Origin of the sequence: Roseateles sp. (assembly GCF_047654785.1) — a bacterium.
Classification (GTDB): Bacteria; Pseudomonadota; Gammaproteobacteria; order Burkholderiales; family Burkholderiaceae_C; genus Pelomonas.
Genome location: NZ_JASGKQ010000001.1, coordinates 333,984 through 390,731 on the forward strand (window position 1 = coordinate 333,984; position 56,748 = coordinate 390,731).

The 56,748-nt window shown below is 72.0% G+C and carries 50 protein-coding genes and 1 other RNA gene (2 of these 51 running past the window's edge); 38 read left to right on the plus strand and 13 right to left on the minus strand.

Annotated features, from left to right (window positions below; genetic code table 11):
- Together QM788_RS01555 and QM788_RS01560 are read right to left on the minus strand one after the other, a co-directional pair.
- Positions 1-1,694 carry the 5' portion of a TonB-dependent receptor gene (locus QM788_RS01555; protein ID WP_415659719.1) on the minus strand. 316 nt of this gene lie to the left of the window's left edge, so only the first 1,694 of its 2,010 coding nucleotides appear in the window; its start codon is at positions 1,692-1,694; its stop codon lies beyond the left edge, outside the window.
- Positions 1,695-1,764: 70 nt separating this feature from the next.
- The gene (locus QM788_RS01560) at positions 1,765-2,076 is read right to left on the minus strand and encodes a hypothetical protein (RefSeq protein WP_415659720.1); all 312 of its coding nucleotides are present in this window, start codon (positions 2,074-2,076) and stop codon (positions 1,765-1,767) included.
- Positions 2,077-2,126: 50 nt separating this feature from the next.
- Between QM788_RS01560 and QM788_RS01565 the strand changes: the two genes are divergently transcribed.
- Both QM788_RS01565 and QM788_RS01570 read left to right on the plus strand, forming a co-directional pair.
- The gene (locus QM788_RS01565; RefSeq protein ID WP_415659721.1) at positions 2,127-3,314 is read left to right on the plus strand and encodes a M20 aminoacylase family protein; all 1,188 of its coding nucleotides are present in this window, start codon (positions 2,127-2,129) and stop codon (positions 3,312-3,314) included.
- Complete coding sequence (locus QM788_RS01570) at positions 3,311-3,853, plus strand: DUF1415 domain-containing protein (RefSeq protein ID WP_415659722.1); 543 nt, start codon at positions 3,311-3,313, stop codon at positions 3,851-3,853. The genes QM788_RS01565 and QM788_RS01570 overlap by 4 nt, the downstream gene beginning before the upstream one ends.
- Here the strand turns inward: QM788_RS01570 and QM788_RS01575 are convergent, their stop codons facing one another.
- Positions 3,854-4,222, minus strand: coding sequence for a hypothetical protein (locus tag QM788_RS01575; protein WP_415659723.1), 369 nt, complete (start codon positions 4,220-4,222; stop codon positions 3,854-3,856). It abuts the gene before it with no gap.
- A 115-nt stretch (positions 4,223-4,337) separates the two neighbouring features.
- Here QM788_RS01575 and QM788_RS01580 point away from each other — a divergent pair, with 115 nt between their 5' ends.
- Entirely contained in the window at positions 4,338-5,861 is a 1,524-nt protein-coding gene (locus QM788_RS01580; protein ID WP_415659724.1) for a choice-of-anchor I family protein, read from the plus strand.
- Between the two features lie 23 nt (positions 5,862-5,884).
- Here the strand turns inward: QM788_RS01580 and ccsB are convergent, their stop codons facing one another.
- From ccsB to QM788_RS01595, 3 genes are all read right to left on the minus strand, one after another.
- Complete coding sequence (gene ccsB, locus QM788_RS01585) at positions 5,885-7,234, minus strand: c-type cytochrome biogenesis protein CcsB (RefSeq protein WP_415659725.1); 1,350 nt, start codon at positions 7,232-7,234, stop codon at positions 5,885-5,887.
- A complete protein-coding gene (locus tag QM788_RS01590) occupies positions 7,231-9,309 on the minus strand; it encodes a cytochrome c biogenesis protein ResB (RefSeq protein ID WP_415659726.1) in 2,079 nt (692 codons plus the stop codon). The genes ccsB and QM788_RS01590 overlap by 4 nt, the downstream gene beginning before the upstream one ends.
- Before the next feature lie 74 nt (positions 9,310-9,383).
- Positions 9,384-10,001, minus strand: a complete 618-nt coding sequence (locus QM788_RS01595) for a c-type cytochrome (RefSeq protein ID WP_415659727.1) — start codon at positions 9,999-10,001, stop codon at positions 9,384-9,386.
- A 77-nt stretch (positions 10,002-10,078) separates the two neighbouring features.
- On the opposite strand from QM788_RS01595, the gene yihA reads away from it, so the two are divergent.
- Entirely contained in the window at positions 10,079-10,771 is a 693-nt protein-coding gene (gene yihA, locus QM788_RS01600; RefSeq protein WP_415659728.1) for a ribosome biogenesis GTP-binding protein YihA/YsxC, read from the plus strand.
- A 9-nt stretch (positions 10,772-10,780) separates the two neighbouring features.
- Here the strand turns inward: yihA and QM788_RS01605 are convergent, their stop codons facing one another.
- The gene (locus QM788_RS01605) at positions 10,781-12,814 is read right to left on the minus strand and encodes a DUF1631 family protein (RefSeq protein ID WP_415659729.1); all 2,034 of its coding nucleotides are present in this window, start codon (positions 12,812-12,814) and stop codon (positions 10,781-10,783) included.
- 76 nt (positions 12,815-12,890) lie between these two features.
- On the opposite strand from QM788_RS01605, the gene QM788_RS01610 reads away from it, so the two are divergent.
- The gene (locus tag QM788_RS01610; protein ID WP_415659730.1) at positions 12,891-15,113 is read left to right on the plus strand and encodes a tetratricopeptide repeat protein; all 2,223 of its coding nucleotides are present in this window, start codon (positions 12,891-12,893) and stop codon (positions 15,111-15,113) included.
- Between the two features lie 103 nt (positions 15,114-15,216).
- On the opposite strand, the gene groL is transcribed toward QM788_RS01610, so the two are convergent.
- The 3 genes from groL to QM788_RS01625 form a co-directional block, all read right to left on the minus strand.
- Complete coding sequence (gene groL, locus QM788_RS01615) at positions 15,217-16,866, minus strand: chaperonin GroEL (RefSeq protein WP_415659731.1); 1,650 nt, start codon at positions 16,864-16,866, stop codon at positions 15,217-15,219.
- A 92-nt stretch (positions 16,867-16,958) separates the two neighbouring features.
- Positions 16,959-17,249 (minus strand): co-chaperone GroES, encoded by a 291-nt coding sequence (gene groES / locus QM788_RS01620; RefSeq protein ID WP_056874394.1) that lies wholly within the window; start codon positions 17,247-17,249, stop codon positions 16,959-16,961.
- 245 nt (positions 17,250-17,494) lie between these two features.
- Entirely contained in the window at positions 17,495-18,169 is a 675-nt protein-coding gene (locus QM788_RS01625) for a PEP-CTERM sorting domain-containing protein (protein ID WP_415659732.1), read from the minus strand.
- 161 nt (positions 18,170-18,330) lie between these two features.
- Between QM788_RS01625 and QM788_RS01630 the strand changes: the two genes are divergently transcribed.
- The 10 genes from QM788_RS01630 (at position 18,331) to QM788_RS01675 (ending at position 27,582) form a co-directional block, all read left to right on the plus strand.
- Positions 18,331-19,248: a LysR substrate-binding domain-containing protein gene (locus tag QM788_RS01630; protein ID WP_415659733.1), complete on the plus strand. Its 918-nt coding sequence runs from the start codon at positions 18,331-18,333 to the stop codon at positions 19,246-19,248.
- Between the two features lie 115 nt (positions 19,249-19,363).
- Positions 19,364-20,251, plus strand: a complete 888-nt coding sequence (locus QM788_RS01635; protein WP_415659734.1) for an amino acid ABC transporter substrate-binding protein — start codon at positions 19,364-19,366, stop codon at positions 20,249-20,251.
- Positions 20,252-20,316: 65 nt separating this feature from the next.
- Positions 20,317-21,054, plus strand: coding sequence for an amino acid ABC transporter permease (locus QM788_RS01640; protein WP_415659735.1), 738 nt, complete (start codon positions 20,317-20,319; stop codon positions 21,052-21,054).
- Positions 21,054-21,722, plus strand: a complete 669-nt coding sequence (locus QM788_RS01645; protein WP_415659736.1) for an amino acid ABC transporter permease — start codon at positions 21,054-21,056, stop codon at positions 21,720-21,722. The genes QM788_RS01640 and QM788_RS01645 overlap by 1 nt, the downstream gene beginning before the upstream one ends.
- Positions 21,723-21,734: 12 nt before the next feature.
- Positions 21,735-22,469, plus strand: coding sequence for an amino acid ABC transporter ATP-binding protein (locus QM788_RS01650; RefSeq protein WP_415659737.1), 735 nt, complete (start codon positions 21,735-21,737; stop codon positions 22,467-22,469).
- A gap of 17 nt (positions 22,470-22,486) precedes the next feature.
- Positions 22,487-23,203: a substrate-binding periplasmic protein gene (locus tag QM788_RS01655; RefSeq protein ID WP_415659738.1), complete on the plus strand. Its 717-nt coding sequence runs from the start codon at positions 22,487-22,489 to the stop codon at positions 23,201-23,203.
- Between the two features lie 41 nt (positions 23,204-23,244).
- Entirely contained in the window at positions 23,245-24,279 is a 1,035-nt protein-coding gene (pyrC, locus tag QM788_RS01660) for a dihydroorotase (RefSeq protein WP_415659739.1), read from the plus strand.
- A complete protein-coding gene (locus QM788_RS01665) occupies positions 24,276-25,070 on the plus strand; it encodes an NYN domain-containing protein (protein ID WP_415659740.1) in 795 nt (264 codons plus the stop codon). Before pyrC ends, QM788_RS01665 begins: the two co-directional genes overlap by 4 nt.
- Before the next feature lie 122 nt (positions 25,071-25,192).
- A complete protein-coding gene (locus tag QM788_RS01670; RefSeq protein WP_415659741.1) occupies positions 25,193-26,566 on the plus strand; it encodes a S1 family peptidase in 1,374 nt (457 codons plus the stop codon).
- Positions 26,539-27,582, plus strand: coding sequence for an FHA domain-containing protein (locus tag QM788_RS01675; RefSeq protein ID WP_415659742.1), 1,044 nt, complete (start codon positions 26,539-26,541; stop codon positions 27,580-27,582). Before QM788_RS01670 ends, QM788_RS01675 begins: the two co-directional genes overlap by 28 nt.
- Before the next feature lie 4 nt (positions 27,583-27,586).
- On the opposite strand, the gene cysK is transcribed toward QM788_RS01675, so the two are convergent.
- Positions 27,587-28,501, minus strand: a complete 915-nt coding sequence (gene cysK / locus QM788_RS01680; RefSeq protein WP_415659743.1) for a cysteine synthase A — start codon at positions 28,499-28,501, stop codon at positions 27,587-27,589.
- A gap of 89 nt (positions 28,502-28,590) precedes the next feature.
- On the opposite strand from cysK, the gene rnpB reads away from it, so the two are divergent.
- The 3 genes from rnpB (at position 28,591) to QM788_RS01695 (ending at position 31,211) form a co-directional block, all read left to right on the plus strand.
- An RNA gene (gene rnpB, locus QM788_RS01685) (RNase P RNA component class A) lies at positions 28,591-29,028 on the plus strand.
- A 66-nt stretch (positions 29,029-29,094) separates the two neighbouring features.
- Positions 29,095-30,303 carry a multidrug effflux MFS transporter gene (locus QM788_RS01690; protein ID WP_415659744.1) on the plus strand — a complete coding sequence of 403 codons (1,209 nt, stop codon included), beginning with the start codon at positions 29,095-29,097 and terminating at the stop codon, positions 30,301-30,303.
- Between the two features lie 8 nt (positions 30,304-30,311).
- Positions 30,312-31,211 carry a carbonic anhydrase gene (locus tag QM788_RS01695; RefSeq protein WP_415659745.1) on the plus strand — a complete coding sequence of 300 codons (900 nt, stop codon included), beginning with the start codon at positions 30,312-30,314 and terminating at the stop codon, positions 31,209-31,211.
- Positions 31,212-31,311: 100 nt separating this feature from the next.
- Here the strand turns inward: QM788_RS01695 and QM788_RS01700 are convergent, their stop codons facing one another.
- Complete coding sequence (locus QM788_RS01700) at positions 31,312-33,705, minus strand: response regulator (protein ID WP_415659746.1); 2,394 nt, start codon at positions 33,703-33,705, stop codon at positions 31,312-31,314.
- A gap of 329 nt (positions 33,706-34,034) precedes the next feature.
- On the opposite strand from QM788_RS01700, the gene mraZ reads away from it, so the two are divergent.
- The 20 genes from mraZ to QM788_RS01800 all read left to right on the plus strand — a co-directional run bounded on the left by mraZ (position 34,035) and on the right by QM788_RS01800 (position 55,468).
- Positions 34,035-34,466, plus strand: coding sequence for a division/cell wall cluster transcriptional repressor MraZ (gene mraZ / locus QM788_RS01705; RefSeq protein ID WP_415660299.1), 432 nt, complete (start codon positions 34,035-34,037; stop codon positions 34,464-34,466).
- The gene (gene rsmH / locus QM788_RS01710; protein WP_415659747.1) at positions 34,466-35,428 is read left to right on the plus strand and encodes a 16S rRNA (cytosine(1402)-N(4))-methyltransferase RsmH; all 963 of its coding nucleotides are present in this window, start codon (positions 34,466-34,468) and stop codon (positions 35,426-35,428) included. The genes mraZ and rsmH overlap by 1 nt, the downstream gene beginning before the upstream one ends.
- 5 nt (positions 35,429-35,433) lie before the next feature.
- A complete protein-coding gene (gene ftsL, locus QM788_RS01715) occupies positions 35,434-35,697 on the plus strand; it encodes a cell division protein FtsL (protein WP_415659748.1) in 264 nt (87 codons plus the stop codon).
- Positions 35,694-37,472 carry a peptidoglycan D,D-transpeptidase FtsI family protein gene (locus QM788_RS01720; protein ID WP_415659749.1) on the plus strand — a complete coding sequence of 593 codons (1,779 nt, stop codon included), beginning with the start codon at positions 35,694-35,696 and terminating at the stop codon, positions 37,470-37,472. The genes ftsL and QM788_RS01720 overlap by 4 nt, the downstream gene beginning before the upstream one ends.
- A gap of 60 nt (positions 37,473-37,532) precedes the next feature.
- Complete coding sequence (locus QM788_RS01725; RefSeq protein WP_415659750.1) at positions 37,533-38,999, plus strand: UDP-N-acetylmuramoyl-L-alanyl-D-glutamate--2,6-diaminopimelate ligase; 1,467 nt, start codon at positions 37,533-37,535, stop codon at positions 38,997-38,999.
- 8 nt (positions 39,000-39,007) lie between these two features.
- Positions 39,008-40,372 carry a UDP-N-acetylmuramoyl-tripeptide--D-alanyl-D-alanine ligase gene (locus QM788_RS01730; RefSeq protein WP_415659751.1) on the plus strand — a complete coding sequence of 455 codons (1,365 nt, stop codon included), beginning with the start codon at positions 39,008-39,010 and terminating at the stop codon, positions 40,370-40,372.
- Complete coding sequence (mraY, locus tag QM788_RS01735) at positions 40,362-41,540, plus strand: phospho-N-acetylmuramoyl-pentapeptide-transferase (RefSeq protein WP_415659752.1); 1,179 nt, start codon at positions 40,362-40,364, stop codon at positions 41,538-41,540. The genes QM788_RS01730 and mraY overlap by 11 nt, the downstream gene beginning before the upstream one ends.
- 112 nt (positions 41,541-41,652) lie before the next feature.
- Positions 41,653-43,296 (plus strand): UDP-N-acetylmuramoyl-L-alanine--D-glutamate ligase, encoded by a 1,644-nt coding sequence (gene murD / locus QM788_RS01740; protein ID WP_415659753.1) that lies wholly within the window; start codon positions 41,653-41,655, stop codon positions 43,294-43,296.
- Between the two features lie 5 nt (positions 43,297-43,301).
- A complete protein-coding gene (gene ftsW, locus QM788_RS01745) occupies positions 43,302-44,537 on the plus strand; it encodes a putative lipid II flippase FtsW (RefSeq protein WP_415660300.1) in 1,236 nt (411 codons plus the stop codon).
- Entirely contained in the window at positions 44,534-45,610 is a 1,077-nt protein-coding gene (gene murG / locus QM788_RS01750) for an undecaprenyldiphospho-muramoylpentapeptide beta-N-acetylglucosaminyltransferase (RefSeq protein WP_415659754.1), read from the plus strand. The genes ftsW and murG overlap by 4 nt, the downstream gene beginning before the upstream one ends.
- A gap of 106 nt (positions 45,611-45,716) precedes the next feature.
- Positions 45,717-47,105: a UDP-N-acetylmuramate--L-alanine ligase gene (gene murC / locus QM788_RS01755; protein ID WP_415659755.1), complete on the plus strand. Its 1,389-nt coding sequence runs from the start codon at positions 45,717-45,719 to the stop codon at positions 47,103-47,105.
- Positions 47,102-48,073 carry a D-alanine--D-alanine ligase gene (locus QM788_RS01760; protein WP_415659756.1) on the plus strand — a complete coding sequence of 324 codons (972 nt, stop codon included), beginning with the start codon at positions 47,102-47,104 and terminating at the stop codon, positions 48,071-48,073. The genes murC and QM788_RS01760 overlap by 4 nt, the downstream gene beginning before the upstream one ends.
- Positions 48,070-48,900 carry a cell division protein FtsQ/DivIB gene (locus QM788_RS01765; RefSeq protein ID WP_415659757.1) on the plus strand — a complete coding sequence of 277 codons (831 nt, stop codon included), beginning with the start codon at positions 48,070-48,072 and terminating at the stop codon, positions 48,898-48,900. Before QM788_RS01760 ends, QM788_RS01765 begins: the two co-directional genes overlap by 4 nt.
- Positions 48,901-48,908: 8 nt before the next feature.
- Positions 48,909-50,138 (plus strand): cell division protein FtsA, encoded by a 1,230-nt coding sequence (ftsA, locus tag QM788_RS01770; protein WP_415659758.1) that lies wholly within the window; start codon positions 48,909-48,911, stop codon positions 50,136-50,138.
- A gap of 80 nt (positions 50,139-50,218) precedes the next feature.
- A complete protein-coding gene (ftsZ, locus tag QM788_RS01775) occupies positions 50,219-51,451 on the plus strand; it encodes a cell division protein FtsZ (protein WP_415659759.1) in 1,233 nt (410 codons plus the stop codon).
- A gap of 156 nt (positions 51,452-51,607) precedes the next feature.
- Complete coding sequence (locus QM788_RS01780) at positions 51,608-53,572, plus strand: ATP-binding protein (RefSeq protein ID WP_415659760.1); 1,965 nt, start codon at positions 51,608-51,610, stop codon at positions 53,570-53,572.
- Positions 53,573-53,590: 18 nt separating this feature from the next.
- Positions 53,591-54,526, plus strand: a complete 936-nt coding sequence (gene lpxC, locus QM788_RS01785; protein WP_415659761.1) for a UDP-3-O-acyl-N-acetylglucosamine deacetylase — start codon at positions 53,591-53,593, stop codon at positions 54,524-54,526.
- The gene (locus tag QM788_RS01790) at positions 54,523-55,059 is read left to right on the plus strand and encodes a hypothetical protein (protein ID WP_415659762.1); all 537 of its coding nucleotides are present in this window, start codon (positions 54,523-54,525) and stop codon (positions 55,057-55,059) included. Before lpxC ends, QM788_RS01790 begins: the two co-directional genes overlap by 4 nt.
- 2 nt (positions 55,060-55,061) lie before the next feature.
- Positions 55,062-55,283, plus strand: coding sequence for a hypothetical protein (locus QM788_RS01795; protein WP_415659763.1), 222 nt, complete (start codon positions 55,062-55,064; stop codon positions 55,281-55,283).
- Complete coding sequence (locus QM788_RS01800; protein WP_415659764.1) at positions 55,283-55,468, plus strand: hypothetical protein; 186 nt, start codon at positions 55,283-55,285, stop codon at positions 55,466-55,468. The genes QM788_RS01795 and QM788_RS01800 overlap by 1 nt, the downstream gene beginning before the upstream one ends.
- 249 nt (positions 55,469-55,717) lie before the next feature.
- Here the strand turns inward: QM788_RS01800 and QM788_RS01805 are convergent, their stop codons facing one another.
- On the minus strand, positions 55,718-56,748 hold the 3' portion of the coding sequence (locus QM788_RS01805) for a carboxypeptidase M32 (protein ID WP_415659765.1). 463 nt of this gene lie beyond the right edge of the window; only the last 1,031 of its 1,494 coding nucleotides appear in the window; its start codon lies off the right edge, out of view — the gene reads right to left on this strand; the stop codon is at positions 55,718-55,720.

The window sequence follows — 56,748 nt, forward strand, 5'->3', positions numbered from 1 at the left end:
AGCGGCTCGCCGGTCCGCGTGTTCTCGCCGCGCACCGCATCCAGCTGGCCCAGCAGCGCGACGGCCGGGAGGGCCTGCCAGCGGCCCTCCAGCTCCACGCCGCGCAGCCGCGCCGGCACGGCCTGGAAGGCGTAGACGGGCACCTCCGCGCCCTCGTCGTCCGCCATCTCGCCGGTGGCCTGCAGCGCGATGTAGTTGGAGAAGCGCGTCTCGTACACGTTGAGGTGGGCGTGGCTCTGCGCGCCCTCCCACTTCAGGCCCAGGTCCGCGCCGCGCGAGCGCTCCAGGCCCAGCGCGGCGTCGCCGCGCTCGTAGGCGGCGCTGGCCACGTGCAGGCCGTCGGCGAACAGCTCGTAGTAGGCCGGCGCACGTTCGGTGCGGTTGAGGTTGGCGCTCAGGCTCCAGGCGCCGCCGAGCGGCAGCACGCCGCTGAGCGCGAGGCTGGTGGGCGTGAAGCGGCGCTCCAGCGCCGGGCCGAAGCGCTCGCCGCCGTCGGAGCCCACGCGCACCCGCTCGCTGCGCGCGCCGGCCGACCAGTCCACGCCGCCCAGCCGCGCCTGCTCCAGCAGGAACACGCCGGTGTTGCGGGTGCGGGTGTTCGGCACGAAGGCCTCCTCGCCCAGCGCCGAGAAGTCCAGCGACTCGATCTGCACGCCCACCAGGCCCTTCACCGCGCCCCAGGGCGTGGCGACCGGCGCGTGCTCCAGCTCCAGCCGTCCGTCCGTGCCGCGGCTCTTGAAGGTGGTGCCGACCTCGTCGCCCTCCATCTCCACGTGCTCGTAGCGGTTGCGGCTGAGCTGCCAGGCGACGCGGCGCACCGGGCCGTCGGCCGTGGCCCACTCGCCCGCCGTGGCCAGGCGCTGGCGCTGCATGCGGATGGTCACGTCGGCCTCGGCGGTGGTGCCGTAGTCGGTGTGGAAGTCGTCCACCGACACGCCGGCAAAGCCGCCCTGGAAGAACACCGAGCCGCCCAGCGCGCCGCCGTGGCTCTTGGCGGCCGAGTTGCGCACCGTCGTGCGCGACTCGCTGCCGTCGTCCGTGGGGCTGTCGAAGCGCGGCGTGCGCTGGTCGCCGGCATCGCGGCCGGCCAGGTCCAGGTGCCAGCCGAGGCCCGCGCCCGCGTGGCCGCTGCCGCCGTCCAGCACGACGGCGCCGCTCTTGTCGCGGCTGGCGCCGCCCAGGCGCAGCTCGGCCGCGCCGCTCAGGCCGTCGATCAGCGTGCGCGGGATGCGGTTGTCCAGCGTGTTGACGACGCCGCCGACCGCGTTGCCGCCGTACAGCAGCGCCGCGGCGCCGCGCAGCACCTCGACCTTGTCGATGACCAGCGGGTCGATGGCCACGCCGTGGTCGAAGCTGAGGTTGGACGCATCCACCGACGCGCCCGAGTTGTTCAGGATGCGTACCCGGTCGCCGTCCAGCCCGCGGATGACGGGCCGGCTGGCGTTGGGGCCGAAGTGGGTGGTGGCGACGCCGGGCAGGCCCTGCAGCGTGTCGCCGAGGTTGGCGGTGCGGGTCAGCACCAGCTCGTCGCCGGACAGCGAGTCGCTGGGCTGGGCCAGCACCTGGCTTTTGAGCGGGTTGCCGGTGACGACGACCTTGTCGAGTGATTCGGTGGCGGCGGGAGCGGCCAGGGCGGCCGCGGCGGACAGGGACAGGACGGCGGCCGCGAGCGGCGCCAGGGCGAAGGAGCGCATGAGGGGACTTCCACGAGAAAACGCAAACACCCGCGCCCCGGGAACGCCGGGCGCGGGCAGGCTGGAGGTTTCAGGCGGAAACGGGCGGCGCGCGGGCCGGCGGCAGGCCCGGGCGGGCGGCGCGCGGCGCCGGGCACCGGGCGGCCGGCGGCGCGGCGTGGCTGGCCGCCACCGCGACCGGGCCGCGTGCCTCGGCGGCGGGCGCCCCGGCGTCGAGGTGGGCTGCGGCCAGGCACAGGTCGCAATGGACCAGGTGGGCGATGCCGTCGCCCTGCCGCTCGTCGAGGTGCGACAGCGCATGCACCCCCGCCATCGCCTGGGCGACGGGCAGGATGAGCGCCAGCCAAAGCAGCCAGCGGCGGGAGATGCGGCCAAGATTCACGGCCGCGATCCTAAACTCGGCGCGTCACAGCGCCCTGAAGTCATGCCGCCATGAAGCTCATCGATGCCATCCTCGCCGACGCGCCCGAGATCACCGCGATCCGCCGCGACCTGCACAAGCACCCCGAACTCTGCTTCCAGGAGGAGCGCACCGCCGACGTCATCGCCGCGGCGCTGACCGGCTGGGGCATCCCCGTCCACCGCGGCCTGGGCAAGACCGGCGTCGTCGGCATCGTCCGGAACGGCACGTCGGCGCGCGCCGTCGGCCTGCGCGCCGACATCGACGCGCTGCCGATGACCGAGCGCAACCAGTTCCCGCACGCCAGCAGCCACCTGGGCCGCATGCACGCCTGCGGCCACGACGGCCACACCGCGATGCTGCTGGCCGCGGCCAAGCACCTGGCGACCCACCGCCGCTTCGACGGCACGGTCTACCTCGTCTTCCAGCCCGCCGAGGAGGGCGGCGGCGGTGCGCGCGAGATGATCCGCGACGGCCTGTTCGAGAAGTTCCCGATGGAGGCCATGTTCGGCGCCCACAACTGGCCGGGCCTGAAGGCGGGCCAGTTCGCGCTCAAGACCGGGCCGGTGTTCGCGTCCAGCAACGAGTTCCGCATCACGCTCAAGGGCAAGGGCTGCCATGCGGCGATGCCGCACCTCGGCATCGACCCGGTGCCGGCCGCCTGCCAGCTCGTCACGGCCTTCCAGACCATCGTCAGCCGCAACAAGCGGCCCATCGACCCGGGCGTGATCTCGGTGACGATGCTCCAGGCCGGCGAGGCCACCAACGTCGTGCCCGACTCGGTCGAACTGCAGGGCACGGTGCGCACCTTCACGCTGGAGCTGCTGGACCTGATCGAGCGGCGCATGAAGGCGATGACCGAGCAGCTGGCCGCCGCCTTCGAGCTGACGGCCGAGTTCGAGTTCCACCGCAACTACCCGCCGACGATCAACCACCCCGCCGAGACCGAGTTCGTGCGCCGCGTGCTGACGGACATGGCCGGGCCGGAGAACGTGCAGGAGTTCGAGCCGACCATGGGCGCCGAGGACTTCAGCTACTACCTGCTCGACAAGCCCGGCTGCTATTTCCTGATCGGCAACGGCGACGGCGAGCACCGCATCGGCGGCCACGGCTTCGGCCCCTGCACGCTGCACAACCCGAGCTACGACTTCAACGACGAGCTGATCCCGCTGGGCGGCTCGATGTGGGTGCGTCTCGCCGAAGCCTGGCTGAACGCATGAACCACGAACAAGTCATCGCCGACACCCGCGACTGGGTCGTCAAGGCCGTCATCGGCCTGAACCTGTGCCCGTTCGCGAAGGCGGTGCACGTCAACGAGCGCATCCGCTACGTCGTCAGCGACGCGGCCGACCCCGAGGCGCTGCTGAAGGACCTGGCCCGCGAGCTGCTGGCGCTGAACCGCGCCGACCCGGACGAGGTGGACACGACGCTGCTGATCCACCCCGGCGTGCTGGCCGACTTCCTGGACTTCAACGACTTCCTCGACGCGGCCGACGCGCTGGTCGAGGAACTCAAGCTCGACGGCGTCCTGCAGATCGCCGACTTCCACCCCGGCTACCAGTTCGACGGCAGTGCGCCCGACGACATCGCCAACTACAGCAACCGCTCGCCCTACCCGACGCTGCACCTGCTGCGCGAGGAGAGCATCACGCGCGCGGTCGAGGCCATGCCGGACACGGCGGCGATCTACGAGCACAACCTCGACACGCTGGCCCGGCTGGGCCTTGCGGGCTGGCGCCAGCTGGGGCTGAAGGGCTAGCTACTCCTTCACCCAGGACAGCGCGCCGCCGCCCCGCTTCGGCGCGCTCGCCCGCGTGCGCAGCACCGCGTCGAAGCCGCTCTTGCCGCCGTTCCAGACCGCCGTCAGCAGCCCCACCACGTCCTCCTGCGTGTAGGCGCCCAGGTCGGGGCGGAACTGCCTGATGGCCGCGGCCAGCATGTCGCGCGGCAGCTCCTGGTGGGTGGCCAGCACCGTCAGCATCGCCGCATGCAGGTCGGGCCAGGCGGCGCACAGCAGCTGGATGCGCCGCAGCGCCTCCGCGGGCGCGCAGCGGTGGCCCGGCCGCAGCCAGTCCAGCGGGTCGGCTGCGGCCGCTGCCTCGTCCGCGTGTCGCGGGCCTTCGTCCATCGCTGTGTCCTCCCGGGGCCTGCTGCCGACGCCGGCCATCCTAGCCCCCGCGCCGTCACGCGGCTGTCACGGCGGCTGGCGAGCATGCGCGCTTTGACCCCCCCTGCTGCCGCCCATGAAGCCCACCCGACTGATCCCGGCCCTGGCCGCCACCCTCGCACTGAGCACCCCCGCCGCCCACGCCGGCCTGCTGGACGGCGCCGGCGCTGCCTGGAACACCGCCCATGCCGGCATGCCCGCCGGCTTCCTGTCCGAGATCGTCGCGTTCGACGCGGTGACGAAGACGCTGTGGGTCTCGGGCGTGACGGGCGTGGACGTGCTGGACGCCCGCACCGGCGCCTCGCTCGGCTTCATCGACACCGCCAGCTGGGGCAGCATCAACAGCGTGGCCATCCACAACGGCATCGCCGCCTTCGCCATCGAGGCCGGCGACCGCGCGCTGCCCGGCGTCGTGCAGCTGTACGACACCGGCAGCCGCAGCCTGCTGGCCGGCACCAGCACCATCACGGTGGGCTCGCTGCCCGACATGCTGACCTTCACGCCCGACGGCAGCCGGCTGCTGGTGGCCAACGAAGGCACGCCCAATGCCGGCGACTACGGCAAGCGCATCGGCAGCGGCACGCCGCGCCGCTACGGCAGCAGTGCCAAGGACCCGGTGGGCAGCGTCAGCATCATCGACGTGGCCAGCCGCTCGGTCGTCAGCACGGCCACGCTGGCCGGCGTGGCGCAGACGGGCACCCACATCCGCACCCACACCGGCATGGACTTCGAGCCCGAGTACATCGCCGTCGACCCGGCCGGCACGCAGGCCTACGTGAGCCTGCAGGAAGCCAACGCCATGGGCGTGCTGGACCTGCAGAGCGGCCAGTTCACGAAGGTGGTCGGCCTGGGCGCCAAGGACTTCTCGCAGCCCGGCAACGCCATCGACACCAATAACGACGGCAAGATCGACTTCCAGCGCGTGGCCGCCAAGGGCCTGTACATGCCCGACGGCATGGCCAGCTTCACCCACGGCGGCAAGACCTACGTGGCGATGGCCAACGAGGGCGATTTCCGCGAGGACGATGCCGACCGCTCGGCCGCCAGCAGCCTGGGCGCCACCGGCGACCTGGCGCCGCTGCGGGTGTCCAACACCGACTCGTCCGCGGGCGACCTGTACGCGGCCGGCGCGCGCTCGTTCTCCATCCGCGACACCGACGGCAACATCGTCTACGACAGCGGCAACATCCTGGACGTGCAGGCCGCCGCGATGGGCCTGTACAACGACGGCCGCAGCCGCGACAAGGGCGTGGAGCCCGAAGGCATCGAGCTGATGGAGATCGGCGGCCAGACCTTCGCCTTCGTCGGCCTGGAGCGCACGACGACCGGCGCCGTCGCGGTGTTCGAGATCGATGCCGACGACCCGGGCAACACCCGCTTCGTGCGCATGCTGACGCTGGACGGCCAGGTCGCCCCCGAGGGCCTGAAGGGCTTCACGATGGACGGCATGCACTACCTGGCCGTGTCCGCCGAGGGCGCCGACGGCGTGGGTGCCGGCACGACGCTGTTCGCGCTGGCCCCGGTGCCGGAGCCGGGCACCTGGGCGATGCTGCTGGCCGGCCTGGGCCTGGTCGGCTGGGGCGCGCGCCGCCGCGGCTGACGGGCTCTGCGGCCCGCCGGGCGTCACAGCGTCCCGTAGCTGTGCAGGCCCGACAGGAACATGTTGACGCCCAGGAAGGCGAAGGTCGTCACCAGCAGGCCCACCAGCGCCCACCAGGCCGACACGGTGCCGCGCAGGCCCTTCATCAGCCGCATGTGCAGCCAGGCGGCGTAGTTCAGCCAGACGATCAGCGCCCAGGTCTCCTTCGGGTCCCAGCTCCAGTAGCCGCCCCAGGCCTCGGCGGCCCAGAAGGCGCCCAGGATGGTGGCGATGGTGAAGAACGCGAAGCCCAGCGCGATGGCCTTGTACATCAGGTCGTCGAGCTGGGGCAGGGCGGGCAGGCGGGCGGTCAGCCGCGGGCGCAGCGCCACGGCCAGCGCGAGGAAGGCGGCCACGCCGCCGATCTTGCGCGCCCAGCCGTCCATGCCGGCGATGGTGGCGGCGTCCAGCGCCGCGCCGGCGCGCACCGCCAGGATCAGCGCGACCAGGGCCAGCGGCAGGCCCACCAGGCCGATCCACAGCGAGCGCGTGGCGGCGGTCTTCAGCAGGTAGGCCAGCGCCACCATCGCGGCCAGCGCGAACGCGCCGTAGCCGACGAAGTTGGCCGGCACGTGGATCTTCATCCACCAGCTCTGCAGCGCGGGCACCAGCGGCTGGATCTCCTGCGCCTCGCGCGCCACCGTGTACCAGAGCAGGAAGGCCACCGCGCCGCTGACGACCAGCATCACGTAGGCGCCCAGCGAGCGCGTGGCGAAGCGCTCCTCGTAATAGAGATGGAACAGCGTCGTCATCCAGCAGAACAGCACGAACACCTCGTAGAGGTTGCTGACGGGGATGTGGCCGATGTCGGGGCCGATCTGGTGGCTCTCGTACCAGCGCACCAGCGTGCCCACCAGCGCCATCAGCACGCCGGCCCAGGCGAGCTTGGAGCCGGCCACCTCGGCCACGCTGTCGCGGCCCGCGCCGGTGAAGAAGCCGCCCCAGTAGAACAGCGTGCTCATGAAGAACAGCAGGCTCATCCACAGGATGGCGCTCTGGCTGGACAGCAAGTACTTGAGCCAGAAGGTCTGCTCGCCCGCGGCGAGGTCGGCGCCGAAGCCGTCGCCGTGCTGCGCGTACAGCGCGATGGCCAGCAGCGTGGCCGCGCCGGCCGCGACGCTGAGCAGGCGCAGCGGCCGCCAGAACCAGCCCAGCGCGACCAGCGCGGGCATCGCGCACAGCAGGATGCCCTGCTCGTAGCCGTCCATGCTGGCGTGGTAGCGGGCGAAGGCATAGCCGCCGCCCAGCAGCACGAGCGCGGCGAAGGCCCAGTCCAGGGTGCTGCGGCGCTGCAGCGCGTGGCGGCGCGGCAGGTCGAAGGTGGTGGTGTTCATGCGGGCTCCTTCAGGATCGCGGCCCTGAGCTGGGCGAACAGCGTCGCGTTGTCGGGCGATTCTCGGGTGCTGGACAGGGCCATGCGCACCTGCGCGGCACCGGGCCGCCCGGCCGGCGTGATCCACACCCACAGCCGCCGCTCCTTCACGTAGAGCATCGCGAAGACGCCGACGATGAGCAGCAGCGCGCCGAGGTAGACCAGCTTCTGCCCCGGCGCGCGCGCGACCTGGAAGACGCTGGCCTGCACCTGGTCGAAGCTCTCCAGCTGCAGCAGCATCGGCGCGGGGTAGTACAGGCTGTCGGACAGCGACAGCACCGCCTGCGTCATGAAGGCCTGGGTGTCGGCGCTGGGCGCGGCGGGCGGGAGCCGGGCGCGCTCGCGGGCCAGCTGGTACAGCTCGAACAGGCTGCCGTTGAGGATGCGCAGCAGCACCTCGGAGACGCGCGGCCGCTCGCCCTCCGGCACGTCGCGCTCGATGAACTGCGACAGCGCGGGCAGGCCGCCCCGGGCCTCGTCGCCGGGCTTGGCGGCGGCGCCGGAGAAGAGGCTGAGGGCGCGCTGGGCCGTCATCTGCAGCTGCGGCGTCAGCCGGGGCTGGCCGGCCGGCGTGGCGGCGACGGCGTAGCTGCGCGCGGCGGCCTCGCGCAGCGCCGGGTCGGCCAGCGCATGGCGCAGCAGCAGCCAGCCGTCCAGCGAGCCGTCGGCATCGGCCGGCAGGCGCAGGTAGCGGAAGTTCTCGGCCGGCGACTCGCGCACGCCGGCCAGGAACAGCCGGTGGCCGTCCAGCGTCACCGGCAGCATGTAGTTGTTGTACTCGCGGGCCTGGCCAGCGGCGTCGCGCAGTTTGTAGCTGAAGCTGGGGCCGACGTTGTGCAGCGCCTTGGCCGCATCGCCCTTGGCGCCGCTGCCCAGGTGCTTGCCCAGGCGCTCGCCGAGGTCCACCTTGCGCACGTCCGCGCCGCTGGCGCTGGCGCCGTCCGCCAGGTTCTCGACGTTGATGACGCGCAGGCCGTCCAGCTCCAGTGTCTGCCCGCCGAACGGTTGCCGGGTGCCGACGCGGCCCTCGATGGCCTGCGCCGGGCCGGGGCGGTCCAGCGGCACGGCCTTCAGCCGCAGCAGGCTGCCGCCGTCCTCGAAGCTGCTCTGGAAGATCGCCACGCCGCGGTGGATCACGGGCTCGTTGACCTTGACCGTGGCCTCGCGCCGCGTGCCGCCGTCGTGGATGACGATGTCGCTGGCGAAGCTCTTGGGCATGCCGGTGGGGTAGTACTCGACGCTGAACTTCTTCAGCGCGATGTCGAACGGCAGGTCCTGCAGCACCACGCCGTCGGGCAGGCTGAGCACGGCGATGCCCTGGCGCTGGTTCTCGGCGACGGAGACGTTGCCGCGGTAGCTCGGGTTGGCGCTGCTCAGGCGGTGCTCGGGGCGGATGTCGGCCACGAAGCCCGAGCCGGTGTAGAGCTGCTTGCCCTGCAGCCACATCGCCAGCTTGACCATCGCGTTGCCGTCCAGCACGCCGCCCACCAGGATGAGCACGATGGCCGAATGCGCGGCGATGTAGCCGATCTTGTTGGCCGCGCCGCGCCGCGCCGCGACCATGGTGCCGTGCTCGCGCTGCTGCACGCGAGCCTTCCAGCCCAGCGCGGTCAGCGTGGCGCCGATCTCGGCCAGCGCCATTTCCGGGTTGCTGGGCAGCTCGCCAATGGCCTTGTGGTGGTGGGCCTGCAGCGACTGCTCGCGCACGCCCTCCTTGTAGCTCTTCAGGTCCGCGACGATCTTGGGCGTGTTGCGAGCGATGCACAGGCTGGTGGAGACGACCAGGAAGGCCAGGATGACCAGGAACCACGGCGCGCTGTAGACCGTGTACAGCCCCAGCCTGGCGAACACCTCGGCCCAGAACGGGCCGAACTGGTTGATGTAGTTGCCCATGGGCTCGCCCTGGCGCAGCACGGTGCCGATGACCGAGGCGATGCAGATCACGCTCAGCAGCGCGATGGCGAAGCGCATGGACGCGAGCAGGTCCAGCAGCTCGCGGGCGGCCGAGGGGCGGCGGGGGGCGGGGGAGGGCGGCATCGGCGGCGGGGCGGGGCCAAGAAAAAAGGCCGGTGGGCGGCACCGGCCTTCGTTGGTCCAGGCGTGCGCGAATGTCAGCGCAGGCCGGCGATGTAGTCCGACACGGCCTTGATTTCCTTGTCGTTCATCTTGGCGGCCACGGCCGTCATCGGCGCCGAGTTGGTGCGTGCGCCGCTGCGGAAGGCGACCATCTGCGCCTCGACGTAGTCGCCGTGCTGGCCGCCCAGGCGCGGGTACTGCGCCGGGATGCCCGCGCCGGTCGGGCTGTGACAGCCCGCGCAGGCCGGGATGTTGCGCTCGGCGATGCCGCCGCGGTAGATCTTCTCGCCCAGCGCGACGGTGTCCTTGTTCTTGGCGAAGCCGGGCTTGGCCGTCTTGGACGCATAGAACGCCGCGACGTTGCGCATGTCCTCCTCGCTCAGCGCGGCGACCATGCCGCTCATGACGGCGTTCTTGCGCTTGCCGTCCTTGAACTCGGCCAGCTGCTTGGCCAGGTACTCGGGATGCTGGCCGGCGATGATGGGGTTGGCCGGGCTGCCGCGCGAGCCGTCGGCGGTGTGGCAGGCGGCGCACACCTGCGTGGAGATGGTGCCGCCCTTGGCGAGGTCGGGCTTGGCCGGCGCCGCCGGCTGGCTCGCATGAGCCGTGCCGGCCAGCAACACACTCGACAGGAAGAAGGCAGCAGTCTTCATGGATGGATGGGTCTCAAAGGGCCAAAGGGCGCAACTGCGGAATTTTACAATGCCCCATCACAGCGTCCGACCCGTCCATGACCAACGAAATCCCTGATGCAGCGCCCGGCGAGCCGGTCACCGAGAAGCTCGCGCTGGCCTGGACGCACACCGCGCGCTTCCTGACCACCGCCAGCCAGCTCGTCCACCTGCCCGCCACCGAGCTGCCGGAGATCGCCTTCGTCGGCCGCTCCAACGCCGGCAAGTCCACCGCGATCAACACGCTGGCGCAGCAGAAGCGCCTGGCGTTCGCGTCCAAGACGCCCGGCCGCACGCAGCACATCAACCTGTTCGAGCTCGGCCCGCGGGAGGCGCCCGACGCGCTGTTCGCCGACCTGCCGGGCTATGGCTACGCGGCGGTGAACAAGTCCGCCAAGCTGCGCTGGCAGAAGGTGATGGCCGACTACCTGGCCGTGCGCCGCAGCCTGTCGGGCGTGGTGCTGATGGTGGATTCGCGCCTGGGCCTGACCGACCTGGACCGGCAGCTGCTGGAGTTCGTCGCCGCGCGCGTGGCCACCGGCGAGATCCGGCTGCTGGTGCTGCTGACCAAGGCCGACAAGCTCAACCGCAAGGAGGCCGACGCGGCGCTGCGCGCCACCGGCGAGTTCCTGGCCGGCATGGCGACCGAGAACGCCGACGTGTCGGTGACGCTGTTCTCGGCGCTGAAGAAGCAGGGCGTCGGCGACGTGGCCCTGGCGCTGCACGCCTGGGCGCATCCCGCTGCGGCGTAGCGCGGGCGGTCAGGCCGCCGGCAGGTCGTTCAGCAGCGTGTCCACGGCGCGCTGCACGACGCTGTCGTCCTCCAGCGCTGCGATCAGCCCGTTGGCCAGCAGCGCCTCCAGCGCGCGGCGCGTCAGCGACAGGCGCTCGTCCGCCTCGCGGCCGACGAACAGCACGAACTGCCGGCCTTCGCTGATCCAGGCGATCTGCGCGGTGTGCCAGTCGCCCTGGATGAAGAGGTGGAACCAGTGGCCGATCTGCAGGCCGTCCACCCAGCGCTGCAGCGCGGCGCGGGCGTCCGGCGAGTCGTGCTCGCTGTAGAGCTGCACCGGCACGGTGGGCAGTTCGCCGCGGTCCACCTTGGTACTCAGCCATTGCGAGGGCAGCTGCGAGTCGCGCTCCTCCATCAGGCGCCGGACGATCTCGTCGGCCGAGGCCGGCGCGGCGGCCCCCGCGCCCGGGCGGGGCTCGGCCGCGCGGGCGGCGCGGCGTTCTTCCGGGTCCAGCGCGGGCAGGCCGCGCAGCAGCCGGGCGTGCTGCGCCATCAGCTCGGCCAGCGGCGGCTCGCGCCGCTCGGCGGGCAGCGCGAGGCTGTCGCAGCCGGCCACCAGGCGCTCGATCAGCACCGGCAGGCGCAGGCGCAGGGCCTCGCGGTCGGCCGCGTCGCGCGGCGTGACCAGGCTGTCGAGCAGCGCGTCGACGAGCTCCATCGCCGAGCGGGCCTCCGGGGCGTCGCGCCCGTGGCGCACCATGGCCGTGACGATGACGTCCACCCAGGCCGTCTGCAGGAAGCGGCGCATGCGCGGGCCCAGCGGCGCGCCGATGAGCTGGTGCTCGATCTGCTCGCGCAGCAGGTTGCGCCAGTCGTTGCGCAGCTGTTGGCGCTCCAGCGCGGCCAGCGCGTCGGCGTTGCGCTCGCTGCTCTGGCGGGCCTGCTGGTCGATGCGGGCGTCCACGCGCGCCAGCGCCTGCTGGAACAGCGCGGCGGTGGGCGTCGGCGCGTCCACCAGGCCCTGGGCCTGGCCGTCCATGAAGCGCAGGAAGTCCACCAGCCGCTCGTCGTCGGCGCGCTCGAAGGCCATGCCGTGCGCGGCGACGCGGTTCAGCAGCGCCCAGGTGGGGTGCTCCAGCCGGCGCAGCAGCGAGGGGTCGGTGCGCGCCAGGCGCACGACGGCGACCTGCAGCCGCGCGAGCAGCGCCTTCAGCGGCGGCAGCAGCCGCGGGTCGGCCAGGATCTGGTCGTACAGCCGGCTCAGCATGTCCGGCCCGGTGCTGCGCACGAAGGGCGCCGGGGCCTGCGGGCCGCGCGGCGCGGGCAGGTCCAGCGGGGCCGGGCGGGAGTTCACCGCCTCGACGCGGCGCGACAGCCCGTCCAGCGTGCCGTGGCCGGTGGCCACCCCCCGGGCGGCGGCCAGGCGCCGGTGGGCCGGCGGGTCGGCCTGCACGCGGCCATGTCCGGCCACCAGGTCGCCGAGGTCGGCGTCGCGCAGCGCCGCGCCGGCCTGCCGGTACTGGCGGTGCAGCGCGCCGGCCAGCGGCGCGGCGGCGGCGCGCATCAGCTCGTACTGGGTCTGCGCGTCCAGCGGCGCGGCGGCCAGCGCCTGGCGCAGCGCGTGGGCATAGAGGGCGGGGCGCAGCGGGTTGTCGCGCTCGCGGGCGCGGCCGGTGCCGCGCAGCGCGGCGTAGAAGTTGCCGAGCTGGTGCAGCTCGGTGCGGCTGAGCTCCTCGGCCGCTTGCGTCACGTGGGCGATGGCCACGTCCTGCAGCGCCTGCCGCTCGTCCACCAGGGCCAGGCCGCTCAGCCCGCCGGGCGGCGCGGCCGGGCGCTGCAGCGGGTCGTCGCCGCGCCGGGCGGCCTGCAGCAGCTCGACGAGCCGGCGCTCGAAATCGGCCGCGAAGGCGCTGCGCAGCTTGCGCCAGACCTGCCGCAGCGCGAAATGCTGCGGCTGCGCGTCGAGCGCTTCCTGCATGGCGTGCGCCAGTTCGCGGGACAGCGGGCCGGCCTCGGTCAGCGCATGGTCGAGCAGCTCGTGGGGATGCAGTCGGACGGGCATGGGGCGGGGGCGCGGCGGGATGAGATTATCCGGCGCCGCCCTGGGCACCCCGCGCCCGCAGACCCGCTTCGACACCATGGCAAACGCCGCACTTCAGCAGCTTTTCACGCTTTTCCAGTCCGGCCGGCATGCCGAGATGGCGGCCCAGGCCCGCGCGCTGCTCGCCGCCCACCCGCAGGACGGCGCGCTGTGGAAGGCGCTCTCCGTCGCGCAGCAGTTGCTGGGCGAGGACGCGCAGCCGGCGCTCGAGCGCGCGATGCAGCTGCTGCCGGGCGACGCGGACCTGCCCGCCAACCTCGGCGCGCTGCTGGCCGCGCGCGGCCGCTGGGCCGAGGCGCGCGCGGCCTACGAGCAGGCGCTGCGGCTGCAGCCCCGGCTGGCCGGCGCGCACAACAACCTGGGCAATGCGCTGCTGGCGCTGCAGCAGCCCGCGCAGGCGCTGGCGGCCTTCGACACCGCGCTGGCGCTGCAGCCCGGCCTGGCCGCGGCGCACGGCAACCGCGCGCGGGCGCTGCTGGCGCTGGGCCGGCACGGCGAGGCCGCGCAGGCGTTCGCGCAGGCCCTGGCCGCCCGCCCGGGCGACGCCGGCCTGCGCCTGCACGCGGCCACCGCGCTGGCCGCCGCCGGCCGCCCGGCCGAGGCGCTGGCGCAGCTGCGCGAGGCGGTCGCGGCGGCGCCGGGGCGGGCCGAGGCCTGGTTCGCGCTCGGCCAGGCCCTGCATGCGGACGACCCGCCCGGCGCCGCTGCCGCCTACGAACGCGTGCTGGCGCTGGCGCCGGACCACGCCGAGGCGGCCTGCAACCTGGCGCTGCTGCAGCCGCAGCGCGGCGAGGCGGTGCTGGGTGCCGCGCTGGCCGCCGGCGTGGCCGGCGAGCGCCGCGCCGCGCTGCTCGGCAACCTGGGCGGGCTGCGGCTGGCGCAGGACCGCTTCGCCGACGCCGTGGCGGCCTACCGCGAGGCGCTGGCCGAGGCGCCGCAGTCGCCGCCCGCGCTCGGCAACCTGGCGCAGGCGCTGAAGCGGCAGGGCGCGCTGGACGAGGCCGATGCGCTGCTGGGCCGTTTGATCGCGCTGGCCCCGGCGCTGCCGACCGCGCGCAGCGACCGCCTGCTGCTGCGCGCCTACCGCCAGCGGCGCGCCGACGAGGCCCCGGCGCTGCGGGCCGAGGCGCTGGACTTCGGCCACGCCGTGCAGGCCCCGGCCGTCGCCCGCGGCCCGCGCCCGCCCGGCCCGCTGCGCGTGGGCCTGGTGTCGGCCGACCTGCGCGGCCACCCGGTCGGCCGGCTGGCCGAGGCCTGGCTGCCGGCGCTGGCGGCGCGCTGCGAGCTGTCCGTCTACGCGAACCCGCGCGGCGACGACGCGCTGACGCAGCGGCTGCGCCGCGCCGTGCCGCGCTGGCTGGACGTGGCCAGCTGGGACGACGACGCGCTGGCCGCCCGCATCGCGGCCGACGGCATCGACGTGCTGCTGGACCTGAACGGCCACACCGGCGGCCACCGGCTCGGCGTGTTCGCGCGCCGGCCGGCGCCGCGTCAGTTCAGCTGGCTGGGCTACCTGGGCAGCACCGGGCTGGCGGCGATGGACGGCGTCATCGGCGACCGCTGGCTGCTGCCGCCGGGCGCCGAGGCCGGCTTCGTCGAGCCGCTGCGGCGCCTGCCGCACGGCTTCACCGCCTATGCGCCGCCGCCGGAGGCGCCCGCAGTGGCGCCGCTGGGCGCCGCGCCGCGCTTCGGCAGCTTCAACGCGTTGCACAAGCTGGGCGACGAGGTGCTGGCGCTGTGGGCCCGCGTGCTGGCGGCGGTGCCGGACAGCCGGCTGCTGGTCAAGGCGCCGGGCCTGCAGCACGAGGCGGAGCGCGCGGCGCTGCGGGCGCGCTGGCCGGGCGATGCCGCGCGGCTGGGCCTGGAGGGCCCCGGCCCGCTGGCCGCCTACCTCGCCGCCTTCGGCCGCGTGGACATCGCGCTGGACCCGTTCCCGCACAGCGGCGGCATGACGACGCTGGACGGCCTGTGGATGGGCGTGCCGGTGCTGACGCTGCCCGGGCCGGCGCCGATCTCGCGGCAGGGCCTGAGCTTCCTGCACGCGCTGGGCCTGGCCGGCGACTGGGTGGCGGGCGATGCCGACGACTTCGTGCGCCGCGCCGCGGCCCATGTCGCGGACCGCGCGGGCCTGGCCGCGCTGCGCGCCGGCCTGCGGGCGCGCCTGGCGGCCAGCCCGCTGTGCGACGCCGGCCGCTTCGCCGACGACCTGCTGGCGCTGCTGCAGGCCGGCGGCGCGGAGCCCAGCCCGCTGCCGGGATGATGGGCGCCGGTCCCGCGCGGCGGAGTGAGCCCGCAGGAAAGGAAAAAGGGGCTGCTCGCGCAGCCCCTTCGTCCGTCCAGCGAATGGATCGCCGGGCGCGGACTTACATGTCCATGCCGCCCATGCCACCCATGCCGCCCATACCGCCGGGCATGCCGCCGCCGGCGGCTTCTTCCTTGGGCGACTCGGCGACCATGCACTCGGTCGTCAGCATCAGCGACGCGACGGACGCGGCGTTCTGCAGCGCGGTGCGGGTCACCTTGGTCGGGTCCAGGATGCCCATCTCGATCATGTCGCCATAGGTGTCGTTGGCGGCGTTGAAGCCGTAGTTGCCCTGGCCTTCCAGCACCTTGTTGATGACGACGCTGGCTTCGCCGCCGGCGTTGAAGACGATCTCGCGCAGCGGCGCTTCGATGGCGCGCAGGATCAGCTTGATGCCGGCGTCCTGGTCGGCGTTGTCACCCTTGATCTCGCCAGCGGCCTGCTTGGCGCGCAGCAGGGCCACGCCGCCACCGGCGACGATGCCTTCCTCGACGGCGGCTCGGGTCGCGTGCAGCGCGTCTTCGACACGGGCCTTCTTCTCCTTCATCTCGACTTCGGTGGCGGCACCGACCTTGATGACGGCCACGCCGCCGGCCAGCTTGGCCACGCGTTCCTGCAGCTTCTCGCGGTCGTAGTCGGAGGTGGCTTCCTCGATCTGGATGCGCACCTGCTTGACGCGGGCCTCGATGTCGGCCGCGGCGCCGGCGCCGTCGATGATGGTGGTGTTTTCCTTGCCCACTTCGACGCGCTTGGCCTGGCCGAGGTCGGCCAGCGTGACCTTCTCCAGCGACAGGCCGACTTCCTCGGCGATGACCTTGCCGCCGGTCAGGATGGCGATGTCTTCCAGCATGGCCTTGCGGCGGTCGCCGAAGCCCGGGGCCTTGACGGCGACGACCTTCAGGATGCCGCGGATGGTGTTGACCACCAGCGTCGCCAGCGCTTCGCCTTCGACTTCCTCGGCAATGATCAGCAGCGGACGGCCGGCCTTGGCGACGGCTTCCAGCGTGGGCAGCAGGTCGCGGATGTTGCTGATCTTCTTGTCGAACAGCAGCACGAAGGGGTTGTCCAGGATCGCGGCCTGCTTCTCGGGGTTGTTGATGAAGTAGGGCGACAGGTAGCCGCGGTCGAACTGCATGCCTTCGACGACGTCCAGCTCGTTGTTCAGGCTCTTGCCGTCTTCGACGGTGATGACGCCTTCCTTGCCGACCTTGTCCATCGCGTCCGCGATGATCTGGCCGACGTCGGCGTCGCTGTTGGCCGAGATGGTGCCGACCTGGGCGATTTCCTTGGAGGTCGTCGTGGCCTTGGAGGCGGCCTTGAGCTGGGCGACCAGGGCGGCGACGGCCTTGTCGATGCCGCGCTTCAGGTCCATCGGGTTCATGCCGGCGGCCACGTACTTCATGCCTTCGCGGACGATGGCCTGGGCCAGCACGGTGGCGGTGGTGGTGCCGTCACCGGCGTTGTCGCTGGTCTTGGAAGCGACTTCCTTGACCATCTGCGCGCCCATGTTCTGGAGCTTGTCCTTCAGCTCGATTTCCTTGGCGACCGACACGCCGTCCTTGGTCACGGTCGGGGCGCCGAAGGAGCGCTCCAGCACCACGTTGCGGCCCTTGGGGCCCAGGGTCACCTTGACCGCGTTGGCCAGGATGTTCACGCCTTCGACCATGCGGGCGCGGGCGTCGCCGCCGAAGATCACGTCTTTTGCTGCCATTTGATTCTCCGAATACTAAAAAATGGGGTCAGAGTCAATTTCTCTGAGTCTCTGGGGACAGCGCTCGCGCTTCGCGCCTGCCCCGCAAGCCATTACTTCTGCACGACGGCGAAGAGGTCTTCCTCGCGCATGACCAGCAGTTCCTCGCCATCGACCTTGACGGTCTGGCCGCTGTACTTGCCGAACAGCACGCGGTCGCCGACGGCGACGTTCAGGGCCACGAATTCGCCCTTGTCGTTGCGCTTGCCCGGGCCGACGGCCAGGACTTCGCCCTGGTCGGGCTTCTCGGCGGCGTTGTCGGGGATGACGATGCCGGAGGCGGTCTTGGTTTCTTGCTCCAGACGGCGAACGATCACGCGATCGTGCAGGGGGCGCAGCTTCATGGAATCTCCTTGAGAGTTTGCAGAGTCGGCCGCCGGGCTCGACGAGCGGCGGCGCGCTGGGGAACACGGGGCCGAGGCTTCGGCCCGATTCGTTAGCACTCGAAAGCGTTGAGTGCTAGCAGACTCGCATTATAGGGACGGCGCGTGTCGATTCAAGCGGGTGGCAGCTGCCGCGATGCGCGGTGCCGGCAAAGAAAAACAACCGCCGTGGCGGTCGTTTTCTGCAGGAGGCGGTGCGGCGCGGCTCAGCGGGCGGCGCGCCTGCGCGTCCAGCCTGCGGCGGCGAGGGCGCCGAAGGCCAGCGCGATGCTGGCGGGCTCGGGCACGGTGCCGCCAGGGGTTTGCCCGGGGGCGGTGAACTGCATGTCGTCCAGCAGCAGGCCCTGGGCCAGGCCCGACACGCGCAGCGCCGTGGCGGTGCCGGCGAACTTGAAGGCGGCGGTGTTCCAGATGCAGAAGTATTGGCCGGGTTCGGTGCAGCCGACTTCCTTCAGCGAGTCCATCGTGTCGATCACGAGGCCGGCGGCATCGAGCAGCTCGAGCTTCACGCCGGCATTCGGGAGCGCCGAGTAGGCGAAGGAGAACTCGTCGACGAAGCCGCCGGCCAGGCTCAGCGTGAAGCTGCCGTTCTGGTTCTGCGCGACGCTGCGGGCCTTGGCCTCCGGCGCGTCGGGGGCCACTTCGAGCGAGAGGGCGCCGCAGCTGCCGGGGCGGCTGAACTGCCGGGTGCCATGGCAGGGCGGGTACACGGAGGCCACGCCCCAGGCGTCGCCCGTGAAGGTGATGCCTTGGCTCGCATAGCGGTCCGTGAGCAGGGTGGTCGACGTGATGTCTTCGAAGTTCAGCGTCACCGTGCCGGCCGTGGCGGGTTGCAGGGCTGCCGCCAGGGCCAGAGCCAGGAATTTGTTCGTCGCGCGCATGACGTTCTCGGTTGGGGAATGTTGTTCGAGTTGGCTTTGTGGGCGGACTGTAAACAAGCGTTTCATCGCCGGGCGGGTGCGCGCCCCTCCAGTTGAGGGGTGCGGCAGGCCCCGGGAGCGCGTTCCGGGGGGATGGGGTGCCCTTGGCTACACTGCCGGCGGTGGAAACCAAGTGGCTTGAAGACTTCGTCAGCCTGGCCGAGACGCGCAGCTTCTCCCGCTCCGCCCAGTTGCGCCATGTGACCCAGCCGGCGTTCTCGCGCCGCATCCAGGCGCTGGAGGCCTGGGCGGGGGTGGACCTGGTGGACCGCTCGTCCTACCCGACCCGCCTGACCGCCGCCGGCGCGACGCTGCTGGCCCAGGCCGTGGAGGTGCTGGGCAGCCTGCAGGCGACGCGCAACATGCTGCGCAGCCACCAGGCGGCGGACCAGGACATGATCGAGTTCGCCGTGCCGCACTCGCTGGCGTTCAGCTTCTTCCCGCACTGGCTGATGGGCCTGCGCCGGGGCTTCGGGGCGATCAAGTGCCGGCTCAACGCGGCCAACGTGCACGACGCGATGCTGCAGCTGAGCGAGGGCAACTGCGACCTGCTGCTGGTCTACCACCACGCCAGCCAGCCGCTGCAGCTGGACCCGGGGCGCTACCAGATGGTGTCGCTGGGCCACGAGACGCTGTCGCCCTACGCCAAGGCGGACGCCCGGGGCGAGCCGCTGTTCCGCCTGCCGGGGCGGCCGGGCCAGAAGATCCCCTTCCTCAGCTACGCGGCGGGCGCCTACCTGGGGCGACTGGTGGAGCTGATCGTCAAGGAGGCGGACTGCGCGCTGAACCTGGACGCCATCTACGAGACCGACATGGCCGAGGGCCTGAAGGCGATGGCGCTGGAGGGGCATGGCTTCGCGTTCCTGCCGGCCAGCTCGGTGCAGAAGGAGTTGGCCGGCGGCCGGCTGGTGCCGGCTGCGGCCGCAGGGACGTTCAGCGTCAGCATGGAACTGCGCATCTACCGCGAGCGGCCCGAGCAGTCGCGGCGGCAGAAGCCGGCCGCGCTGGCGTTGTGGGACTATCTCGCCGCGGCGGCCTGAGGCCCTGGCCATCGCGCCGGTGCATGGCTCGTGTAAACCCGTATTCGGAAGGCGTGCGTGGCATGGTCTGCTTCACGCCTGTTCCGATATCCATTTCCCCGTTGTTGGAGTCTCCATGAAGAAAGTTCTGCTCGTTGCTGCCCTGATCGCCGGAGCCACCGCGGTGCATGCCGATACCCTGAAGAAGATCAAGGACAGCGGCGTCATCACGATGGGCGTGCGCGAGTCCTCGGGCCTGTCCTACACCATCGGCGACGGCAAGTACGTCGGCTACCACATCGACGTCTGCGAGCGCGTGGTGGCCGACCTGCGCAAGCAGCTCGGCGGCAAGCTGGACGTGAAGTACCAGCCCGTCACGTCCGCCAACCGCATCCCGCTGACGGTCAACGGCACGGTGGACCTGGAGTGCGGCTCCACCACCAACAACGTCGCCCGCCAGAAGGACGTCGCCTTCGCCGTGACCACCTACGTCGAGGAAGTGCGCATCGCCGTGAAGGCCAACTCGGGCATCAACGGCATCAACCAACTCAACGGCAAGACCATCGCGACGACCACCGGCACGACCTCGGTGCAGACGCTGCGCAAGCACGAGCGTGCCGCCGGCGTGGACTTCAAGGAGGTCTACGGTAAGGACCACGCCGACAGCTTCCTGCTGCTGGACTCCGGCCGCGCCGACGCCTTCGTGATGGACGGTTCCATCCTGGCCAAGAACATCGCCACGTCCAAGAACCCGGCCGACTTCAAGATCGTCGGCGAGGTGCTGTCGGTCGAGCCGATCGCCATCATGATCCGCAAGGACGACCCCGCCTTCAAGAAGGCCGTGGACGACAGCATCAAGGGCATGATGAAGTCGGGCGAGCTGGCCAAGATCTACGACAAGTGGTTCATGCAGCCCATCCCGCCGACCAACACCAAGATCGGCCTGCCGCCGTCGGCCGCCACCAAGGAGGCCTGGGCCAACCCGAACGACAAGCCGATGGAAGCCTACGCCGCGAAGAAGTGAACGCTGGCACGGTTTGAGCTAACACAAAGCGGGTGCGGGGCACCCGCTTTGTTCTGGGAGAGGCCATGAGTTGGGACTGGCAGGTGTTCTGCAAGAACACCCTCGACGGCGAGGTCGTCGCCAGCTGCTTCGGCAGCGGCGGCGACATCACCTATCTGCAGTGGATGATTTCCGCCTGGGGCTGGACGCTGAGCGTCGCGCTGCTCGCGCTGGTGCTGGCGCTGGCGGTGGGCGCGCTGATGGGCATCCTGCGCACCACGCCCAGCCGGGTGCTGGTGGCCATCGGCAACATCTGGACGGAGCTGTTCCGCAACATCCCGCTGCTGGTGCAGATCTTCCTCTGGTACCACGTGCTGCCGTCGATCTTCACCAGCCTGCGCGACGTGCCCAGCTTCGTGCTGGTCGTGTTCGCGCTGGGCTTCTTCACGTCCGCGCGCATCGCCGAGCAGGTGCGCGCCGGCATCCAGAGCCTGCCCAAGGGCCAGCGCTACGCGGGCCTGGCGATGGGCTTCACGCTGCCGCAGACCTACCGCTACGTGCTGCTGCCGATGGCCTTCCGCATCGTCATCCCGCCGCTGACGAGCGAGAGCATGAACATCGTCAAGAACTCGTCGGTGGCCTTCGCGGTCAGCATCGCCGAGCTGACGATGTTCTCCATCCAGGCCAGCGAGGAAACCTCCCGCAACATGGAGATCTACCTGGCCGTCACGGCGCTGTACTTCGTCTCCGCGTTCGCCATCAACCGGGTGGCGCTCTTCATCGAGAACCGGGTGCGCGTGCCCGGCATGGTGGGGGGCAAGTGATGCTGCAGCTCGATTTCTCCTTCCTCGACTGGAACGTCGTCTCCAGCTTCATCGCCAAGGGCTTCTTCTTCTCCGTCCAGCTGACGCTGGTCGCCATGGTCGGCGGCATCCTGCTGGGCACGCTGCTGGCGCTGATGCGCCTGTCGGGCAAGCGCTGGCTGGAGCTGCCCGCGGCCGCCTACGTGAACACGCTGCGCTCCATCCCGCTGGTGATGGTGATCCTGTGGTTCTTCCTGCTCATCCCGCTGATGACCGGGCGGCCGCTGGGCGCGGAGCTGTCGGCCATCATCACCTTCACGCTGTTCGAGGCGGCCTACTACTCCGAGATCATGCGCGCCGGCATCCAGAGCGTGCCCCGGGGCCAGGTGTTCGCGGGCTATGCGGTGGGTATGACCTACCGGCAGACCATGCAGCTCGTCGTGCTGCCGCAGGCCTTCCGCAACATGCTGCCGGTGCTGATGACGCAGACCATCATCCTGTTCCAGGACACCTCGCTGGTCTATGCGATCGGCGCGTACGACCTGCTCAAGGGCTTCGAGGTCGCGGGCAAGAACTTCAACCGCCCGGTCGAGACCTACCTGGTCGCCGCCGTCGTCTACTTCGTCATCTGCTTCGGCCTGTCCATGCTGGTCCGCCGGCTGCAGGCCAAGATCCAGATCATCCGATAAGAAGAGTCCGCCATGATCGACATCAAGAACGTTTCCAAGTGGTACGGCAGCTTCCAGGTGCTGACCGACTGCACGACGTCCATCCAGAAGGGCGAGGTCGTCGTCGTCTGCGGGCCGTCGGGCTCGGGCAAGTCCACGCTGATCAAGACCGTCAACGCGCTGGAGCCCTTCCAGAAGGGCGACATCGTCGTCGACGGCATCTCCATCGCCGACCCCAAGACCAACCTGCCCAAGCTGCGCTCGCGCGTCGGCATGGTGTTCCAGCACTTCGAGCTGTTCCCGCACCTGTCGGTGACCGAGAACCTGACCATCGCGCAGGTCAAGGTGCTGGGCCGCTCGGCCGACGACGCCAAGACCCGCGGCCTGAAGATGCTGGACCGCGTCGGCCTCAGCGCCCACAAGGACAAGTTCCCCGGCCAGCTCTCCGGCGGCCAGCAGCAGCGCGTGGCCATCGCGCGGGCGCTGTCGATGGACCCCATCGTCATGCTGTTCGACGAGCCCACCTCGGCGCTCGACCCCGAGATGGTCGGCGAGGTGCTGGACGTGATGGTGCAGCTCGCCCACGAGGGCATGACCATGATGTGCGTGACGCACGAGATGGGCTTCGCCAAGCGCGTCAGCAACCGCGTCATCTTCATGGACGCCGGCAAGATCGTCGAGGACTGCAGCAGCGCCGACTTCTTCAACAAGCCCGAGGCGCGCTCGCCGCGCGCCAAGGACTTCCTGGCCAAGATCCTGCAGCACTGAACTCCGCTGCGCCGCCGATGCGCTTCGTCTTCGTGCTGCTGGCGATGCTGGCCGGCGGCCCGGCGCCGGCGGCCGGGGTGGTCATGCTGGTGGAGCGCGCCGCGGACATGCCCTTCGCCGCCTTCGACGGCGACCGCGTCAGCGCCGGCATCCACCTGGACCTGGCCCGGCTGCTGGAGGCCCGCCTGGGCCAGCGCGTCGAGTTGCGCGCCGTGCCGCGGCGCCGCATCGGCCCGATGCTCGATGCCGGCGAGGCCGACCTCGCCTGCGCGCTGCTGCCCGAGTGGCTGCAAGCCGCCGTGGACTGGACGCAGCCCTTTTTGCCGCATGCCGGCGTCGTCATCACGCCGCTGAGCGAACGCCGGCCCGAGCGCCTGCAGGACCTGGCCGGCCAGCCCATCGGCACGATCAAGGGCTATGCCTACCGCGAACTGGAGCAGGCGCTCGGCCCGGCCCTCGTCCGTGAGGACGCGCCGGACGCCCGCGCGCTGCTGCGCATGCTGGAGGCGGGCCGGATGAAGCACGCCAGCATCAACCTCCAGTACCTGGAGTACCAGCGCAAGCTGGGCGTGCAGAAGCAGCCGCTGCACCCCTACCTGTCGACGGGCGCCTACGAGACGCGCTGCGCGGTGTCGCAGCGCAGCGCGCTGAAGGCGGCCAGGCTCGACGCGCTGATCTCGGCGCTGCGCGGCGACGGCAGCCTGGGCCGGCTGCTGGCGCGCTACCGCCACTGAGCGCCCGTGCCCCGCGCGGCGCGCGACGACAATCCCGCCCCATGACCGACACGATCACCCTGACCCGCCCCGACGACTGGCATCTGCACCTGCGCGACGAGGCGGCGCTGGCCAGCGTGCTGCCGCACACGGCGCGGCAGTTCGCGCGCGCCATCGTCATGCCCAACCTGCGCCCGCCGGTCACCACCGCCGCGCAGGCCGTGGCCTACCGCGAGCGCATCCTGGCCGCGCTGCCCGAAGGCTCGGACTTCCAGCCGCTGATGACGATGTACCTGACCGACAACACGCCGGTCGATGAAATCAAGCGGGCCAAGGCGGCCGGCGTCGTCGCGCTCAAGCTCTACCCGGCCGGCGCGACGACCAACAGCGATGCCGGCGTGACCGATCTGCGCAAGACCTACGCGACGCTGGAGGCCATGCAGCGCGAGGGCCTGCTGTTCCTCGTACACGGCGAGGTGACGGACGCCGACGTGGACCTGTTCGACCGCGAGGCCGTGTTCGTGGACCGCGTCATGGGCCCGCTGCGTGCGGCCATGCCCGAGCTGAAGATCGTCATGGAGCACCTGACGACGAAGGAGGGCGTGCAGTACGTGGCGGGCGGCGACCGCTTCACGGCCGCGACGATCACGCCCCAGCACCTGCTCTACAACCGCAACGCCCTCTTCACCGGCGGCCTGCGCCCGCACTACTACTGCCTGCCGGTGCTCAAGCGCGAGGAACACCGCCAGGCGTTGCTGCAGGCCGCCGCGTCGGGCAGCGCGAAGTTCTTCCTCGGCACTGACAGCGCGCCGCACGCGTCGGTGATGAAGGAGAACTCGGTCTGCGGCGCCGGCTGCTTCACGGCGCTGTCGGCGCTGGAGCTGTACGCCGAGGCCTTCGAGGCCATCGGCGCGCTGGACAAGCTCGACGCCTTCGCCGGCCACCACGGCCCGGACTTCTACGGCCTGCCGCGCAACGCCGGCACCGTGACGCTGAAGCGCGAACCCTGGACGCTGCCCGAGGCCGTGCCCTTCGGCGACGCGCAACTCAAGCCGCTGCGTGGCGGCGACACGCTGAACTGGAAACTGATCGCATGAACATGCAGGACAAGAAAGTCGCCTTCCTGGTGGACTTCGACAACGTCGCCACCGACGTCATCGAGCAGGCGCTGAACGCCGTGTTCAAGGACTACGGCGCCGCCCACATCCGCCGCGCCTACTGCAACGCCGAGCAGGCGCTGCGCGAGCAGGGCTTTTTGAAGCGGCTGGGCCTGCGCGCCATCGTCAACCTGGCGATCGGCAAGAACTCCACCGACATCGCGCTGGCCGCCGACGCGATGGACCTGGCCATCACCGAGAAGCCCGACGTCATCGTGCTCGTGTCCTCCGACAGCGACTTCGCGCCGCTGGTGCTGCGCCTGCGCGAGAAGGGCGCGTGGCTGCGCGGCTTCGGCCAGTACGGCAAGACGGGCGACGGCGTGATCCAGATCTACGACCAGTTCAACGAGCTGGCACACGACAGCGGCAAGCCGACGCCCAAGCCGCCAGCCAAGAGCGCTCCGGCCAAGAAGGCCGCCGCGCCCAAGCCCGCAGCCAAGAAGGCCGCGCCCGCGAAGAAGGCTGCGCCGGCCGCCAAGCCGGCACCCGCCGCAGCAGCGGAGCCGGATGCCAACGTCGCGGCCGCCAAGGAGATCAATGCCGTATTGAAGGCGCTGCCTGAGTTGGCCGACGGGCAATGGCATGAGATGAATGCCGCCGCCAAGGCGTTGCGCGAAGCGGGGCTGCTTGCAAAGAACGCGCCCTCCACCAAGCTGTTCCGCAAGCACCCGCAGGCCTTCCAGCTGCAGCCGGAGAAGCAGCCCAACCAGGTGCGCTTCGGCCACGGCTGACGGCGCCGGCCGGGCCGGCCGCCGGTTCGCCGAATGCGTCACGCGCGCCGGCCGCGCGGCGGCCGGCGGCGCCCCGCAAAGCGGCTAGCATCGGCGCCCGCTCCGGGAGGTCCTGCTTGCTGATGAAGTCCTGTTTGAAGCCGCTGCTCGGCCTGGCCCTGGCGGCGCTGACCAGCCTGGCCGGCGCGCAGCAGCCGCCGCCTGCGGCCGCGGCGTCCGCGCCGCCGCCCCAGGTGCAGGCGCAGGCCCCGCAGCCGCCGGCCGCCGTGTCGGCCAGCGCGCGCCGGCTGTACGAGCGCAGCAAGGGCCAGCTGCTGCAGATCCGCACGCTGCTGAAGTCGCAGGACAGCCAGGCTTCCGTCGGCTCGGGCTTCCTCGTCAGCGACGACGGCCACGTCGTCACCAACTACCACGTCATCAGCCAGTTCGCGCTGGAGCCCGACAGCTACCGGCTGCGCTATGCGACCACCGACGGCCAGGGCGGCGCGCTGGAGCTGCTGGACTTCGACGTCCGCCGCGACCTCGCGCTGCTGCGCGCGGCGGACGGCGGCCTGAAAGGCCGCGGCGCGCTGGCCTTCCGGCCGCAGAGCCAGCCGCTGGCCAAGGGCGAGCGCATCTACTCCATGGGCAACCCGCACGACGTGGCCTTCGCCGTCGTCGAGGGCAACTACAACGGCCTCGTGGAGCGCAGCTTCGACCCGCTGATCTACTACGCCGGCGGCATCAACCCCGGCATGAGCGGCGGCCCGGTGCTGGACGAGGACGGCCGGGTCGTCGGCGTCAACGTGTCCACGCTGCTGTTCGCGCAGCAGGTCAGCTTCCTGGTGCCGGGGCAGTTCGCCGAAAGCCTGGTCGGGCGCAGCCTCGCGGCCCGGCCCATCCGCAGCGCCGCCTGGTCGCGGCTGCGCGACCAGCTCACCGCCTACCAGGACGAACTGGTCGCCCGCTTCCTCGCGCTGCCGTGGGAGAGCGCCAACAACAAGCGCTACCGCCTGCCCGTGCCGCGGCAGGACTTCATGCGCTGCTGGGGCCGCAGCACGGCCGCCGACAGCAAGGGCCTGGACTACGAGCGCTCGCAGTGCCGCATGGACCATGCGCTGTTCGTCGGCGGCGGGCTGCAGACCGGCTGGCTGGACATGTCGCACGAGGCCTACGACGGCCGCAAGCTCGGCGCGCTGCGCTTCGCGCGCCAGTACTCCGACAGCTTCCGCAACGAGCGCCTGGGCCGGGCCGACAAGTCCGGCACCGCGCCGTATTGCAAGGAGCAGTTCGTGGACCGCGCCGGCCTGCCGCTGCGCGCCGTGGTGTGCCTGCGCGCCTACCGCAAGCTGGAGGGCCTGCACGACCTGAGCGTGCTCGTCACCACGGTGGACGACAGCCGGCAGGGCGCGCTGGGCCGCTTCGACGCCCGCGGCGTCAGCTTCGACAACGCGCTCAAGCTCGTGGCGCACTACCTGGAGGGTTTCGCGTGGACGACTGCCAGCAAGCCCCGGTGATGCCCGCCGACGAGCCCCCGGTCCAGCCCATCGTCGTGCCGGACGCCGCCGTCGTCGAACTGCTGGGCCGCGACGGCCGTGCCGTGCTCGTGCAGCGCGTGGCGCGCTGGCCGGTGCGCATCGGCCGCTCGCCCGCGTGCGACATCGTGCTGGACGACGCCCACCTCGCCGCCGAGCATGCCGAGCTGCACCTCGCGCCCGGCGGCGGCGTGCGCCTGAAGCTGCTCGCCAGCCGCAACGGCGGCCAGGCCGGCCGGCAGCGCCTGGCGGCCGGCGACGAGGTGCCGCTGCCCGCGGGCGGCGTCTTCCAGCTCGCCGGCTGTGCGCTGCGGCTGCGCACCAGCGCCGATGCGCTGGCGCCCGAGCAGCCGCTGCTGGTCGACAAGGCCCGGCACTGGGGTTTCGTGCCGCTGCTGCTGCTGGCGCTGCTGTTCTTCCAGTGGGTGGACCGCTGGAGCGCCGTGGACCCGGATGCGCGCTGGGTGTCCTACGCGCCGCCGCTGCTCGCGCCGCTGGCGCTGGTGCTCGGCTGGGCGGGGCTGTGGTCGCTGGCCAACCAGCTGTTCCAGCACCGCTTCCCGTTCACCACGCACCTGCGCCGCGCGCTGGTGGTCATCGTCGCGCTGCAGGCGCTGGACTGGCTGCTGCCGGCCGTCGCCTATGCCTTCTCGTGGCCGCGGCTGATGGCGCTGGCCTCGCTGGCCACGCCGGTCGGCGTGGCGATGCTGATCTCCTGGCACGCCCGCCTCGTGTGGCCGCGCGCCTGGCGGCCGCTGAACCTGGGCATCGCGGCGCTGGTGCTGCTGGGCCTGGGGCTGCAGGTCGGCAGCCGCCAGGAGCAGCAATACGTGTTCGGCCCGCCCTACCTCGCCAGCCTGCCGCCGCCCGTGCTGCGCCTGGCGCCGGCCCGGCCGCCCGAGGCGCTCATCGAGTCGCTGAAGCCGCTGCAGGCCGAACTGGCCCGGCAGGCGCGCAAGGACAACGAGGGGGCCGGGGACGACGAGGGCGGCGAGTGAGTCGTCAGGCCGGCAGGAAACCCTCGACCGACAGGTAGCGCTCGCCGGTGTCGTAGTTGAAGCCCAGCACCCGCGCGCCGGCCGGCAGCTCGGGCAGCTTCTGCGCGATGGCGGCCAGCGTCGCGCCGCTGGAGATGCCCACCAGCAGCCCTTCCTCGCGGGCGCTGCGGCGGGCGTACTCGCGCGCGGCCTCGGCCTCGACCTGGATCACGCCGTCCAGCCGCGCGGTGTCCAGCACCGCCGGGATGAAGCCCGCGCCGATGCCCTGGATGGGGTGCGGGCTGGGCTGGCCGCCGCTGATGACGGGCGACGCGCTGGGCTCCACCGCGAACACCTTGAGCTGCGGCCACGCGGCCTTCAGCACCTGCGCGCAGCCGCTGATGTGGCCGCCGGTGCCGACGCCGGTGACCAGCGCGTCCAGCCCGTCGGGGAAGTCCTTCAGGATCTCCTGCGCTGTCGTCCGCGCGTGCACGGCCGGGTTGGCCGCGTTCTCGAACTGCTGCGGCATCCACGAGCCGGGGTGTTCGGCCAGCAGCTCGTGCGCGCGGGCGATGGCGCCCTTCATGCCCTTCTCGCGCGGCGTCAGGTCGAACGTGGCGCCATAGGCCAGCATCAGCCGGCGGCGCTCGATGCTCATGCTGTCGGGCATCACGAGGATGAGCTTGTAGCCCTTGACGGCCGCCACCATCGCCAGGCCGACGCCGGTGTTGCCCGACGTGGGCTCGATGATGGTGCCGCCGGGCTTGAGCAGGCCCTGCGCCTCGGCGTCCGCCACCATGGCCAGCGCGATGCGGTCCTTGATCGACCCGCCCGGGTTGCTGCGCTCGGACTTGACCCAGACTTCGGCGGCGGGGAAGAGCCGCTGCAGGCGGATGTGGGGCGTGTTGCCGATGGTGTCGAGGATGCTGGCGGCTTTCATGGGAGGGCTCCTGGGCGCGGTGGATGCGGCGCAGTGTGCCAGCAGTCCCGGGCCGGCCGGCGCGTGGCCAAGGGATAATCCGCCCCGTGAAGCAAAGCCAGACCGCCGCTGGGGCGAGCTCGGAAACGAGGCCCTGGAGGAAGGTCCGGACTGCACAGAGCGGCGTAGCAGCTAACGGCTGTCCGGCGAAAGCCGAGGATCAGAGCAACAGAGACGAGTCGATGACGGGTACCGTCATCGGGTGTTCTATACGGCAACCGCGCAAGCGGTTGTGACGCACGGCGCAAGCCGGGCGGCGCCGGGCGCAAGCCCGAGCCGGATAGCCGCCCGATGGCGGGCGAAGCCCAGCATCGGGTGAAACGGGCAATCTCTACGCGCAGCAACACCAAGTAGGCCAGCGTCGATGCGGCTCGCAGAGCTGGCGGGTAGGTGGCACCGAGCCGGGCAGCGATGCCCGGCCCAGAGGAATGGCGGTCAGCGCCCGGCGACGGGCGTCACAGAATCCGGCCTATCGGCTTCGCTTCACACTTTTCCCTCCCCGGGCGGCCGGCGCGCCGCGTCGATAGACTGCCCGTTTTGTCCCAAGGCCTCCGATGAATCCCGAAGCCAGCCGCCTGTGGCGCGCACCCCGCTGGGCCCTGTCCGTGCTGCTGGCCTGCCTGGCCATGGTCGGGCCGTTCTCCATCGACACCTACCTGCCCGCCTTCTCCGGCATCGCCGCGGCGCTGGACGCCACGCCGGTGCAGATGCAGCAGACGCTGTCGGCCTACCTGCTGGGCTTCGCGGTGATGAACCTGTTCCACGGCGCGCTGTCGGACTGCTTCGGCCGCCGGCCCGTGGTGCTGGTCGGCCTGGCGGTGTTCACTGCCGCGAGCCTGGGCTGCGCGCTGGCCGGCTCGATCGGCCAACTGGTGTTCTGGCGCACGGTGCAGGGCATGTCGGCGGGGGCGGGCGTCGTCGTGTCGCGGGCCATCATCCGCGACATGTTCCCGCCGGCGGACGCGCAGCGGGTGATGTCGCAGGTGACGCTGTTCTTCGGCGTCGCGCCGGCCATCGCGCCGATGGTGGGCGGGTTTTTGTTCGTGCATGCCGACTGGCATTCGATCTTCTGGTTCCTGACCTTCGTCGGTGCGGCGCTGCTGGTGTCCAACTGGCGGCTGCTGCCCGAGACGCTGCACGCCGACCTGGCCCAGCCCTTCCACCCCGTGGCGCTGATGCGCGAGTACTGGCGGCTGTGCAGCAGCCCCCGGTTCATGATGCTGGTGCTGGCCAGCGGCATCCCGTTCAACGGCATGTTCCTGTACGTGCTGGCCACGCCGGTGTTCCTGGGCGAGCACCTGCAGTTCGCGCCGCAGCAGTTCTTCTGGTTCTTCCTGTGCACCATCGGCGGCATCATGGCCGGCGCGGCGGTCAGCGGGCGCCTGGCCGGCAACATGAGCCCGCAGCGGCAGATCATGCGGGGCTTCCGCATCATGGTCGCGGTGTCGGTGCTGAACATCGCGCTCAACCTGTTCGTGCCGCTGAGCGCGTTCTGGGCGCTGCCGCTGATCGGCCTGTTCTCCTTCGGCTGGGCGCTGATGGTGCCGGTGGTGACGCTGCTGGTGCTGGACCAGGTGCCCGAGCGTCGCGGCATGGCCTCGTCGCTGCAGGCCTGCATCGGCTCGGCGGCCAACGGGCTGGTGGCCGGCCTGCTGGTGCCGCTGGTGATGCACTCCACCGTCGCGCTGGCCGTCACCTCGGGCCTGCTGATGCTGGTGGGCCTGGCGGCGTGGTACGGCGTGCGCCGCTCGATCGCTGCCTGACGACCGCGATGACGACGCTGCACCGGCTCCTCCCCGCCCTGCTGCTGGCCGCCGCGGCCGCCCAGGCGCAGGACCCGCCGCCCGACCCCGTGGACGCGCTGCGGCAGCGGCTCGCGGAGCGCCTGTCCGCCCCGGGCGACGGCGAACTGACCGTGCGGACTGCGCCCCAGGCCGGCGCCCGGGCCGACAAGCCGGCCCGGCCCGGCCGCCCGGCCGCTGGGGCGGCGGCGCGCTGGAGCTATGGCGGCGACACGGGCCCGGCGCACTGGGCCGCGCTCGCGCCCGAGAACGGGCTGTGCGCCAGCGGCACGCGGCAGAGCCCCATCGACATCCGCGATGGCCTGGCCGTGGACCTGGAGCCCATCGCCTTCGACTACCGCCCCGGCGCGTTCACGGTGCTGGACGACGGCCACACCGTGCGGGTGACGCCCGCGGCCGGCAGCGGCCTCACGGTGATGGGCCGGCGCTACGAGCTGACGCAGTTCCACTTCCACCGCCCGAGCGAGGAGCGCGTGGACGGCCGGGCGTTCGAGATGGTGGCGCACCTGGAGCACCAGGACGCGCAGGGGCGGCAGGCCATCGTCGCGGTGCTGCTGGAGCGCGGGCCGGACGACCGGCCGCAGCCGCTGGTCCAGACCGTTTGGGCCCACCTGCCGCTGGAGCGCGGCGAGGCGCTGGCGGCGCCGGTGCCGCTGGACCCGGCCCGGCTGCTGCCGGCCGACCGCGGCTACTACACCTACATGGGCTCGCAGACGACGCCGCCCTGCCAGGAGGGCGTGCTGTGGATGGTGATGCGCGAGCCGGTGCCGCTCACCGCGCAGCAGATCGACGTGTTCGCGCGGCTGTACCCGATGAACGCGCGGCCGCTGCAGGCCACGTCGGGGCGGCTCATCAAGCAGTCGCAGTGAGGGGGTGCCCCTCGGCCAGGCCTGCGCCGGCTGAACGCCGGCAGGCCTGGCCGGTCTTGCAGACCGCGCAGCGGGCCAGCCCGCTGCTCTTCGGCAGGCCTCAGGCCCGAGCGGGGGTGCGGGCGCCGGACAACCAGTCGTGCAGCGTGCCGAACAGCTGCTCCGCGACGACGGGCTTGGCGACGTGGTCGTCCATGCCGGCGTCCAGGCAGCGCTGGCGCTCCTCGTCGAAGGCGTTGGCCGTCATCGCCAGGATGGGCAGCGCCGCGCCCTTGGCCAGGCGGCGGATGGCGCGGGTGGCGTCCAGGCCGTCCATCACGGGCATCTGCACGTCCATCAGCACCAGCGCGTAGTCGCCGGCCTCGACCATCTCGACGGCCTGCCGGCCGTCCGCGGCCACGTCCACCGCCAGCCCGGCGCTGCCGATCAGCGCCACGGCCACCTCCTGGTTGACCGGGTTGTCCTCGGCCAGCAGCAGCTTGCGCGGCTGGCTGTGGGCCAGCTCGGCCAGGCGCTCGCGCGCCGAGTACAGCCGCGGGCGCGGCGGCGCGGGCAGCGCGGCGGGCTGGCCGGCCGGCTCCATGGCCAGCGCGAACCAGAACGTGCTGCCCTCGCCGAGCCGGCTGTCCACGCCGACGCGGCCGCCCATCAGCGTGGCCAGCCGGCGGCAGATGGCCAGGCCCAGGCCGGTGCCGCCGTAGCGGCGCGTCGTCGAGGTGTCGGCCTGCTCGAAGTCGCGGAACAGCCGGCCCTGCGCGTCGGCGGCGATGCCGATGCCGCTGTCCTGCACCTCGAAGCGCAGCGGCAGGCCGGCGCCCTCGGGCGCGCCGTCCAGTTGCGCGGCCAGGCGGACGGCGCCGGACTCGGTGAACTTCACCGCGTTGCCGGCGAAGTTCAGCAGCACCTCGGCGATGCGCTGCGGGTCGCCCAGCAGCGTGCGGCCGCGCAGCGCCGGGGCGATGTCGGTCTCCACGCGCAGCCCCTTGGCGGCGGCGGACTGCGCGGTCATGTTGGCGACGTTGTCCAGCACCTCGTCGACCGTGAACGGGCGGCGCTCCAGCTGCACCTTGCCGGCCTCGATCTTGGAGAAGTCCAGCACGTCGTTGACGATGCCCAGCAGGTGCTCGGCGGCGTGGGCCACCTTGCGCAGGCGCTGCTGCTGCGCCGGCTCGGTGCTGTCGCCCTGCGCGAGGTAGGTCAGACCGATGATGGCGTTCATCGGCGTGCGGATCTCGTGGCTCATGTTGGCCAGGAAGGCGCTCTTGGCCAGGCTGGCAGCCTGCGCGGCCTCGGTGGCCTCGGCCAGTTCGGCGGTGCGCGCGGCGACCAGCTCTTCCAGGTGATGGCGGTGGCGCTCCAGCTCCAGCGCGTCGCGGCGCTGGCGGGAGATGTCGGTCAGGAAGCCGTGCCACAGCACGCTGCCGTCGGCCTCGCGCTGCGCGATGGCGTTGCCGTAGATCCAGCGCACGTTGCCGTCCGCCTGCGGCGCGCGGAACTCCTGCTGCCAGGGCTCCAGCGTGCGCGCGGAGGCCAGCAGGCTCTCTTGCACGGCGGCGCGGTCGCCGGGGTGGATGCGCGCGAACCACGGCGTGGCGCTGCGGTCCAGATCGTTGCCGCCGAGCAGGAAGTACTCGCGCACCGCCTCGCTGACGTAGGTGAACGAGAACTCGCCGTCCGCCGCCAGGCGCAGCTGGTAGACGACGCCGGGCACCGTCTCGGCCATGCCGCGCAGCCGCTCGATGAGCGCGTGCTGCGCGTCGAACTGCTGCTGCAGCGCGTCGCGCATGTGTTCCAGGTGGCCGCCCAGCCGGCCGATCTCGTCCTGCCGCGTGTGGCGCAGCCGGGCGTCGAAGCGGCCGCCGGCCAGGTCGTTGGCGAAGTCGCCCAGCTCGCGCAGCGGGCGGAACAGCCGCGAGTTCATCAGCCACAGCACCAGCGCCAGCGACACCAGCAGCTGGCCGCCCACCGTGGCCCCGTACAGCCAGCGCTGGCGCAGCACGGCGGCGGTGCTCAGGTGGTCGTCGATCTCCACCTGGACGCGGCCGATGCGGGCGGCGCCGCGCAGGATGTCGCGCTCGCCGGCCAGGGTCTGGCCCCGGCGCCGCTCGGGCAGGTCGGCCTCGATGAAGGGCAGGCCCTGCGAGGTGTCGCTGATGCTGACGCGCACCACCTCCGGCGACTTGACGATGGCCGACACCACCTCGCGCGCCGCCACCGCGTCCAGGTTCCACAGCAGCTCGGGCAGGCTGCCGGCCAGCACGTCGAGCTTGGCGTCCAGCTCGCGCTGCAGCGACTGCCCGGCCACCTGCGACTCGCGCAGGCCGATCAGCAGGCCGCCCACCGCGAGCGCCGGCAGCAGCAGGCCCACGCTGGTGCCCAGCGCCAGCGCGGCGAACAGCGACGACGACGAGCGCCGCCCCGGCGCGGCGGGGCGTGCGACCCCGGCGGGGGCGTCCTGCGCCCGGCGGGCATCCGGCTGCGTGCTGCTGTCCATCCCAGGGCCCGAAGGCGGCTGTCAAAAGTAACGGATGGTATGCGCGCGGCCGGGGCCGGCGACGCGCTCGGCCGGGCGGCGGTGTGCGGTGTTGCCGGCTTGCGGCGCCGACCCTCGAACGGGTGGTCGCCGGCAGAACTTCAAGCGCCACTTCGCAACATGCCGGCAAGTCCTTATTTATGAAGGATATTTTTCATCAGCACTGTCGATTTCAACAGTCGTCGCTAAGTGCTTGATTTCATTGCAAAAAGTTGTTCGGAACCTTGACCCTGGGGTGTTCAGGCCTTAAAGTGGGATGAAGTGTCGTTTCGTGGTGAAAAGTGTCGGAAATCGTCTTTCAGGGAGCCTCCAACTTGGCGCTGGACGCCAAGGGGCGCCTGAGCGTTCCTGCGCGCCACCGCGAGGTGCTGCAGCTGCTCTGCCAGGGCCGGCTGACCGTCACCAAGCATCCGGACGGCTGCCTGATGCTGTTCCCGCGCCCGACCTGGGAGGTCTTCCGCGACAAGGTCGCCGGGCTGCCGATGTCGGCCGCCGGCTGGAAGCGGGTGTTCCTCGGCAATGCGATGGACGTCGAGATCGACTCGGCCGCGCGCGTGCTGATCTCGCCCGAGCTGCGCGAGAGCGCGGGGCTGGACAAGGACGTGGTGCTGCTCGGCATGGGCAGCCACTTCGAGCTGTGGGACAGGAAGGCGCACGCCGCCCAGGAGGCCGAGGTGCTGGCCGGGCCGATGCCGGAGTCGCTGAAGGATTTCAGCTTCTGATGGGCGCTGCGATGGACGAGAGCGCCACGTTCCGCCACACCACCGTGCTGCTGGACGAGGCGGTGGACGGCGTGCTGGCGCGCCCCGACGGCGTCTACGTGGACGGCACCTTCGGCCGTGGCGGGCATTCGCGCGCGCTGCTGGCCCGGCTGGCGCCCGGGGGGCGGCTGATCGCCATCGACCGCGACCCCGAGGCCATTGCCGCGGCGGCCGCCATCGCGGACCCGCGCTTCGCCATCCGCCACGCCGGCTTCGCCGACATGGCCGACGAGCTGGCCGCCATCGGCGTGCACGAGGTGGACGGCGTGCTGCTGGACCTGGGCGTGTCCAGCCCGCAGATCGACAACCCGGAGCGCGGCTTCAGCTTCCGCTTCGACGGCCCGCTGGACATGCGCATGGACACCACGCGCGGCGAGAGTGCGGCGGCCTACCTCGCGCGTGCCGGCGAGCGCGAGATCGCACAGGTGATTCGGGACTATGGCGAAGAGCGGTTTGCTTCACAGATTGCAAAGGCGCTTGTTGCTCGCCGGGACGCCGGTGCGCCGCTCACGCGCACCGACGAGCTGCGCGAACTCGTGGCTCGCACGGTCAAGACCCGCGAACCCGGGCAGGACCCGGCCACGCGCACCTTTCAAGCCCTTCGGATTCATGTCAATGGCGAGCTGGAGCAGCTGGATGAAGGGCTGAACGCGGCGCTGCGGCTGCTGCGCGCGGGCGGGCGGCTGTCCGTCATCAGCTTCCATTCGCTGGAGGACCGCCGCGTCAAGCAGTTCATCGCCGCGCACAGCAAGGCCGAGGTGGACCGCCGCGCGCCGTTCGCGCCGCCGCCCGCGCTGGCGCTGCGCGCGCTGGGCCGCGTGATGCCCAGCGCCGCCGAGGTGGCGGCCAACCCGCGCTCGCGCTCCGCCGTGCTGCGCGTGGCCGAGCGCACCGACGCGCCGCTGGCGCCGGCCAGGGGCTGACGCACGTGGCCCGGCTCAACCTCATCCTCCTCCTCGCGGTGCTCGGCAGCGGCCTGGTGCTGGTGCACAACGCCTACGAGTCGCGCCGGCTGTTCGCCGAGCGCGAGCGTGCCAAGAACGAGGGCCAGCGCCTGGCCGCCGACGCCGAGCGGCTGGCCGCCGAGCGCCACGCGCAGGCCACCAACCTGCGCGTGGAGCAGGTGGCGCGCGAGCGGCTGGGCATGCGGCCGATCTCGCCGGCCGTCGTCGCCTCGGGGGTGTCGCCATGAACGGCAAGGCTGCCAAGGCCCACAAGGCGGGCGCGCGCGCCGTCACCTACGCCACCAGCCCGCTGCTGGCGTCCAAGACGCCGCCGTGGCGCTCGCGCTTCCTGGTGGCGCTGGTGGGCCTGGCGTTCGCCGGCCTGCTGGGCCGCGCCGTCTACGTGCAGGTGCTGCACACCGAGTTCTTCCAGAAGCAGGGCGAGGCCCGCTACGCGCACACGCTGGAGCTGCCGGCCAGCCGCGGTCGCATCAACGACCGCAGCGGCCAAGTGCTGGCCGCCAGCGTGGCGGTGCCGTCGATCTGGGCCATCCCGAAGGAAGTGGACGCCGACCCGGACAAGCGCCGCGCGCTGGCCCGGGCGCTGGGGCTGTCGGCCAGGGAGCTTGCCGCCAAGCTCAACCCCGAGGCGCGCTTCGTCTGGCTCAAGCGGCTGGCCGACGACGAGACCGCCGCCCAGGTCAAGGCCATCGGCCTGAAGGGCGTGTTCCAGGACCGCGAGTACCGCCGCAAATACCCCGAGGGCGAGGCGGCGGCGCACGTCGTCGGCTTCACCAACGTCGAGGACCGCGGCCAGGAGGGCATCGAGCTGGCGTTCCAGAAGGAGCTGCAGGGGCGCGACGGCTCGCGCTCCGTCGTGCGCGACCGCCTGGGCCGCGTGGTGGAGGACATCGGCGACATCGTGCCCGCCGCCAACGGCCGCGACGTGGACCTGTCCGTCGACTCCAAGGTGCAGTTCTTCGCCTACCAGCGCATCCGCGACGCGGTGGCGGCCAACAAGGCCCGGGCCGGCTCCGTCGTCGTGCTGGACGTGCAGACCGGCGAGGTACTGGCGCTGGCCAACTACCCGAGCTACGACCCGGGCAACCGCCGCAACCTCTCCGGCGAGCAGCTGCGCAACCGCGCGCTGACCGACGTGTTCGAGCCCGGCTCGACGATGAAGCCCTTCATCGCCGGCCTGTCGATGGAGACGGGCCGCAGCACGCCCGAGACGCTGGTGGACACCGGCAACGGCCGCTACGCCTTCCATGGCGCCGTCATCAGCGACACGCATGCGCACGGCGTCATCCCGGTGCGCGAGGTCATCAAGTTCTCCAGCAACATCGGCGCGGCCAAGCTGGCGATGCAGATGCCGGCGCGCGAGATGCACGAGATGTTCACCGCCATCGGCCTGGGCCAGCGGCCGCAGATCAGCTTCCCCGGCGCGGTCGGCGGCAAGCTGCGCCCGTACAAGAGCTGGCGGCCCATCGAGCAGGCGACGATGAGCTACGGCTACGGGCTGTCGGCCTCGCTGTTCCAGTTGGCGCGCGCCTACACGGTGTTCGCGCGCGACGGCGAGATCATCCCGGTCAGCATGCTGCGCCAGCCGCACGACCATCCGGTCGCCGGCATCCGCGTCTTCCGCCCCGAGGTGGCGCGCGAGGTGCGCCGGATGCTGCAGGCCGCGGCCGGCCCCGGCGGCACGGCGCCGGACGCGCAGGTGCCCGGCTACAGCATCGGCGGCAAGAGCGGCACCGCACACAAGCAGGAGGGCCGCAACTACACGAACAAGTACCGCTCCTGGTTCGTCGGCGTGGCGCCCATCGTCAATCCGCGCATCGTCGTGGCCGTGATGGTCGACGAGCCCACGACCGGCGTCTATTTCGGCGGCAAGGTCGCCGGCCCGGTGTTCAGCCAGGTCACCGCGCAGACGCTGCGCCTGATGGGCGTGGCGCCGGACCTGGACGTGAAGAGCCAGATCGTGGCCAACCAGAAGGCCGTTGCCGTGGAAGAGAGCTTCTGACGCCATGATGCCCCCGCGCCCACTTCGTCCATCGCCCTCGGGGCGGCCCGGCGGCCGCCGATGCTGACCCGCCTCAACTCCCCCGACGCCGCGACCCGCTGGCTGGCCGAGTGGTGCACCGGCACGCTACGCAGCGACAGCCGCCGGGTGCAGCCCGGCGATGCCTTCATCGCCTGGCCCGGCTACGCGCGCGACGGCCGCGAGTACGTGGCGGCCGCGCTGGCCGCCGGCGCGGCCACCTGCCTCGTCGAGGAGGACGGCGTCGAGCGCTTCGGCTTCACCGACGCGCGCGTGGCCGCGCTGCCGGACCTGAAGGCGCGCACCGGCGAGATCGCCGCCGCCTACTTCGGCCGGCCCACCGAGGCGCTGGACGTCATCGCCGTCACCGGCACCAACGGCAAGACCTCGTCGGCCTGGTGGATCGCGCAGGCCTCGGCCGAGCTGGGCCGGCGCTGCGGCGTGGTCGGCACGCTCGGCGTGGGCGAGCCGCCCCGGCTGGACTACAACGGCCTGACCACGCCCGACCCGGTGCTGCTGCAGGCCGCGTTCGCGCGCATGGTGGAGCAGCGCTTCGCCGCCTGCGCGATCGAGGCCAGCAGCATCGGCCTGGTCGAAGGCCGGCTGGCCGGCAGCACCGTCCGCGTGGCGGTGTTCACCAACTTCACGCAGGACCACCTGGACTACCACGGCGACATGGCCGCCTACTGGCGGGCCAAGCGCGCGCTGTTCGGCTTCCCCGGCCTGCGCGCGGCGGTCGTCAACCTGGACGACGCCCAGGGCGACGCGCTGGCCCGCGAGCTGGCCGCGCTGGACCTGTGGACCACCGGCGTCGCGCACGGCGACGCGCGGCTGACCGCGCGCGGCCTGCACTACACCGGCGAGGGCCTGGCTTTCACGCTGCACGAGGGCGATGCGTCCGCCGCCGTGCAGACCGGCCTGATCGGCGACTACAACGCCGCCAACCTGCTGGGCGTGGCCGGCGCGCTGCGCGCGCAGGGCCATGCGCTGGCCGACGTGGCCCGTGCGCTGGCGCGCGTGACGCCGGTGCCCGGCCGCATGCAGCGCGTCGGCAACGGCCGCGAGCTGCCGCAGGTGGTGGTCGACTACGCGCACACGCCGGACGCGCTGGACAAGGCGCTGGCGGCGCTGCAGGGCTTCGCGCAGGCGCGCGGCGGCGTGCTGGTCTGCGTGTTCGGCTGCGGCGGCGACCGCGATGCCGCCAAGCGCCCGCTGATGGGCGCCATCGCCGCGCGGCGGGCCGGCCGCGTCGTCGTGACCACCGACAACCCGCGCACCGAGGCGCCCGCGCGCATCCTGGCCGACATCACGGCCGGCGCGCCCGGCGCCACCGTCATCGAGGCGCGCGAGGAGGCCATCCGCTCCGCGATCCGGGACGCCGGCCCGCGCGACATCGTGCTGGTCGCCGGCAAGGGCCACGAGGACTACCAGGAGGTCCTGGGCGTGCGCCGCCCGTTCTCCGACGTGGCCGAGGCGCGCGCGGCGCTGCTGGAAAGGGCCGGGCTGTGAGCGGCTTCATGACCCTCGCTGAAGCGCAGGCGCTGCTGCCGGGCTCGACGCTGGTCGGCGACGGCGCGACGGCCTTCGCGCGCGTGCACAGCGACACGCGCACGCTGCGCGCCGGCGACCTGTTCGTCGCGCTGCGCGGCGAGCGTTTCGACGCGAACGACTTCATCGCCCAGGCGCAGGCCGCCGGCGCCGTCGCGGCGCTGGCCGAGCGCAACCTCGGCACGCTGCCGGGCCTGCTGGTGCCGGACGCGAAGGCGGCGCTCGGCCAGCTTGCCGCCGCGTGGCGGCGCCAGCATGCGATCCCCGTGATCGCCGTCACCGGCAGCAACGGCAAGACGACGACGACGCAGATGATCGCCAGCATCCTGCGCGCCTGGGTGGGCGACGGTGCGCTCGCCACCGAGGGCAACTACAACAACGACATCGGCGTGCCGCTGACGCTGCTGCGCCTGCGCCACGACGACGCGCTGAGCCACCGCGCGGCGGTGGTCGAGCTGGGCATGAACCACCCCGGCGAGATCGCGCCGCTGGCCGCGATGGCGCAGCCGACGGTGGCCCTGGTCAACAACGCGCAGCGCGAGCACCAGGAGTTCATGGCGACCGTCGAGGCGGTCGCGCGCGAGAACGGCGCCGTCATCGCGGCGCTGGGCGCCAGCGGCTGCGCCGTCTTCCCGGCCGAGGATGCCTGCGCGCCGATCTGGCTGGCGCTGGCCGGTGCCCGCCCGCACCTGAGCTTCGCGCTGCGCGGCGAGGCCGACGTGACCGGCGACGCGCGCTGGCAGGGCACGCACTGGGCGCTGGAGATCCACACGCCCGCCGGCACCGTGCCGGTGGCGCTGCACCTGGCCGGCGAGCACAACGTGCGCAACGCGCTGGCCGCGGCCGCCTGCGCGCTGGCGGCCGGCGCGCCGCTCGGCGCCATCGGCCAGGGCCTGGAGGCCTTCCGCGCGGTGAAGGGCCGCAGCGAGCTCAAGCGCGACGCGCGGGGCCGCCCGCTGATCGACGACAGCTACAACGCCAACCCCGACAGCGTGCGCGCCGCCATCGACGTGCTGGCCGGCCTGCCCGGCGACGGCTGGCTGATCCTCGGCGACATGGGCGAGGTGGGCGACGACGGCCCGGCCTTCCACCGCGAGGTGGGCGCCTACGCGGCCGAGCGCGGCATCGCGCATTTCTGGACGGCCGGCGCGGCCGCCCGCGACGCCGCCGCCGCCTACGGCCCCGGCGCCCGCGCCTTCGACACGACGGCCGCGCTCATCGCGGCCCTGGACGAACAACCCCGCGCGGCCCAGACCCTGGTCAAGGGCTCGCGCTTCATGAAGATGGAACACGTGGTCGCCGCACTGCAAACCGGAGGCGCCCATGCTGCTTAGCCTCGCCCAGTGGCTGCAAGGCCTCTATCCCGACCTCGGCTTCCTGCGCCTGTTCCAGTACATCACCTTCCGCGCGGTGATGGCGGCGATGACGGCGCTGCTGATCGGCCTGGCCTTCGGCCCGTGGGTGATCCGCAGCCTCACGGCGATGAAGATCGGCCAGCCCGTGCGCAGCTACGGCGTGCAGGCCCATCTCGCCAAGAGCGGCACGCCGACGATGGGCGGCGTGCTGATCCTGATCGGCATCGGCGTGTCCACGCTGCTGTGGTTCGACTGGAGCAACCGCTTCGTCTGGGTGGTCATGCTGGTCACGATGGGCTTCGGCGCCGTCGGCTGGGTGGACGACTGGCGCAAGGTGGTCGACAAGAACCCGGAAGGCATGCGCAGCCGCGAGAAGTTCTTCTGGCAGTCGCTGATCGGCCTGGTCGCCGCCATCTACCTCGCGTTCAGCGTGTCGGAGACCTCGTTCCTCGGCGTCGTGGAGCTGTTCTACCGCTGGGTGAGCAGCGGCTTCTCCACCGAGCTGCCGCCCAAGGCCGACCTGCTGATCCCGTTCTTCAAGACCATCAGCATGCCGCTGGGCGTGTGGGGCTTCGTCGGGCTGGCCTACTTTGTCATCGTCGGCACCAGCAACGCGGTCAACTTCACGGACGGGCTGGACGGCCTGGCCATCATGCCGGTGGTGCTGGTGGGCTCGGCGCTGGGCCTGTTCGCCTACCTGACCGGCTCGTCGGTGTTCGCCAAATACCTGCTGCTGCCCTACATCCCGGGCGCGGGCGAGCTGCTGATCTTCTGCGCCGCGCTGGCCGGCGCGGGCCTGGCCTTCCTGTGGTTCAACGCGCACCCGGCGCAGGTGTTCATGGGCGACGTCGGCGCGCTGGCGCTGGGCGGCGGCCTGGGCACGCTGGCCGTCATCACGCGCCAGGAAATCGTGCTGGGCATCATGGGCGGCATCTTCGTGGCCGAAGTGCTGAGCGTGATGCTGCAGGTCAGCTGGTTCAAGTTCACGAAGAAGCGCTTCGGCGAGGGCCGGCGCCTCTTCAGGATGGCGCCGCTGCACCACCACTTCGAGAAGAGCGGCTGGAACGAGACCCAGGTCGTGATCCGCTTCTGGATCATCACGATGCTGCTGTGCCTGGTCGGCCTGGCCAGCCTGAAGTTGAGATGACCCACCCCCGATGCGCTTCGCGCCTCCCCCTCAAGGGGGCGCCCCGGGTGGCCTGGCAAAGCCAGTTCCACCGGGGCTGCTGGGCCATGCACGATTTCGCGAGGTTTGATTGATGAAGGTCGATCTGCCGTCGTTGGCGAATCAGCGCGTGCTGGTGCTGGGCCTGGGCGACTCCGGCCTGGCGATGGCGCGCTGGTGCGCGGCCCAGGGCGCGCAGGTCACCGTGTGGGACTCGCGCGCGCAGCCGCCGCAGCGCGAGGCGCTCGGCGACGCGGCGGCCTTCGTCACCGGCGAGCTGGCGGCCGGGCAGGTCGCCGGCTTCCATGCGGTGCTGAAGAGCCCGGGCCTGTCGCCGCTGGACGCGCGGCTGGCTGCGGTCTACGAACATGGGCCCGCGGTGCGCGGCGAGCTCGACCTGTTCGCCGACGCGCTGGCCGCGCTGGCGGCCCGGCACGGCTACGCGCCCGCGGTGCTGGCCATCACCGGCACCAACGGCAAGACGACGACGACCTGCATGACCGCGCTGCTCGCCGAGCGCGCGGGCCGGCGCGTGGCCGTCGCCGGCAACATCGGCCCGACGCTGCTGGACACGCTGGCCGACGCGCTGGCCCGCGAGCCCGAGCCGGCGCCGGCCGAGGCCGCCGAAGCTGTCGAGGCCGAGCCCGCCGAACCGCCGCCCGGCGAGGACGCGCCGCTGCCCATCGCGCCGCCGCCGCCGCGCGGCCCGGTGTTCGAGACGCTGCCCGAGGTCTGGGTGCTCGAACTCTCCAGCTTCCAGCTCGACGGCGTGGGCCAGCTCGAGCCGACGGCCGGCGCGCTGCTGAACCTGACCCAGGACCATCTCGACTGGCATGGCGACATGGCCGCCTATGGCCGCGCCAAGGCGCGCGTCTTCGGCCGCGAGGCGGTCATCGTCGTCAACCGCGACGACGCCGGGGCCGAGGCCCTCGTGCCCGCGCCGGTGTTCGTCAAGGGCACGCGCGGCAAGCCCGGCCGCACGGTGTCGCGCCGGGTCGTGCGCTTCGGGCTGAACCCGCCGACGGCGCCGGGCGATTTCGGCCTCGTCGACGAGGGCGGCCTGGCCTGGCTGGTGCGCGCCCGCGAGCTGGACCCGACGGTGAAGCGCAAGCGCGGCGACGAGGACGAGCCGCTGATGCTGCAGCGCCTGATGCCCGCCGACGCGCTGCGCGTGCGCGGCCGCCACAACGCGGCCAACGCGCTGGCCGCGCTGGCGCTGGCCACGGCCGCCGGCTGCGAGCTGGCGCCGATGCTGCACGGCCTGCGCGAGTACCGCGGCGAGCCGCACCGCGTCGAGCCCGTGGGCGCCATCGACGGCGTGGAATTCTTCGACGATTCCAAGGGCACCAACGTCGGCGCCACGGTGGCCGCGATCGCCGGCCTCGGCGCGGACCGCGCGCCGGCCAAGCTGGTGCTGATCCTCGGCGGCGACGGCAAGGGCCAGGACTTCGCGCCGCTGGCCGACGGCGTGGCCCGCCATGCGCGCGCGGTCGCGCTGATCGGCCGCGACGCGCCGCAGATCGCGGCGGCGCTGGCCGGCACCGGCGTGCCGCTGCAGCGCCACGACACGCTGGAGGCCGCGACCGCGTGGTGCCTGGCGCAGGCGCAGGGCGGCGACGGCGTGCTGCTGTCCCCCGCCTGCGCGAGCCTGGACATGTTCCGCAACTACGCCCACCGCGCCGAGGTCTTCGTCGCCGCGGCGCGGCAGCTGGCGGATGAGCGCGGGGTGGCGCTGTGAAGGCCATCGCCCAGCGCCTGCAGGGGCTGTGGAAGCGCGGCGACGAGGCCGGTGCCGCCGTGCCCGTGCGCGACTGGGTCGCCACCTCCGCCGGCCGGCCCACGCAGCTGCAGGGCTTCGACGTCACGCTGGTCTGGGTGGTGATCGCGCTGATGGCCTTCGGGCTGCTGATGGTCTATTCGGCCTCCATCGCGATGCCGGACAACCCGCGCTTCGCCAAATACCTGCCGACGCATTTCCTGACGCGCCACCTGGTGGCCATCGGCTTCGCGCTGATCGCCGGGCTGATCACGGTGCAGATTCCGGTGTCGCTGTGGGAGCGCTACGCGCCGTGGGTGTTCATCGCCGCGCTGGTGCTGCTGGTGGCGGTGCTGATCCCCGGCGTCGGCAAGGTGGTCTACGGCGCGCGGCGCTGGATCCCGCTGGGCGTGATGAACTTCCAGCCCTCGGAGCTGGCCAAGTTCGGCATCGCGCTGTACGCGGCCAACTACATGATGCGCAAGATGGACGCGCGGGAGAACTTCTTCCAGGCCGTCACGCCGATGGTGATCGCGCTGGCCGTCACGGGCGTGCTGCTGCTGGCCGAGCCGGACATGGGCGCCTTCATGGTCATCGCCGCGATCGCGATGGGCATCCTGTTCCTGGGCGGCGTCAACGGCCGCATGTTCTTCCTGGCCGTCGCGGTGCTGCTGGGCGCGTTCGTGCTGATGATCACGCTCAGCGACTTCCGCCGCGAGCGCATCTTTGCCTACCTGAACCCCTGGGACGAGAAGTACGCCCAGGGCAAGGCCTACCAGCTGACGCACAGCCTGATCGCGTTCGGCCGCGGCGAGTGGTTCGGCCAGGGCCTGGGCGGCAGCGTCGAGAAGCTGCACTACCTGCCCGAGGCGCACACCGACTTCCTGCTCGCCGTCATCGGCGAGGAACTGGGCTTCGCCGGCGTCGCGGTCGTCATCGTCGCGTTCTTCTGGCTGACGCGGCGCTGCTTCCTGATCGGCCGCCAGGCCATCGCGCTGGACCGCGTGTTCGCCGGCCTGTATGCGCAGGGCATCGGCATCTGGATGGGCGGCCAGGCCTTCATCAACATGGGCGTCAACCTCGGCGCGCTGCCGACCAAGGGGCTGACGCTGCCGCTGATGAGCTTCGGTGGCTCGGCGATCCTGATGAACTGCGTCGCGCTGGCGGTGGTCTTGCGGATCGACCTCGAGAACCGGCAGTTGATGCGGGGAGGGCGCTCGTGAGCGAACGTCACCTCGTCGTCATGGCGGCCGGCACCGGCGGTCACGTGATCCCCGGCCTCGCGGTCGCGGAGGAGCTGCAGCGGCGCGGCTGGACGGTGTCGTGGATCGGCACGCCGCAGGGCATGGAGAACCGCCTCGTGCCGGCGCGCGGCATCGCGCTGGACGCGCTGCCCTTCGCCGGCCTGCGCGGCAAGGGGCTGAAGCATGCGCTGCGCGGCGTCGTCGGCTTCTTCAAGGCGTTCGGCCAGGCCCGTCAGGTCTACGCGCAGCGCCGCGCGACGGCCGTGCTCGGCATGGGCGGCTATGTCTGCGTGCCGGCCGGCCTGGCGGCGGCCCTCTCGGGCCGGCCGCTGATGCTGGTCAACGCCGACGCGGCGATGCTGAAGAGCAATGCCGTGCTCAGGCCCTTCGCGCGCCGCATCGCGTTCGGCTTCGACGGCGCGGCGGCGGCGTCCACGCGCGGCGCGGTCGTCAGCGGCAACCCGGTGCGCGCCGAGATCGAGGCGCTGCCCGCGCCGGCCGAGCGCATGGCGGACCGCATCGGGCCGCTGCGCCTGCTGGTGCTGGGCGGCTCGCTGGGCGCGCGCGCGCTGAACCAGGCGCTGCCGGCCGCGCTGGCGCTGTGGCCCGAGGCGCTGCGCCCGCAGGTGCTGCACCAGTCCGGGCAGGATCACCTGGGCGCCGTCTGGCAGGCCTACACCGACGCGGGCCTCGCCGCCGAGGTGCGTCCCTTCATCGACGACATGGCCGCCGCGCTCGCCTGGGCCGACGTGGTGGTCTGCCGCGCCGGGGCCATCACCGTCAGCGAGCTGTGCGCGGCCGGCTGCGCGGCGGTGCTGGTGCCGCTGGTCGTCAGCACGACCTCGCACCAGCGCGACAACGCCGTCTTCATGGCCCAGCACGGCGCGGCGCTGCACCTGCCGCAGACGGAGCTGACGCCCGAGTCGCTGCATGCGCTGCTGGGCGGCCTGGACCGCGCCGCGCTGCTGGCGATGGCCGAGAAGGCCCGCGCGCTGGCCCGGCCGCGCGCGGCGGCGCGCGTCGCCGACGAAATTGAGGGGATGCTGAAATGAGCCGTGAAGGCCGTAGTGCATGGCGGGCCGAGCGCCGGGCCGCTCCCAAGCCGGCCCGCATCCCCTCGGGGGATCGGCCGACGTACCCGTCGGACGAGGGGCCGACATGAAGCACGCCGTACAGCGTTTGCATTTCGTCGGCATCGGCGGCGCCGGCATGAGCGGCATCGCCGAGATCCTGCACAACCTGGGCTTCCAGGTCAGCGGCTCGGATGCGGCCGAGAGCGCGACGACCGAGCGGCTGCGCGCGCTGGGCCTGCGCGTCGAGATCGGCCACGCGGCGCCGCACATCGGCGACGCGCAGGCGCTGGTGACGAGCACCGCCGTCGCGGCCGACAACCCCGAGGTCGCCGCCGCGCGCGCGCGCCAGGTGCCGGTCGTGCCGCGCGCCGTCATGCTGGCCGAGCTGATGCGGCTGCGGCGCGGCATCGCCATCGCCGGCACGCATGGCAAGACGACGACGACCTCGCTGGTCACGGCCATCCTCGTCGAGGCGGGCCTGGACCCGACCTTCGTCATCGGCGGCAAGCTGAACGCGGCCGGCGCGAACTCGCGGCTGGGCCGCGGCGAGTTCATCGTCGTCGAGGCCGACGAGAGCGATGCGTCCTTCCTGAAGCTGAGCCCGGTGCTGTCCGTCGTCACCAACATCGACGCGGACCACATGGACACCTATGGCCATTCGGTCGAGCGCCTGCACGGCGCCTTCGTCGAGTTCCTGCACCGCATGCCCTTCTACGGCGCGGCCGTGGTCTGCGCGGACGACCCCGGCGTGCGCGCCATCCTCGGCCGCATCGAGCGGCCGGTCGTCAGCTACGGGCTGTCCGAGGGCGTCGGCGTCCGGGCCGTCGACGTGCAGGCGCTGGCCGGCGCGCAGATGCGCTTCACCTGCCGGCGCGAGGACGCGGCCGACCTGGACGTGCTGCTGAACCTGGCCGGCGAGCACAACGTGCGCAACGGGCTGGCGGCCATCGCCATCGCGATGGAGCTGGACTGCCCGGACGAGGCCATCCAGAAGGCGCTGGCGGGCTTTGCCGGCGTGGGCCGCCGCTTCGAGAAGCACGGCGAATTCCCCGCCGCCGACGGCGGCCGCTTCGCGCTGATCGACGACTACGGCCACCATCCCGTCGAGATGGCCGCGGTGCTGGCCGCCGCGCGCGGCGCCCACCCCGGCCGGCGCCTGGTGCTGGCCTTCCAGCCGCACCGCTACACGCGCACCCGCGACTGCTTCGCCGACTTCGTGCGCGTGATGCGGGGCGCCGACGTGGTGCTGCTGACCGAGGTGTACGCGGCCGGCGAGCCGCCCATCGAAGGCGCCACCGGGCGCGCGCTGGCCGACGCGGTCGGCACGCCGCATTTCGTCGCGGCCGTGGCCGACATGCCCGCCGCACTGGCCGCGCTGACGCGCGATGGCGACGTGGTCATCGGCATGGGCGCCGGCTCCATGGGCAGCCTGCCGGGCCGCGTGGCCGCCTATTTCCAAGGAGGCGCGGCATGAGCTCGCCCATAGCCCTGAACCTCGATCCCCGCGCGCTCGGCAAGGTGGCCGTGCTGTTCGGCGGCCACAGCGCGGAGCGGCCGGTGTCGCTGATGAGCGGCGCTGGCGTGCTGGACGCCTTGCAGTCCGTCGGCGTCGACGCCCACGCCTTCGACCCCGCCGGGCGCCCGCTGCAGGCGCTGAAGGACGAGGGCTTCGACCGCGCCTTCATCGCGCTGCACGGCCGCGGCGGCGAGGACGGCACGCTGCAGGGCGCGCTGGAGTGGCTGGGCATCCCGTACACCGGCTCCGGCGTGACCGCCTCCGGCGTCGCGATGGACAAGACCATGACCAAGCGCGTCTGGGCCCACGAGGGCCTGCCGACGCCGCAATACCTGGCCCTGTCCCGCGCCGAGCTGACGCGCGAGCGCATCCGCGCGATCCCCGACGAACTGGGCCTGCCCGTCATCGTCAAGCCGCCGCACGAGGGCAGCAGCATCGGCATCACCAAGGCGGCGGGCTACTCGGAGATGCAGGGCGCCGTCGAGCTAGCGCTGGGCTTCGACGACGAGCTGCTGTTCGAGCAGTGCATCGACGGCCCGGAGCTGACCTGCGCGGTGCTGGGCGAGGGCGCCGCGGCGCTGGCGCTGCCGGTCATCGAGATCCGCGCCGAGGGCCAGAACTACGACTTCGCCAACAAGTATGAGACCGACACGACGCAGTACCTGTTCGGCACGCTGCCCGCCGCGCTGGAGGCCGAGATCCGCGAGACCGTGCTGCGCGCCTACCGGCTGCTGGGCTGCCGCGGCTGGGGCCGCGCCGACCTGATGCTGCGCCGGGCCGACATGAAGCCCTTCCTGCTGGAGATGAACACCAGCCCGGGCATGACCTCGCACTCGCTGGTGCCCAAGGCCGCCCAGGCCGCCGGCATCGCCTACCCGCAGCTGTGCCTGTGGCTGCTGTCGCAAGCGAGGCTGGACCGCCCGTGAACGCCGCCGCCGCCACCGCCGCACTGCCGCCCGACATCCGCCTGATGAATGCGGTGTCGGCGCTGCTCGTCGCGGCGCTGCTGGCCGTGGCGGCCTGGGCCGCGGTGCGCTGGGTCGTCGGCCTGCCGGTGTTCACGCTGCGCGCCATCCAGGTGGAGGGCGACGTCAGCCGCAACAGCGTCGCCTCGCTGCGCGCCAACGCGCTGCCGCGGCTGCACGGCTCCTTCCTCAGCATGAACCTGCAGGACGGCCGCGCCGCCTTCGAGGCCGTGCCCTGGGTGCGCCACGCGCAGCTGCAGCGCGTGTGGCCCATGCGGCTCAAGGTCAGCCTGGAGGAGCACCGCGCCGCCGCCTACTGGGAGGCGCGCGCCGACGGCGCCGACGCCGCCACCGAGGCCACGGCCGAGCGCGCGCTGGTCAACAGCTTCGGCGAGGTCTTCCAGGCCAACCTCGGCGACGTGGAGGACGAGGACCTGCCCGTGCTCGCCGGCCCGCCGCACACCGCGGGCGACATGCTGCGCATGTGGCGTGCGCTGTCGCCGGCCGCCGAGGCGCTGGGCGAGGAGATCGACCGGCTGGACCTGTCGGGCCGCGGCTCCTGGCGCGCCCGGCTGGGCGGCGGCGCCGTCGTCGAACTGGGCCGCGGCAGCGAGGCCGACGTGGTCGAGCGCTTCGGCCGCTTCGCGCGCTCCATCACCCGGGTCACGGCGACCTACGACAGCCCGCTGCTGGCCGCCGACCTGCGCCACGCCGACGGCTACGCGGTCAGGCTGCGCGGCGTGACCACCATCCAAACTCCGGGTAAACCCGCAAATAAGAGACGCTGAGGACGGACATGGCCAAGGAATACAAGGATTTGGTCGTCGGGCTGGATATTGGCACCGCCAAGATCATGGCGGTCGTGGCCGAGGTTTTGCCGGACGGCGAATTGCGCATCGCCGGCCTCGGTGTGGCGCCCTCCAACGGCCTGAAGCGCGGCGTCGTGGTGAATATCGACGCCACCGTGCAGTCCATCCAGCAGGCGCTGAAGGAGGCCGAAATGATGGCCGACTGCAAGATATCCCGGGTTTACACGGGGATCACCGGCAGCCATATCCGCGGCCAGAACTCGACCGGCATGGTCATCGTGCGCGACAAGGAGGTCACGCCGGTGGACGTGACCCGCGTCGTCGAAACCGCCAAGGCCATCAATATCCCCAACGACCAGCGGCTGCTGCTGGTCGAGCCGCAGGAATTCGTCATCGACGGCCACGAGGTCAAGGAGCCCATCGGCATGAGCGGCGGGCGGCTGGAGGTCAAGGTCCATATCGTGACCGGCGCCCAGAGCGCCGCCGAAAACATCGTCAAATGCGTGCGCCGCTGCGGCCTGGAGGTGGACCAGCTGGTTTTGAACCCGAGCGCGTCCAGCCATGCGGCGCTGACCGCCGACGAGCGCGACCTGGGCGTCGCGCTGGTCGATATCGGCGCCGGCACCACCGACGTGGCGATATTCACCGGCGGCTCCATCCGCCATACCGCCGTCATCCCGATCGCGGGCGACCTGATCACCAGCGACATCGCGATGGCGCTGCGCACGCCGACCAAGGATGCCGAGGAAATCAAGGTCGAATACGGCGTCGCCAAGCAGCTGCTGGCCGACCCGTCCGACCAGGTGGAGGTGCCGGGCCTGGGCGACCGCGGCCCGCGCATGCTGTCCAAGCAGGCGCTGGCCGGCGTCATCGAGCCGCGCGTCGAGGAAATCTTTTCGCTGGTGCACCAGGTCATCCGCGAGAGCGGGTATGAGGAACTGCTGTCCAGCGGCATCGTGCTGACCGGCGGCTCGGCCGTCATGCCGGGCATGGTGGAACTCGCCGAGGACATTTTCCTGAAACCTGTCCGGCGCGGCCTCCCCACCTATTCAGGGGGGCTTTCCGACATGGTCGCCAACCCGCGCTCGGCCACCGTGATGGGCTTGCTGGAGGAGGCCAGGCTGTCGCGCAGCCGGGGTTTCAAGGCCGCGCAGCAGGCCGGCTCCGTGCAAACCCTGCTCGGCCGGGTCAAGGATTGGTTCATGGGGAACTTCTGATCCCTAGAAAATGAGAAAAATTGTTCAACATCTAGTCATTCGTTGCGTGCCCGAGGCACAATTGCAGCAGGAGGTTTGATATGCCCATCGAGATGATCGAAGAGTTTGACCAAGGCACCCAAATCAAGGTGATCGGGGTCGGTGGCGGCGGCGGCAATGCGGTCGACCACATGATCGCCCAGGGGGTCCAGGGCGTTGAATTCATCTGCGCCAATACCGATGCGCAGGCCCTCAACCGGTCCCGGGCGGACCAGTTGCTGCAACTGGGCTCCACCGGCCTGGGTGCCGGCGCCAAACCTGAAATGGGCAAGGCGGCCGCCGAGGAGGCCGAGGCGCGCATCCGCGAATCCATCGCGGGTGCCAATATGCTGTTCATCACCGCGGGCATGGGCGGCGGCACCGGCACGGGCGCCGCGCCGGTGATTGCGCGCGTCGCCAAGGAAATGGGCATCCTGACCGTCGGCGTCGTCACCAAGCCCTTCGAATTCGAGGGCGGCCGGCGCCTGAAGGCGGCCGACGCCGGCCTGGCCGAGCTGGAAGCCAACGTCGATTCGCTGATCGTCGTGCTGAACGACAAGCTGCTCGACGTGCTGGGCGACGATGTGACGCAGGATCAGGCCTTCGCGCACGCCAATGACGTGCTGAAGAACGCCGTTGGCGGCATTTCCGACATCATTCACATCCCCGGCCTCGTCAACGTCGACTTCGAGGACGTGAAGACGGTGATGAGCGAGCCCGGCAAGGCCATGATGGGCACGGCCCAGGCCACCGGCCCGGACCGCGCCGCCAAGGCCGCCGAGGCGGCCGTGGCCTGCCCGCTGCTGGAGGGCATCGACCTGTCCGGCGCGCGCGGCGTGCTGGTGCTGATCGCCGCCGCCCGCGCGAACTTCAAGCTCAGCGAGTCGCGCAACGCGATGAACGCCATCAAGCGCTATGCGTCCGAGGAAGCGCACGTCATCTTCGGCACCGCCTACGACGAGTCGCTGGGCGACGCGCTGCGCGTGACCGTCATCGCCACCGGCCTGACCGCCGGCCGCGCCCGCCAGCAGGCGCCGCTGCAGGTGGTGCAGACCAGCCAGGTCGTGCGCAACGGCACCGACGGCATGCCGGTGCTGACGCAGGCGGTGGCCATGGCCGCGCCGGCGGCGCAGGCCAACGTCGGCCTGGGCCTGGGCGATTTCGCCAACGCCAACGTGCCCAGCGTGTGGCGCCACGGCCGCTCGGGCAGCGCGGCCGCCAAGGTCGAGGCGCTGTCGTCCAACGGCATGGACGAGATCGAGATCCCGGCCTTCCTGCGCAAGCAGGCGGACTGACCGCGCACCCGGCCATCGCCTCCTGGAGAAGGGCGGGCCCGCAAGGGCCCGCCTTTTTCTTTGGCGCGGGCGCCTGCTCCCGGGGCGGGGCGAAGGGCCGCCACACCCCTGTGGCATGCTCGCGCTCCATGCCGACGATCGCCGCCCCCGTGCCCCATGCCTGACTGGGGCTTGCTGCTGCGCCGCTGGCTGCTGCTGCTCGCGCTGGCCCCGGGCCTGGCGGCGCAGGCGCAGCGCCTGCCGCAGCCCAGCGCGCATGTCGGCGGCGACGAGGCCGCGCCCGTCGAGCTGGCCACCCGCGCCTGGACGCGCGCCCAGCTCGAGGCCTGGTGGACCGCGCTGCGCCGCCATGCGGTGGCCGGCGGCGACCACCTGGCGGTGCCGGACGAGCTGCTGCCGCCGGCCGGTGCCACTGCGTGGCGGCCGGTGGTGCTGCCCGACGTGCGCGTCCGCCCCGGCGCCGCCGTCGTCAGCGACGCGCAGGGCTATGAGATGCGCTGGTACCGCGTCCAGGTGCCGGCCGGCAGCGGCGAGGCGCAGGCGCTGTACCTGCCGCGGCTGGCGACGCTGTCCGCCGCGGTGCTGGCGCGCACCGGGCAGGGCTGGCGGCTGCTGCTGGACAACCAGCGCGTCGAGCGCGAGCAGTGGGTGCAGCCGCTGTGGCTGCCGCTGCCCGGGGTCGGCGAGCCGGGGCTGGAGCTGGTCGTCGCGCTGCCGGTGCCGGTGGACAGCTACCGCGCGGTGTCGCGCCTGTGGGTCGGCCCGCGCGATGCGCTGGAGAAGCGCTGGCGGTGGCGGGTGCGCATGCAGTCCGGCCTGCCGCAGGCGGCCAGCCTGACGCTGGCGGTGCTGGGCTGCTTCGCGCTGACGCTGTGGATGCGCCGGCCGGACGAGGGCATCTACGGCCTGTTCGCGCTCGGCGCGGCGGCGTGGATGGTGCGCAGCCTGCACTACTACATGAGCCCGCCGGCGTCGGCGCCGGCGCAGGACTGGTTCTGGTGGGTCGCGCATGCGTCCATGGGCTGGGTCATGCTGACGGCGCTGCTGTTCGCGCTGCGCTTCGCCCAGCGCCGCTACCGGCGGCTGGAGCAGGGCCTGATCGCCGGCGTCGTGCTGGTCAGCGTGGCCAGCATGCCGCTGTGGCTGCGCCAGCTCGACCTGGTGGTGCTGCAGTACGCCGTCACCGCGGCGGTGGCCGGCGTGGGCATCGCCTGGGTGGCCTGGCTGGCCTGGCGCGAGCGCCACTCCGAGCTGCGGCTGATGGCGCTGGCGCTGGTGGCCGGCGGCCTGGTCGGCGCGCACGACCTGGCGGTGCTGGCCGGCTGGGCCTGGCCGGAGCATGTCTTCCTGATGCCGTTCGCGATGCTGGCGGTGACGCTGAGCTTCCTGCATGCGGTGCAGCGCCGCTACGTCGGCACCGTGGAGCAGGTGCGGGCCCGGAACAGCCAGCTGCAGGAGAACCTGGACGAGCAGGTCTCGGTGCTGCAGGCGCAGAACGCGCAGCTGCGCGAGGCCGAGCGCCAGCAGGCGCTGCTGCTGGAGCGCCAGCGGCTGATGGCCGACATGCACGACGGCCTGGGCTCGTCGCTGCTGTCGGCGCTGGTGGCGACAGAGCAGGGCAGCATGACGCAGGAGCAGTGCGTGGAGGTGCTGCGCGAATGCGTGGACGACCTGCGCCTGGTCATCGACTCGCTGGAGCCGGTGGGGCACGACCTGGTCTCGCTGCTGGCGACCATGCGCTACCGCCTCGGCAAGCGGCTGCAGGCCGGCGGCCTGCGGCTGGAGTGGGACGTGCAGGACCTGCCCACGCTGCCGTGGCTGGAGCCGCCCGACGCGCTGCACGTGCTGCGGCTGATGCAGGAGGCGCTGAACAACGTGCTCAAGCACGCCCGGGCCAGCCGGGTGCGCCTGGTCACGCGCGACCACGGCCGCTACGTCGAGATCCGCGTCGAGGACGACGGCGCCGGCTTCGACCTGCAGTCCATCCAGCACGGCCGCGGGCTGAAGAGCCAGATCCGGCGCGCCCAGCGGCTGGGCGGCAAGCTGCGCATCGACTCCTCGCCCGGCAATGGCACGCGGCTGTCGCTGCGATTGCCCGTGGAGCGCAAGCCCCCGGCCTGATGCTGGGACAATCCCGGCATGGTCAAGCAACGCACCCTGAAGTCGATCACCCGCGCCGTCGGCGTGGGCATCCACAGCGGCCAGAAGGTCGAGCTGACGCTGCGCCCGGCGCCGGCCGACACCGGCATCGTCTTCCGCCGCGTGGACCTGTGCCCGCCGGTGGACATCCCGGTGGGCGTGACGGCGGTCAGCGACACCCGCATGGCCACCACCATCAGCCCCGGCGGCGACCCCGGCGCGCCCAAGGTGCAGACCATCGAGCACCTGCTGTCCGCCTGCGCCGGCCTGGGGCTGGACAACCTCTACATCGACATCAACGCCGACGAGGTGCCCGTGCTGGACGGCTCGGCCGCGAGCTTCGTGTTCCTGCTGCAGTCCGCCGGCATCGCGCTGCAGGACGCGCCCAAGCGCTTCCTGAAGGTGAAGAAGCCGGTGGAGGTGCGCCAGGGCGAGGGCAAGAAGCTGATGTGGGCACGGCTCGAGCCGCACCACGGCTACACGCTGAGCTTCGAGATCGAGTTCGACAACCCGGCCGTGGCGGCCACCGGCAGCCGCTTCGTGTTCGACATGGGCTCGGGCGCGTACAAGAAGGAGATCGCCCGCGCGCGCACCTTCGGCATGACGGCCGACATCGACCTGATGCGCTCACGCGGCCTGACGCTGGGTGGCTCGATGGACAACGCCATCGTCGTGGACGACTACAAGGTGCTGAACGCCGACGGCCTGCGCTACGACGACGAGTTCGTCAAGCACAAGATCCTGGACGCGATCGGCGACATGCAGGTGGCCGGCATGCCGCTGCTGGCCGCGTACACCTCCTTCAAGGGCGGCCACGCGCTGAACAACAAGCTGCTGCGCGCGCTGCTGGCGGACGAGGACGCCTACGAGGTCGTCACCTTCGCCGACGAGCGCGCGGCGCCCAAGGGCTTCGCGGAGCTGGCGCCGGCGTGGTGAGCGCGACGCAGGTCAACAAGCTGGGCGAGCGGCTGCGCGGCGAGCCGATCACCCCGGACGACCTGCTGCTGCTGGATGACTACCGTCGGCAATTCGCGGCCGCCAGCGCCGAGGTGGAGCGGGTGCTGCGGGAGGAGTTCCACCAGCAGCCCGCCACGCGCGAGGCCAAATCGACGCCTGCGATCTGCGCCAAACTCAGGCGCGAGCGCGGTTCGCGCCTGGCGTCCATGCAGGACATCGCCGGGTGTCGGGTCGTGGTGGCGGACCGGCAGGCGCAGCGGTCGCTCGCCCGGGCCTTGGCCCTGCGGTTCGCTGGTCACCGGCACGGCGAGGGCGATGCCGCGCTGCTGCAATGGATGGAGGCTCTCTCGGAGGCCGTCGATCGGGTCGAGCGCGGGTTGGACGGCGAGGCGGTACCGCCCCCGGCCGAGGTGCCCATGTTGCCGGCCGGCCCCGGCATCACGCCGGACCGTGACAACCTGGCCCGCTTGCTGAAGGCGCTCGTGACGGCCATGCCCGTTCTTGGAGAGTGACGATGATTTATCTGATGGATTTCGACCCGAAGCACCGGCGCCTGCACCGCATGAAGGTCTTTGACGACCTGCAGCGCCCGCTTGCGCAGGACGAGCGGCTGCAGCTGGAACTGCGCCACCTGCAAGCGGGTGAGCAGCGGGAGGTCGTGCTGCTGGCGGCTGCCGACGAGGCCACCCTGCGCCACACGCACGCGCGGTACTTCGCCACGGTGGCGGCGTCCTGATGCTGATCGCCCGCCTCGTCGTCGGCCTGCTGCTGTTCTCGGCCGTCGTCTGCTTCGCGCTCGCCATCGCCACCGGCCAGCCGCGCTGGCGGCGGCTGGGCCTGGTCATCATCAAATGGACGCTGATCGCCGGCCTGGCGTTCTTCGGCGTGCTGATCCTGGAGCGGCTGGCGCTGATGTTGTGACGCCGTTCACGGCCGGCGGGCGCCCCCTTGGCTTGCGGGGATGCGGACGCGGCCCGGGATGCCCAGAATGCGCCCACGGTCACCGGGCGCCTTGCGCGCGGCGGCCCAGCCCGGAGAGAACAACCACCGGGTGCCACGCGCGGAGATGGCCGGGGGGCCGGGGACGCGCCGTGGATTGGAAGAGAGCTCGTTCGAACCGAACTTGGGCCGCCCCTGAGGGGCGGCCCTTTTTTTGCGCACTGCCGGTTGTCAGCCGCCCAGGTAGCGGGCGCGCAGGTGCGCCTCGAAGTGCGCCGGGTTCAGCGCCTCGCCGCTGGCGCGCCGCACCAGCTCGGGCGTCTCGTAGCGGCTGGCCTGCCGCCACACGTGGCTGCGCAGCCAGTCGAACACGCCGCCCAGCTCGCCGCGGGCGATCTGCGCGTCCAGGCCGGGCTGCTGCGCGCGCATCGCGGCGAACCATTGCGCCGCGTACATCGCGCCCAGCGTGTAGCAGGGGAAGTAGCCGAACAGCCCGGCGGGCCAGTGCACGTCCTGCATCGGGCCGTCCTTGAAGTTGCCGCGCGTGTCCAGGCCGAGCAGCCCGGCCATCTTGTCGTCCCACAGCGCGGGGATGTCGTCCACCTCGGCCTCGCCTTCGATCAGCGCCCGCTCGATGTCGAAGCGCAGCAGGATGTGGGCGGGGTAGGTCACCTCGTCGGCGTCCACGCGGATCAGGCCCGGCTGCACGCGCGTCAGCAGCCGGTGCAGGTTGCCGGGCTCGAACGCCGGCTGGTCGCCGAAGTGCCTGGCCAGCAGCGGCGCCAGCAGCGCGGCAAAGGCCGGGTGGCTGCCCAGCTGCATCTCGAAGGACAGGCTCTGGCTCTCGTGGATGCCCATGGAGCGCGCGCGGGCGATGGGCTGGCCCAGCAGCTCGCGCGGCAGGTTCTGCTCGTAGCGGCCGTGGCCGGTCTCGTGGATGGTGCCCATCAGGCTGGGCAGGAAGTCGTCCTCGCGGTAGCGCGTGGTCATGCGCACGTCTTCCGGTACGCCGCCGCAGAAGGGGTGGGTGCTCTCGTCCAGCCGGCCGGCGGCGAAGTCGAAGCCCATCAGCCGCATCGCGTCCAGGCCGAGCGCCTTCTGCGCGGCGGCCGGGAAGGGGCCGGCCGGGGCGATCACGGCCTCGCGCGCCTGCCTGTCCGTCACCGCGCGGATCAGCCCCGGCAGCCAGCCGCGCAGCGGCGCGAACACGCGCTCGACCTCGGCCGCGCGCATGCCGGGTTCGTACTGGTCCAGCAGCGCGT

Coding starts and splice junctions, on each gene's coding strand:
- QM788_RS01700 (WP_415659746.1), bottom strand. CDS start 33,705: ATGGACAGCAGCACGCAGCCGGATGCCCGCCGGGCGCAGGACGCCCCC.
- QM788_RS01650 (WP_415659737.1), top strand. CDS start 21,735: ATGATCGACATCAAGAACGTTTCCAAGTGGTACGGCAGCTTCCAGGTG.
- QM788_RS01795 (WP_415659763.1), top strand. CDS start 55,062: ATGATTTATCTGATGGATTTCGACCCGAAGCACCGGCGCCTGCACCGC.
- QM788_RS01655 (WP_415659738.1), top strand. CDS start 22,487: ATGCGCTTCGTCTTCGTGCTGCTGGCGATGCTGGCCGGCGGCCCGGCG.
- QM788_RS01720 (WP_415659749.1), top strand. CDS start 35,694: ATGAACGGCAAGGCTGCCAAGGCCCACAAGGCGGGCGCGCGCGCCGTC.
- QM788_RS01665 (WP_415659740.1), top strand. CDS start 24,276: ATGAACATGCAGGACAAGAAAGTCGCCTTCCTGGTGGACTTCGACAAC.
- QM788_RS01625 (WP_415659732.1), bottom strand. CDS start 18,169: ATGCGCGCGACGAACAAATTCCTGGCTCTGGCCCTGGCGGCAGCCCTG.
- QM788_RS01695 (WP_415659745.1), top strand. CDS start 30,312: ATGACGACGCTGCACCGGCTCCTCCCCGCCCTGCTGCTGGCCGCCGCG.
- ftsA (WP_415659758.1), top strand. CDS start 48,909: ATGGCCAAGGAATACAAGGATTTGGTCGTCGGGCTGGATATTGGCACC.
- QM788_RS01610 (WP_415659730.1), top strand. CDS start 12,891: ATGGCAAACGCCGCACTTCAGCAGCTTTTCACGCTTTTCCAGTCCGGC.
- QM788_RS01670 (WP_415659741.1), top strand. CDS start 25,193: ATGAAGTCCTGTTTGAAGCCGCTGCTCGGCCTGGCCCTGGCGGCGCTG.
- QM788_RS01730 (WP_415659751.1), top strand. CDS start 39,008: ATGACCCTCGCTGAAGCGCAGGCGCTGCTGCCGGGCTCGACGCTGGTC.
- QM788_RS01780 (WP_415659760.1), top strand. CDS start 51,608: ATGCCTGACTGGGGCTTGCTGCTGCGCCGCTGGCTGCTGCTGCTCGCG.
- rsmH (WP_415659747.1), top strand. CDS start 34,466: ATGGGCGCTGCGATGGACGAGAGCGCCACGTTCCGCCACACCACCGTG.
- QM788_RS01595 (WP_415659727.1), bottom strand. CDS start 10,001: ATGAAGACTGCTGCCTTCTTCCTGTCGAGTGTGTTGCTGGCCGGCACG.
- QM788_RS01580 (WP_415659724.1), top strand. CDS start 4,338: ATGAAGCCCACCCGACTGATCCCGGCCCTGGCCGCCACCCTCGCACTG.
- ccsB (WP_415659725.1), bottom strand. CDS start 7,234: ATGAACACCACCACCTTCGACCTGCCGCGCCGCCACGCGCTGCAGCGC.
- QM788_RS01640 (WP_415659735.1), top strand. CDS start 20,317: ATGAGTTGGGACTGGCAGGTGTTCTGCAAGAACACCCTCGACGGCGAG.
- murD (WP_415659753.1), top strand. CDS start 41,653: ATGAAGGTCGATCTGCCGTCGTTGGCGAATCAGCGCGTGCTGGTGCTG.
- QM788_RS01605 (WP_415659729.1), bottom strand. CDS start 12,814: ATGCCCGTCCGACTGCATCCCCACGAGCTGCTCGACCATGCGCTGACC.
- groL (WP_415659731.1), bottom strand. CDS start 16,866: ATGGCAGCAAAAGACGTGATCTTCGGCGGCGACGCCCGCGCCCGCATG.
- cysK (WP_415659743.1), bottom strand. CDS start 28,501: ATGAAAGCCGCCAGCATCCTCGACACCATCGGCAACACGCCCCACATC.
- QM788_RS01725 (WP_415659750.1), top strand. CDS start 37,533: ATGCTGACCCGCCTCAACTCCCCCGACGCCGCGACCCGCTGGCTGGCC.
- QM788_RS01565 (WP_415659721.1), top strand. CDS start 2,127: ATGAAGCTCATCGATGCCATCCTCGCCGACGCGCCCGAGATCACCGCG.
- lpxC (WP_415659761.1), top strand. CDS start 53,591: ATGGTCAAGCAACGCACCCTGAAGTCGATCACCCGCGCCGTCGGCGTG.
- yihA (WP_415659728.1), top strand. CDS start 10,079: ATGACCAACGAAATCCCTGATGCAGCGCCCGGCGAGCCGGTCACCGAG.
- QM788_RS01760 (WP_415659756.1), top strand. CDS start 47,102: ATGAGCTCGCCCATAGCCCTGAACCTCGATCCCCGCGCGCTCGGCAAG.
- QM788_RS01645 (WP_415659736.1), top strand. CDS start 21,054: ATGCTGCAGCTCGATTTCTCCTTCCTCGACTGGAACGTCGTCTCCAGC.
- QM788_RS01570 (WP_415659722.1), top strand. CDS start 3,311: ATGAACCACGAACAAGTCATCGCCGACACCCGCGACTGGGTCGTCAAG.
- ftsZ (WP_415659759.1), top strand. CDS start 50,219: ATGCCCATCGAGATGATCGAAGAGTTTGACCAAGGCACCCAAATCAAG.
- groES (WP_056874394.1), bottom strand. CDS start 17,249: ATGAAGCTGCGCCCCCTGCACGATCGCGTGATCGTTCGCCGTCTGGAG.
- murC (WP_415659755.1), top strand. CDS start 45,717: ATGAAGCACGCCGTACAGCGTTTGCATTTCGTCGGCATCGGCGGCGCC.
- QM788_RS01635 (WP_415659734.1), top strand. CDS start 19,364: ATGAAGAAAGTTCTGCTCGTTGCTGCCCTGATCGCCGGAGCCACCGCG.
- QM788_RS01800 (WP_415659764.1), top strand. CDS start 55,283: ATGCTGATCGCCCGCCTCGTCGTCGGCCTGCTGCTGTTCTCGGCCGTC.
- QM788_RS01590 (WP_415659726.1), bottom strand. CDS start 9,309: ATGCCGCCCTCCCCCGCCCCCCGCCGCCCCTCGGCCGCCCGCGAGCTG.
- mraY (WP_415659752.1), top strand. CDS start 40,362: ATGCTGCTTAGCCTCGCCCAGTGGCTGCAAGGCCTCTATCCCGACCTC.
- pyrC (WP_415659739.1), top strand. CDS start 23,245: ATGACCGACACGATCACCCTGACCCGCCCCGACGACTGGCATCTGCAC.
- QM788_RS01575 (WP_415659723.1), bottom strand. CDS start 4,222: ATGGACGAAGGCCCGCGACACGCGGACGAGGCAGCGGCCGCAGCCGAC.
- QM788_RS01690 (WP_415659744.1), top strand. CDS start 29,095: ATGAATCCCGAAGCCAGCCGCCTGTGGCGCGCACCCCGCTGGGCCCTG.